Source organism: Clostridium lacusfryxellense (assembly GCF_018861735.1).
Taxonomy (GTDB): domain Bacteria; phylum Bacillota; class Clostridia; order Clostridiales; family Clostridiaceae; genus Clostridium_AD; species Clostridium_AD lacusfryxellense.
Genome location: NZ_JAHLEB010000047.1, coordinates 1 through 42,336, shown reverse-complemented (window position 1 = coordinate 42,336; position 42,336 = coordinate 1). Strand labels below are relative to the sequence as shown.

Sequence of the window (42,336 nt, the reverse complement as noted above, 5' to 3'; positions counted from 1 at the left end):
GTAAAATTCTTAATACTCATTTATCCACCTCTAATCTTTTATTCCATTATACATAGAAAAACCCCATAGGGTAGTTTTTTTTAAAACGTCTACTCTATAGGGTACATTTTACTATCGCTCAAACATATGTTTTTCTTAACGTGGGTTAATTAAAAATAAATAAGGAGCTCTAAAGCTTACATCAAATGCACTTTACGTAATATATACTTTTTTTTGCGTTTTAGATGTATGTTTTTACATTTTCTCTGCAGCTATATAGTTAATAGAAATTATTCAGCAAAGCTAGCTTGACATTCAATGCAAAGCTAGCTATACTTAAATTGCAAAGTAAACATTGCAGAGGAGGTCTGAGATGAAAACATGTATCCAGGAACTTAGGAAAAAAAACAAGTTATCTCAAGAGGAACTTGCATTAGCAGTTGGTGTTTCGAGGCAAACAATCTCATCTTTAGAGTGCGAAAAGTATACAGCATCACTTGTTCTTGCATACAAAATATCTAAATATTTTAATTTAAAGATAGAAGATGTTTTTGATTTTTCAGAAGTTAACGAATTTTAAAATAAAGGAGTTATAAAATGGAGAAATATAGACAGGTAACAAATAAAAAATTAACACTTATGACAACATTCACTGCATTTGCTGCTATATTCATTGTCTTAACTGGGGCCTTTGTAAATATGGCCTCGGCAATTAATGAAGATGTTTCTGATATGATACCCGGGTTTCAAGTAGGTGTATTCATAGGCTTTCAACTTATCATGATAATACACATTGCAAAATATAGAAAAGCATTAAAAACCGAGGATGAATTAAAGAAACTCTATATAAAAGAACATGATGAGAGAACAAAACTTATTAAAGATAAAATAGGTGGTGTAGGTTTTAATTTTTCCTTAGTTGCAATAACAACTGCAGCTATTATAGCTGGATTCTTTAACCAGATTATTTTTTTCACTTTACTTTCCGTTTTAATTTTTATGTCATTATCAAAAGGATTTTTAAAAATATATTACAAAAATAAATTTTAGGGGGTACCATAAAATGTTTGGTAAAGATAAAGATACTAATGAAAGATTTAATGTTATTTATAAAGAGGGTAGTATTTCCGGTTGTAAAGTTATAGTAGATAAGGAAACTGGCGTTCACTATTTATTTAGTTGGGATGGTTATGCTGGTGGAGTTACACCATTATTAAATAAGGATGGTAATCCAGTTATTAAATCAAATAATGAATAATATTCTTATACCTAAATAATAAAAGGCAGAAATATTTAAATTGAATTTAAATATTTCTGCCTTCTTTGAATTGTTTGTATTACATATATAGAGCCTACCGGCTAAAAAACCTTTTGGCTAGTTTCTAGAACTTCTAGCCTTTTACTGCCAACCTATTCACGTAAATCACAGCAAAGAAAATGCTGTATAAATTTCTCCATAGTGACTTGCAACAGGAAGTGAAGAAACATTGAAATTATATTTAGTAATTCTTCTTTTGCGAAAATAAAATCCTCGTAAACTTGTCAAGACGACTACGATATTTTCATATAATTTTAGTATGAACTTCTCCATAGTGACTTACAACAGGAAGCGAAGAAACATTGAAATTGCATTTAGAAATTCTTGTTTTGCGCTTGTAAAATTCTCGTAACCCAATCAGGACAAACCGAAGCAAATCTTATAGTAGCAAGTATGAACTTCTCCATAGTGACTTGCGATAAGAAGAGCAGAAACATTGAAATTGCATTTAGTAATTCTTTTTTGCGAATGTAAAATTTTCGTAAGCCTGACAGGACGTCAGGCTAGCGAACCCGAGACAGGACGTCGAGTGTGAGCGGTAGAGAATTTTGCATTCGCAAAAATTAGAATTTCTTAATACAATTTCCTGTTTCAATCTCTTATTACAAGGCACTCAGGAGAACTTCTCTACTGCATTACCCTATAAGCACACTTCATTACTAATCATTTCTTGGTAAGTTTGTCTTTTACATATAGCCTTGTGAGTACCCTCATTTACTAAAACTACAGGAGCCTTAGGTATTTTATTATAATTACTACTCATTGAATATCCATAAGCACCAGTTGATAACATAGCCATAAGATCTCCACTATTAACCAATGGTAGTTTTACATCCTCAAGTAGTATATCTCCACTCTCACAGCATTTACCCGCTATTGTAACCACTTCTATGCAAGGGCCACTTATTTTATTAGCAAGCACACATTGATATTGTGCATTGTATAATGCCGGTCTTATATTATCTGTCATACCACCATCAACTGCCACATATTTTCTAACTTCTGGAATATCCTTTATAGCGCCTACAGTATATAGTGTAATTCCTGCGTTAGCTACAATTGATCTGCCTGGTTCTATAACAAGTGTAGGATATTTTATTCCGTATTCAGCGCATTTGATTTTAGTTTCTTCAATTATAACAGAGCAAAAATCTTCTATTTCTTTTGGCTCATCACCTTTGTCATAATAAACTCCAAAACCTCCACCTAAGTCTAATTCGTCTATATCATAATTGAATTTTTCTTTAATATCTTTAATTAAAGAAGTCATTATACCCACTGCATCTTTATAAGGCTCTAACTCAAAAATTTGAGACCCTATATGACAATGCAATCCTGCCAGCTTTATATTTTTCAAACTTAAAGCAGTCTTTATAACCTCTTCTAATTCATTATTTAATATTGTAAATCCAAACTTAGAATCAATTTGTCCAGTTTTTATATAATCATGGGTATGAGCCTCTATGCCTGGAGTTACTCTAAGAAGAACCCTTTGAGTAACGCCTTTTGCTTTTGCCTTTTCATTAATAATTTCCATTTCATGAAGATTATCTACCACAAAACTTCCTACTCCTAATTCTACGGCCATTTCAATTTCATCGATTGTTTTATTATTACCATGAAAATACACATTTTCAAGTGGAAAATTAGCCTTTGATGCAGTATATAATTCTCCTCCTGAAACAACATCTAAATGTAAACCTTCACTTTTTATAATCTCACACATGGCAATAGTTAAAAATGCCTTTCCTGCATAAGCCACCTTATTATGTCCATCCTTAACTTTAAAAGATTTATAAAACCTTCTACAATTTTCTCGTATAAGTTGTTCATCCATTATATAAAGAGGGGTACCGTATTCCTCAGCTAGGACCTGTGCACTAACTCCCGCAATCTCTAATTTATTATTGTCATTTCTTATATTTCCAAAAAACCTCACATAAATCCCTCCTTCTACTAATTCTTTATAAATTGAATTCCTTTGCAACTACCTGTATAGCCTTTAATTTGTCCTGAGTTTTTATAGCACAGGTAATTCTTATTTCAGATGTAGTTATCATTTTAATCTCAATATCGTTTTTATTAAAAACCTTAAACATTCTAGCTGCTACTCCAGAGGTTGTCTTCATTCCCAACCCCACAACTGAAAATTTAGTTATATCCTCGTCAACTATAACTTTATTATCTACTATTAATTTATCTATAATTTTCAGACTCTCCTTAAGATTATCTTTAGGAATTGTAAAAGATACACTTACACATCCGTCTATTGGTGATGATTGACTTATCATATCTATATTAATTCGCCTGCTTCCTATAGCTTCGAATATTGTAGACAATATATTCACATCTTTAGGTATACGCTGCAGTGTTACTGCCACATCTTCATCATCAGTTGCTATACCCGTTACTGGTTTACTTTCCATATCCATATTTTTTACCTCCTTAATTACAGTTCCCTTAATCTCACTATTGCTCAGTCCGACATATATAGGTATACTATATTTTTGAGCGAGTTCGATTGACCTTGAATGCATTATTTGAGCTCCCAAGCTTGCAAGCTCTAGCATCTCTTCATACTCTATTTCATCCAGTTTTTTAGCATCACTGTATGCCCTAGGATCTACACTATATATTCCAGATACATCCGTATATATTTCGCATCTACCATTAAGCTTTACAGCAAGTGCTACTGCAGTGGTATCAGAACCACCTCTACCGAGTGTTGTAATGTCGCCCTCTCCATTTATCCCTTGAAATCCAGCAACTATTACAATTTTACCTTCTTTCAAACTTTGTTTAATTTTATTACCATGTATATCATCAATTAACGCTTTACCATATTGCCCACTAGTCTTTATTCCAATTTGATATGCTGTATAACTTATAGCATCATATCCAAGTTCCTTAATTGCCATGGCCAGGAGTGCACTTGAAATTATCTCTCCTGTGGATAATAATGCATCTAATTCCCTCTTATCTGGATCTTTTCCTATTCCCTTTGATAAAGATAATAGCTCATCTGTAGTGTCTCCCATAGCAGATACTACTATGACTAATTCTGTATTTTTATCTTTTCTCTTTACTATGCATTGTGCAATCTTTTTAATTTTCTCTGTAGTTCCTACCGATGAACCACCATATTTTTGAACAACTACTCCCATAATCAAATCACTCCTATTTCCACCTTGGTGCTATTCATTACCTTCGGTGCTATAATTTTAATTCATTATAAAATAATCCACCAATATTTTAAAATTACCTATAGAAGTGCTTATATATAGCTACAAAAAAAAATTATGCAGCAAAGGAACACCTTTGCTGCATAAAAATATTTATTTTTACACAAACTTCGTGTACCGTGTAGCTCTCCACTGAAAAATCAGTGACAATTTTACACATATTATGTGTAAACTCAGAAAATAATTTATCAAATATATTTTCTTCGGCCGTAGCTCCTTTCGTTATTCATCATAGCCTGATGGCTCCAAATAATTACTAATAGACACAGCACCTCTACCTTAGGTAGTTTTATTTAGTTAGTTATTTTTTTATTATCTACTATATTATCATAGTATGTCTATAATCACAAGTATTATATATACATGCCCTTTTCTTGTGGTTTTCTAAAATATATATATTACTATACTATTTATAGATGTTACTGCTAAAACCTTTATCTAGAACTAGCTTAGCATATTCTTTCGCGCCTTCTAATGAATGATCTCTATAATTACCACATTGAACCTCATTTGCAGCTGGTATTTCAGTTGACTCTAATACTTTTTTCAAGCCATAATTTAAGGTTTCTATAACTTTATCTACACTTACATCATTCCATGTAATCATATAAAATCCTGTTCGACATCCCATAGGTGAGATATCAATTATTCCATCCATTACTTCTCTCATGTATCCAGCAAGTAAATGCTCTAAAGTATGAATAGCAGATATATTCATAAATTCTTCATTAGGTTGCATGAACCTTAAATCAAACTTTGTTACTATATCACCCTTTTCACCTATTTTAACCTCACATTTTCGTACAAAAGGTGCCTTTACCTTTGTGTGATCTAATGAAAAACTCTCAACTTTAACCATTAAATTATACCTCCTGAAATTTATTAATTTATCTTTTATAATATTAAACATCTTTATCCTTAGCTACAATCTTACTACAGTATACATATAAAAAACAGTGCTAATACCAATACTATATATATATTTGAATATAATCCTTACTTATAAATATATATTACAATAGAAAGTTCACAAAATTATATTTTATACACACCATTTTCATTAAATTACATAAGATATATATGACAATGTTATTTAATTTAGGAGATGATAAAATGTGCGGCATAGCAGGATGGATTAATTTTTATGACAATATTGAAAAAGATGATAAAATCCTTTTCAAAATGACTGATACCTTGAAAGAAAGAGGACCTGACGCCTATGGTTTTCACTTTTCAAAGCATGCCATTTTAGGGCATAGACGTCTAGTGGTTGTTGACCCAGAAGGTGGAGCACAGCCAATGACGAAGAAAATAGGGAATAACACCTATACTATAGTATATAATGGTGAACTTTATAATACAGAGGATGTACGCAAAATATTAAAAGTGAATGGATTTAGTTTCTCATCCTATTCTGATACTGAGGTGCTTTTAGTAGCTTATATTTTCTGGGGTGAGGAATGTGTTAAACATATAAATGGTATCTATGCTTTCGGAGTTTGGAACGAAACACACCAAACACTATTCTTAGCAAGAGATCCCCTAGGAGTTAAGCCTTTATTTTATACTATAAAAGATAATTCCTTAATATTTGGTTCCGAAATAAAAACTCTTTTAGCTCATCCATTAGTAGAACCAATTCTTGATAAACAAGGTCTTACTGAGCTCTTTGGATTTGGACCTGCAAGACCTCTTGGTAGCGGTATCTTTCAAAATATAAAAGAATTGCCACCATCTCATAGTTTAATTTATGATAAAGAGGGTTTTAAAACAAAGGAATATTGGAAACTTACCGCAAAAACCCATGATGAGGACTTATCTACAACTGCAGAGCATATAAGATCATTACTTGTAGATTCCATTGAAAGACAACTTATTGCTGATGTTCCAGTTTGCACTTTCTTATCTGGTGGACTTGACTCAAGTATAATTTCAGCAGTAGCATCCACTTACTTTAAAAAGAATAATATGCCTAACTTAAACACATATTCTATAGATTATGTTGATAATAGAAAGTTTTTTAAGCCTACAGAGTTTCAACCAAATACTGATGCAGACTGGATTTATAAAATGGTGGATTACATTGGGTCAGATCATCACGATATACTAATTGATACACCGGAACTTGCATCCTACCTTAAGGAGGCTGTTTTTGCTACTGATTTACCAGGTATGGCAGATGTAGATTCCTCATTATATCTCTTTTGCAAGGAGGTAAGAAAAAACTCTACAGTTGCATTATCCGGGGAGTGTGCAGACGAATTATTTGGTGGTTACCCATGGTTTAGACGTGAAGAAGATATAAACGCAACTACATTCCCTTGGTCAAAATTCGTAAGTGATAGAAAAAGTATACTATCCCCTGACCTTCAAAGTCTTCCCATCGATGAATATGTTCAAGATAAATATGATGAAAGCTTAAGACAAGTTCCAGGTATCCCTGGCGAAAGCCCTAGAGAGCATAGAATGAGAGAATTATTCTATTTAAATATAAAATGGTTTATGATAACTCTACTTACTAGAAAAGATAGAATGAGCATGGCTAGCGGCCTTGAGGTAAGAGTCCCTTTCGCAGACCAGAGGCTTGTAGAATATGCCTATAATATCCCTATGGATATGAAATATTATAAAGGGCGTGAAAAAGGAGTATTAAGGCAGGCTCTTACAGGACTACTTCCAGGCGACGTACTTTGGAGGAAAAAGAGTCCTTATCCAAAAACTCATAACCCTGGATATACACTGGCTGTTCAAAAACTTATGAATAATATACTAAATGATAAATCATCACCTATACTACAACTCATAGATCAAAAACACGTTCAAGAAATAGTTGATTCAGGTGGTAGTGCATATAAAAATCCTTGGTATGGTCAGCTTATGACAGGGCCTCAACTTATTGCATATTTAATTCAAGTAAATACTTGGCTTAGAGAATATAATGTTATTATTAAATAAGAAACAAAAATTCTAAATCATTTCAAATTTATATAAAAAAGACACTGTAAATTTTTTCTACAGTGTCTTTAACTTATCCTACTTCATTATCTAAATTTGCCCCACTAAACTGACTATTATAAAGCTCTGCATAGAATCCATCTTGAGCAAGAAGATCATTATGGTTACCCATTTCAATGATACTTCCTTTATTCATAACTAATATGAGCTCCGCATCTTTAATTGTAGAAAGTCTATGTGCAATTACAAAACTTGTTCTATTTTGCATAAGCTCTGTCATAGCCCTTTGTATATAAACTTCTGTTCTTGAGTCAACACTACTTGTAGCTTCATCCAATATCATAATGGTTGGATTAGCAAGTATTGCGCGAGCTATAGTAAGAAGTTGTTTTTGTCCTTGAGATATATTGGATGCTTCTTCATTTAATATTGTGTTATATCCATCAGGAAGAGTTTTAATAAAGTGATGTGCATGAGCTGCTCTTGCAGCTTTAATAACTTCATCATCAGTAGCCCCTTCTTTACCGTAAGCAATATTGTCCATTATAGTACCATTAAAGAGCCAAGTATCCTGAAGTACCATTCCAAACATACTACGCAATTCTCCACGTTTAATGTCTCTAATGTCCACTCCATCAACTGTAATCTTACCACCGTCTATCTCGTAGAAACGCATAAGTAAGTTAACTAACGTTGTTTTACCAGCACCTGTTGGTCCAACAATTGCAATTGTATGACCCCTCTTTACATCAATATTCATATCTGTAATAAGTGGTTCATCTGCTTTGTAGCTAAAGTTAACATGTTCGAATTTAACTTCACCCTTAGGTAGTTCAATAACTTTAGTATTATTTGTTTCTACAATTTCTTCAACCTCATCTAATAATTCAAATATTCGTTCAGCTGAAGCTACAGTTGATTGAATAATGTTTGCGATATTTGCAGTTTGAACTATTGGTTGAGTAAACTGACTTGAATATTGAATAAAGGCTTGAATATTACCTATAGAAATTTTTCCTTGTGTTGCTAAATATCCACCAACAACACAAACTACTACATAACCTATATTACTAACAAATCTCATCATAGGCATTATTATTCCTGATATGAACTGAGCTTTCCAACCAGCGTTGTATAGCCTGTCATTAATGCTTTTAAACTCCTCTATAGAATCCTTCTCATGCCCAAAGGATTTAACAATTTTGTGACCAGTATACATCTCCTCAACATGACCATTAAGTGCTCCAATTTCTTTTTGTTGAGCAGCAAAGAACTTTTGAGATCTTTTTGCAACAAATGCTGTTACAAGAATGTATAGTGGTAAAGTTAAAATAACAACTAATGTCATTAGTGGGCTTATTGTAAGCATCATAATTACAATACCAACGATTGTAACAATAGATGTAATAAGCTGAGTAAGACTTTGTTGAAGCGTTGTTGATATATTATCAACATCATTTGTAACACGACTTAATATCTCCCCATGAGTTTTTGAATCAAAGAATTTAAGTGGTAACCTAGAAAGCTTATCTTCAACTTCTTTACGTAAGTTGTAAACAGTTTTCTGAGCAACTCCAGCCATTATATATTGTTGGAGGAAACCGAAAACAGTACTTACTACATATAATCCAAGTAATAAAAGAATAATATTTCGAATATATGTGAAATCTATCATTCCACCATTAATATCCATGATTTTTGAAATTCCTGCTTTAATTTGTGCAAGGCCATCAACTACTTTCGGGCTTTTTGCCGCTGCTGGATTAGCTTTTATTAAATTAGCTATCTCTGCTTGCTTAGCATGTAGTTGAAGTAGTCCAAATTTACTCATTATACCTTCAAATAATCTATCTATAGCTTTTGCTGAAATCTTAGGTCCAACTATTGTGAAAATAGTACTAACAATTGCAAATATAAAAACTAAAATGAAATTAGTTCTTTGAGGTTTTAAATAACTTAAAAGCCTTTTTAATGTACCTTTGAAATCTTTTGCTTTAACTATTGGCCCTGCGAAGGATCCCATTGGTCCTCCCCCCATGCCTCCACGTGGTTTGTTCTTATTGTTTTCGCTCATGATAATTCCTCCTCTGAAAGCTGTGAAGATACAATCTCATGATATATCTTACAACTAGATAAAAGTTCCTTGTGGGTTCCCATACCTGCGATGCTGCCATCATCTATTACTATTATTCTATCTGCGTCCATAACAGTTGCAACTCTTTGTGCAATGATTATTACTGTAGATTCTGCTGTTTCTTTTTTAAGTGCTGCACGTAATTTTGCATCTGTTTTAAAATCAAGTGCTGAAAAACTATCATCAAATATATATATTTCAGGTTTTCTAACTAATGCACGAGCTATAGATAGACGTTGTTTTTGTCCACCAGAAACATTTGTTCCTCCTTGGGCAATAGGATGGTCATATCCTTCTTTCGTTTCATTAATAAAGTCAGTAGCTTGTGCTACAGTTGCTGCATGCTGAATTTCCTCAGTAGTAGCATTGTCCTTACCATATTTAATATTCTCTGCAATAGTTCCAGTAAACAGTACAGTGTTTTGAGGAACAAAACCTATTTTACAGCGTAGACTCTCCTGACTCATTTCGCGCACATCCACTCCATCAACAAAAACCTGTCCACTAGTTGCATCATAAAAACGAGGTATTAAGTTTATAAGTGTTGATTTACCAGAACCTGTACCACCAATAATAGCTGTTGTTTCTCCAGGTCTTGTGCTAAATGATATGTTGCTAATAGCTGGTTGATCTGCGCCAGGGTAGCTAAATGTTACATCCCTAAATTCAACATATCCACTTTGTTTATCAGCCGATATAAATTTCTTTGGATCAATTATTTCCGGCTCCATTTCTAATACTTCATTTATTCTTATTGCAGATGCTTGTGCTCTTGGTATCATTATAAATACCATAGCAAGCATTAAGAATCCGAATAAAATTTGCATTCCATATTGCATAAATGCTATTAATGAACCAACTTCCATACTTCCAGCATCTATTCTTTTACCACCGAACCATATAATACCAACTGTTGTTACATTCATAATTAACATCATTATTGGCAATAAGAACGCCATTATTTTGTTAACTTTTACAGCATTGTCCATAAGATCAGTATTAGCATCATCGAATCTAGCCTTTTCAGTATCTATACGGTTAAATGCTCGTACAACTCTAATACCAGTTAGTGATTCACGTAATACAAGATTTAATTTATCTATTTTTACTTGCATTAATTTAAATAACGGCATTGCAAACTTAAGAGTTATTCCGATAATAATTCCAAGAAGCGGTATTACAACTGCGAAAATCCAAGTTAGTTGTGTATCTTCTCTTAGAGCCATAACAATACCACCTATAGCAGTTAGAGGTGCAAAAAGCATGATAGAAAATATCATTACTGTTGCTGTTTGAACCTGAGTAACATCATTTGTTGTCCTTGTTATAAGTGTTGCGGTACCAACTTTATCGAATTCATGTAGAGAAAATCCTTCAACCTTAGTAAATAATTTATTACGTATAATTCTGCCAAGTCCTACCGCAGTTTTTGATGATAGGAATGCAGATATAACTGAGCATATAGCCCCACCTGCTGAAATTATAAGCATTATTATTCCTATTCTAATAATATAATCTATTCCTTTATAAGATCCACTATATCCTAAAAATGAAATAGTTTGAACTACATCCTTATGTGCTATCCCCTTATCTACTATATCTGCCATTAAAGTTGGTAAATATAGATTTGCAAGCACTTGAGTAAAAATTAATATTACTATTGCTATTATCTGTAATGTGTACTCTTTTAAAAACTTAAATAATTTAATCAAAATATCATCCCCATTCATTGTTATTGCCTTAACATTATTGTCTTATTACTATTGCTTATTTTTGTTTTATTTTTCTTGATCAATTAAAAGCTTCTTAAGTGTATCTAAACCTTCAAATATTTTATGAATTTCCTCTGTATTTCCCTTAGTCATTACATCTGCAAGGTTTTTTTCGAATTGCTTATGAAAACTTTTATGCATATCTTTAAAGTTTGGCGATATACTTACGTAAACTACTCTCTTATCATCTTCGCTTCTTTCACGTACTACCATTTCCTGTTTCTCAAGCCTGTCAATAATTCCTGAGACTGTACTATTCGATAGACAAAGCTCATTGCTAAGTTCTGTTATCTTCAGTTTCTTTTTTTTACTTAAAAGCCCCAAAACCATACCTTGAGGCGCAGAAATACCTGTGTCACAAAGTACTTTACTCATACTATGTTTAAATAACTGCATAACCTCTTGAAAAAGTTTCGCAACTTCCATACTTTCATTCAATGTTTCCACTTTATCACCACCTAAAAATGTATTTCGCATGCAAATGTTTCGTGTACGTATATTTCGTCTACGAATTATATTATAATCCCATAAATATTTTATGTCAATACATATTTAAGAGATAATTGGGCACACGTTAACGTATGCTCTCAAAGGGTTTGCAGCTACTCATTGTAAACTGTTTCATCGTTTTAAAAGATATATTTTTAGTCACAAATATTATTATATATTTTAAATTTTATAAATTTTATAAATATATATCATATATTAATATGATAATTCAATAAAAATCTAATCAAATAAAACCTAATTAAAATATGTCTGTTATGCTAAAAAATAAAATACATGTTACAGTATGATATAATAATATAATAGGTGATAGAAATCCCATAATATTATAATAAAATCATAATAGTTAAATAATAGTTAAATTAATTGGAGGTACATTAATGGAAAAATCAAAAGTATATTTTACAAATTTAAGAACAAAACCAGGATATAATCTACTAGATAAACTTCAAAAACTTGTAATCGAGGCCGGTATTAAAAATATTGATTTCAAAAGCAAATTTGTAGCTATAAAAATTCATTTTGGAGAGCCAGGAAATCTTTCATACATAAGGCCAAACTATGCTGCAAGTATTGTTAAACTTGTGAAAGAACTAGGTGGAAAGCCATTCCTTACTGATTCGAATACTTTATACTCAGGAAGAAGACACAATGCTGTAGACCATATTGAATCCGCTATGGAAAATGGTTTTAATCCAATGTCTGTTGGTTGTAATGTAATAATTGCAGATGGACTAAAGGGTGGAGATTATAGAGAAATTCCAATAAACCAAAAACATTGTAAAACTGCAAAAATAGGTTCAGCAATTGCAGATTCAGATATAATTATTTCTATGAATCATTTTAAAGGTCATGAAATGACTGGTTTTGGTGGGGCATTAAAGAATTTAGGTATGGGCTGCGGATCCGTCGGAGGCAAACTTGAAATGCATTCAGCATCAAAACCTTTTATGAAACATAGTAAATGTGTAAGTTGTGGTCAATGCGTTAAACATTGTTTGCATGAAGCAATTACTTTTAATGAAGACAAAAAAGCAACAATAGATTATGATAAATGCGTAGGATGTGGTCAATGCGTAGCTGTCTGTCACTATGGCTCAGCAACAATAAAGTGGAATGAGTCTGCTGACAGTGCTAATGAAAAAATAGCAGAATACACTTATGCAGTTATTAAAGATAAACCAAATTTTCATATTAGCTTTATTATGAATGTTTCCCCTAACTGCGATTGTTCTCCGGAAAATGATGTAGCAATTATTCCAGATATAGGTATCGCTGCATCCTTTGATCCAGTAGCTTTAGATCAAGCCTGTGTTGATATGGTTAATAATGCAACAGCATTGCACGGATGTGAACTTACAGACAACCATTATCATGAGGGTGATGATAAATTTTCTAATATTCATCCTGATACAAATTGGAAAGTCGGTTTAGACCATGCAAATGAAATCGGGTTTGGTACTACTGAATATGAAATAGTAACAATTAAATAAAAAAAGTGTATATTACGCGTATTGCAATACGATTAATGCATTCACTTCGCTAAGAACTGCTAATTTTAATGCATTATACGTAATATATACTTTTTTTTGTGTTTAAAACTTTAGTATTTTTATTTATACCTTAAACTTTTCAACCTCTTCATTTAACCCAAACGCCATAGCATTTAATTCTTGCGCTGTTGCTGAAAGCTGACTAATACTCTCTGCCTGCTTTGTAGATGCAGTAGATATTTCTTGCGTAGATGCTGATACTTCTTTTGACACAACTGCCAATTCTTCAACACTAATTTTAATAATCTCTTTTTCTTTAACTGAATCGCTCAGAGCCTTGGATGCATCATCCATCTGAGCAATTGTTCCATTAACTTCCTTTTGAATATTTTTAAATGAATCTACAGTCCCTTCAATAATGCTCATTTGATTACCAAGTTTCCCCGATAAAACTACCGTTAATTCTGAGACCTGTGAAGTTCCATTTCCTACAAGTTCTATAAGTCCATTAATATTCATCGCTGACTCTAATACTTGTTTTGAAAGCTTTCTTATTTCCTCAGCAACTACTGCAAACCCCCTACCAGATTCTCCTGCTCTTGCTGCCTCAATCGCTGCATTTAATGCAAGAAGATTCGTCTGCTCAGCCACATTATTTATCACATTAGTTATTTCACCTATTTTACCTACATTAATGTTTAAATACCTAATACCCTCTTCTGAAAGTTCAAAAGAATTTTTTACATCATGTATAGAATTCACTAATTCTTCAAGTTTTATGGCTCCATCATCAGCACTTTGTTTAATTTCTACCCCGCTTTCAGATATCATCTTAACTTTATTTTGAATATCATCTAGCCTTTGCCCAAATCTATCTACTACAACTACAATTTCACTTATATTTGTGTTCTGCTCCGCCATTCCTTTAAACACAACATCTATAGATTGAGACATTTCCTCACTAGATGCGGCTACCTCTTGCCCTGAAGATGTTAAATAACCAGATATATTATTAAGTCCATCCGTAAGTTTTTTTATCTCATCACGGCTTTTACTCTCAAAATTCACTGTTAAATCACCGCGTGAAAAATATTCAAGTTTATCTACAATTCTAATTAATGGCATGGATATATTTTTAGAAATTATTATTCCAATTACTAATGCCAATAGCTGAATAACTAGCGATATCCCTAGCGAAGAAAGCATACTCTTAAGTATTACGCTATACATATTTTCAAGCGATATTCCAATATTAATAGTACCTATAGGTTTAGAATTCTCATAAAAAGGTGCTGAAACATTATAAACATTTTTACCATCTGGAGCCTTAAATATAAATCCTTCAGTTTTTTCTTCCTTCACCACCGCACTAACATCTCCCTGCTCTGTTGCAGCAGATACAGCATCTGTCTCTTCACTACTTTTTCCTGAAGTCTCTGTATTTCCTTCTGTTTTTTTAATAGTAGATGATGTTTCATCACTGCTAACAATCATCTTAGCATTTGCATCAACAAGAGATACATAAGAAATATTACCATTACCCTCTTTTTTCACATTCACTATTATATCTCTTATCTTATCTACCTCATCGAGGCTATACCCCTTTATTTCACTACTAACTGTCCCTACCAAAGTTGATCCATCAAATTTCATCTGACTTATAACTGCTGTTTTAACAGCAAAATATGATATTATTAAAAACGTTATTGTACAAAGAGATGTTAAAAAAATTATTGTTGCAAGTATTTTCTTCTTTTGCGAATTAAGCATTTCTTCCCCCTAATATAAAGCATAAGTACTCTGAGTAACTTATGTTTTACCCCCTATTTCAAAATTTTAAATATATATGTAAACTTATATATTACTTCAATTTAATGTAATTCGACATTAAATGTTTAATTCCTCTAATATATTCATATTTTGTATGGATAATGGTTATGTAAACACAAAAGGAGAAAGCGATATAATATCACTTTCTCCTTTTGTGTAATTTTTCTTAATACTCAACATTTCTTAGGGATAATCCTTTTGTTTTAGCCATTAATGTATATTTTGACTCTGTTTTTTCAGTTAACAATGTTTCTATATCCATTACAGTAAGTTTTCCTTCACCTATATCAATAAGACTTGCTATAATAATTCTTAACATGTTCCACAAGAATTGATTTCCATTAACTTCTATTTCAACTATACCTTTATCTTCTGTTATATTTATGTAATTAATAGTTTCTACAGTTGATTTAGTATTAGCTGCTATAGTTGCAAAACCTTGAAAATCATGTGTTCCAACTAAATGCTGCGCTGCAATTCTCATATCGTCTAAATTAAGTTCCGCCTCTGAATGATAAACAAATTTTCTATTAAATACATCTCTTAATTCATTATTATTTATCTTATACACATAGGTTATTGATTTTATATTATATCCAGCATGAAATTTTTCACTTGCTTCTACTATGTTTTTCACAGCTATATCATCCGGCAAAAATTCACATAAATATTCCATAATAGAATCTATGCTTAAATCTTTATCAGTATGAAAATTCGCAATATAGTTTTCGGCATGGACTCCTACTTCAGTTCGATCGCACCCAGCCACTTCTATTGACTCACCTGTCATCTTAGATAAAACGCTTTGGATTTTACCTTGCACTGTTAAATCATTATCCTCTTGCTTTTGCCATCCTTTATATCTACTTCCATCATATTCTAATATCATTTTTAAATTTCTCATATATATCCGCCTTTAATTTATTTAATTATTCATTATTTATTATTTAATTTACTTAGGTCAGAATCTTAATTACCTCTTTCATAATAACATAAATCCATTATATTTTGTTTATAATGTGCCTTAAACCTCACTAAACTAACTATATATAATATAAAATCTGTTATACTGAAGTTAAATATAAATAATAAGGTTTACAGGGGGATAATAATGATTACATCATTAGGTTTTATGGCAGCAGCTTTTACAACACTTTCTTTTTTACCACAAGCAATTAAAGTAATAAAAACCAAGAACACCTCAGGAATTTCTTTTAGCATGTATCTGATGTTTACTATAGGAGTTCTTTTATGGTTTACATATGGAATTGCTACAAAACAGACATCTATAGCACTCGCCAATGGTATAACCCTTATCTTTGCACTAATTATTTTAAAATATACAATAGATGATTTAAAGAAGAATAAAAAATAGAAAAGTATATATTACGCGTATTGCAATACGATTAATGCATTCATTTCGCTAAGAACTACTAATTTTATTTTTAATTAATCTGCTAAAAACATAAACTCGCTACGCTCAAACATATGTTTTCTTAACGCATCTTAATTAAAAATAAAATAAGAAGTTCTATATCTTATTCAAATGCATTATACGTAATATATACTTTTTTTTACGCTTAAAAACATATGTTATTAAAACATTTCTTAGAAACTACAAATATTGTTATGAGACTGTGCAATATTTAGTATAAATTACTACGGAGTGACTTGCAACAAGAAGCGAAGAAACATTAAAATTTCATTTAGTAATTCTTCTTTTGCGAATATAAAATTCTCATAAGCTTCCACAGGACGTTGAATGTGAGCACGTATCAATTAATAATTGTTACTCTCCCAGCTGACTACACAGAAATCCCGATAATTTTATACCACTCTGAGTTATATTAAGCATGAAGTTCTACGGAGTGACTTGCAACAAGAGGCGAGAAAACATTGAAATCTTATTTAGTAATTCTTCTTTTGTAAATATAAAATTCTCGTGAGCTTCCACATGAAGTGGAAGCTAGCGAACCTGAGGCAGGACGCCGAATGTAAGCGACAGAGAATTTTATATTTACAAAAGACTAGAATTCCTTAATAAAATTTCACGTTCCGAGCTCATGTTGCAAGTCCCCAGTAGGATTTCATACTTTACCCTCTCTAATAAATCGGTTCATGACTATTTGCAGAAAATCCATCGACCATTACATCTAATCTTTCCTGCGTATCCTCTATTATCTCTACAGGTTTTAGTTTCTTTACCGTTCCAATAGGTTCTTTTAATGAAAGGTTATCTCCACGTCCAGATATAACCCATAATATTTTATACCCTTTTGGCATTTCTTCTAACTTTTCTTCACCTTTTCCATCTGTAAAATATATTAATATGTTAGCATCTGTATTATTTACATACTTAATAACTGGTGTAAATTTTGTACCACCGCGACTATCTGAGCGCTTTCTTATACTATTAATAGATTTAACCTTATATACTTGCCTTATCAATGTGTCACATTCTATTAATGTTATTTCATGCTTATAAGTTTTTACAATATTAAAAACTTCTTTTATTGCTCCCTGAAACTCCTCATCACTTATGCTACCACTTATATCTATAGCCAATGTAATTCTAGCTGTATGTCCCCTAAGTTCCCCTCTTAAATCCAGTCTATTAGGTTGACGTCTACTTCTTCTTGCTACAGTCTTTTTTTTATCACTTTCTAAAGTTCCCATTATCTTTTTTAAATATAAATTCCAAGGAATTTCACCTTTTTCATTCTTAATTCCCTTAAGAACCTTCTCCAAATAAAGAGGCACTTTGCCTTTCTCTGCAACTGATACAAATTTCTGAGTAAAATTTTCAAGAGTTTCCTCATCTACCTCTATAGATTCTTCCCATAAATCATGAGTTTTAGCTATATCATATTCTTTCTCTACGTGTTTATCCTTAGAATCATCTTCTTGACTATCATCCTCTTCCTCGAGTAGGTTTAAGGCATCTTGAATATTATGGGCATAGTACTCCATTGTCATATAGGTTTCTAACTTTATATTGTACTTACGATTTATCCCATCTATTGTTATAGCATATGGTGGCAGATGATCTAAATATTGATTCACCACTATATCCATTGCCATATTAATAGCTAAGGTACTGTATTTTCTTTTAAGACCTTTAGCACGATTCAAGTGAGATGATAAAATGTGATAAATCTCGTGTTTAATAGTGCTTTTCATTTGATCCCCTGTAAGATTCAAAAATATATAAGGATTAAAATAAATAACATACTTAGATACTTTAAAATTCACAGCTGTTGGCGAACCTATATCATATTTTACTTCTCTAGACATTTGAAGTAGAAAATATCCATAAAAGTTATCATTATCATCTATCAACATAAAATTAACCATAGTAATGAGCTTCATAAAATCTTGCGTAAAATTACTAGGCATGTCCTTTATGCTTTTCACATTAGAAATTTCATCATAAAGCGCGCTTCTAAGATTTTCAAAATTGTTTCCCATAATTACACCTAGCCTTTTATTTCATCTAGCCTTTAATTTCATTATACGACTTAAAATACATTTCAATGAAAGCTTCATTTTCCAAACATAATTTATAAACACTATTATTACTTTCTTTAATATCTTGCATAATACCTATACCTAAATCCACAGGGTAACACTCTAGGAATTCTACAAATCTTTTTATATCCTTATCTACAATTTCTTTCTTATCCATTATATCCAAAATGTTCTTAGCAATTAGATATAATCTAGTATGGCTTTCTTTTTTCACTGTTTCTATTATATCATTTGATAATACATCGCCATTAAACACATCTTCATAAGTAATTAGAGGTTTGTTATCCTCTCGTGCAAAAGCTATAAACTCATGAGCTATTCTATTACCTATGTTTCCTTTTAATATATTTAAAAATACTTTTTTAGAAATTGTATCACTATTTTCTCTATAAATCTTATAGCTTTTAGAAACACGTTCATAACTTCTAGGTGTTGCTTTTGTCTGCTCACCCTCCTGGGCGCTAAGTAAATAATCTGGAAAAGTAGATATAAATTCTATAACCTTTGGTTCTATATTATTTGATATAGCCCAAGATAGCCAAGCTAATGAATCACACTTCATATGTAACATAACAAATCTATTCTCTTGTGCTGCATCCATATCAACTACTTGGTAATCATAGTCTTCACCATACTTACTAGAAGGGTTCATTGCTGCTAAAATCTTTACTTTTTTGTCTAACTTATACCCATTTATCTCTCTATTTAATATGAGGTTCATAAGTTCCTGTTGAACAGTATGCTCACAACGATTTATTTCATCAATAAATAAAAATACCTCTTTACCACTTGCTATTAGACTATCTATCTCCTGTAACTTTGTATGAACCGCATAAATAGTACTTTTGCCGCGAACCACATTGCCACTGCCATCTTTAAAACTGTAATCCTCAACTGTTGGTAGACCACCTATCTCTCCCTCTTTTAAAAGATTTCCATCTATAATAACCAGGCTCCAGCCTTTTATATTTGCAAGAGCTTTAGCTAATGCAGTTTTACCTATCCCACTTTCACCAACAACTAATGGTACCTCATTTGTTTGTATAACAAGATCTACACTTTGCATTGTATCTTTAAAATTCATAATTTATCCTTTCTTACATAATATTTAGTTTTTCATTAGATTTAGTTTTTCATTAGATTTAGTTTTTCATCTACTGCTATTCTTTTACAAAATTTACTGCCATATTTATAAATAAATATAATTTTATCCATAGATATGTTTCCATATTTCTCATTTATGCTGTCACAATTTATAAAATCCCTTACGTATTTTTCCGGTACAACCTCTTTAGATAAAACTTCTATAAGAGCCTGCTCAACCTCATCTCTTCTCAAGTCATTAATAGTATATTTAATTACCAAAACATTGTGTTTTAAAAATAATATTTTTTTATTAACATCTATATTTACTACAAACTTTATTGCAGCTTCATTCATCTCAATTGCCAGTATTTCTGCACTTATTGTTGCATTTTCTATATATCTCAAAGCATTATAGTTTTTCTTTATGGCTAAAAGCTGTATTTCTTCAATTGGCTCTTTTATGTATTTTATAGAGTCGTAATCTTTTTCTATAGATAATCTTTGAAGTAATATGCTTGGGTCTTTTGCATACTTTATTGCATATCCTTTTTGATCTATACCTATTTTTATAAGTTCTTCATTAGGATCTTTTATTAACTCCAAAATATTCCACAACTGCGACACAGCATACTTCTTCATTTCCTCCGTGGGATTCGCTATGAATTCAATTGCTCTTAAATTGCTTTTAATTGCTATTTGTTGCATTTGCTCTGTAGCATTTTTTACATAACGCAACATTATGCCATCTTTTTTTATAGCCATAAGTATCATCTCATCACTAGGATTTTCAATGTTTTTTATAACAATCGGGTTATTTTCTATCATCTTAAGGATTCTTTCTTCTTCCATATAATTACACCTCGATATTAGGCATGCCTTTTGTTATTTTAGACGCCTTATTATTATAACTAATTATACCATACAAACAAGCGTTCATAATTTTTTGGACACTAAAAAAGGAGATATTTCTATCTCCTTCATGAATTACTCAAAATTTTAAGCTTATTATCCAAAATACCGTTGCCCCAATTTTTACACCTATCTTTATGATAGGTGGGTGTCCTCAGAGATGCGTAACAGTCCTTGCCAATTCTAAAATTGGGCTTATAAGCCAAATCCACATCTAGATCTCGAACTCCCGTATAAATATTGTAGGTTGAAAATAGGAGCTTCACGAATATCCCAGAAATAATAACATATAAACTTTTGAATACGTTTAATTACTTTCTGTTAATTTTATTATATCAGAATTAAAATAAAACTCAATAGCAATTAATGGATTTTCACAAATTTTTTATACTATAAATTTTGATTTTAAAATTGTAATATAATCTTACATTACTGAGTTTTTTTCATTTTATTTATAATATGATCAAATAGCTATTTTTGTGTAGATTTGTAAATTTGTAATTATTATAACATATAAATAATAAATCCGGACAAAATATTATTAAAGAAGGTGTTACTATGAATGAAGGTTTAATAGTCCTTGTAAGAGGAATAATAGGTTTTTTCACCCTATTAATATTTACTAGAATGCTAGGCAAACAGCAGGTTAGTCAACTTACTTTTTTTGATTATGTAGTTGGTATAACCATCGGATCTACTGCCTCCACACTAACTACAGATTTAACTAGTAGAGCGTGGCCTCATTGGGTAGGACTACTTACCTGGTCTATATTATGCCTCATCTTGCAACTAATAACCATTAAATCTAAAACCGCTGAAGAATTTCTTGATGGTGAGCCAACCATTGTTATTACTAATGGAAAAATTCTTGAGCAGTCTATGAAAAAATATCGTTATACCATAGGTGATCTACTAGCGCAGTTAAGAGATAAAGGCGTTTTTGACCTAGACCAAGTAGCCTACGCAGTTTTAGAAAAGGATGGTCAATTATCGATCTTAAAAAAAACTGAATGTGATCCAGTTACTCCGAAAGATTTAAAACTTAAAACATCAGCTGCCAGTACTGATTTCGAAGTAATTTATGATGGCTCTGTTCTTCCAGATAACTTAAAAATTATTAATAGAAATGAAAGGTGGCTGATGATAAAACTAAACAAACAAGGTATTAATGATTTTTCGCAGGTGTTTTTAGCTACCTATAATAAAGAAAGCGGATTACACATAGATCTTTATAATGATCATATAAAGGAAGATATTAAATAAAGAGCTATTAAATAATTAGATGTTAAATAAACATAAAGGAGTAGCTAACTTATGAAAAAATTTATATCATTTGCTATACCTATAGTTACTTTAACTATATTTGTATTAGTAATGTTAGGTGGCAATTATTTAAAAAAGCCTCATAAACCTTCTGAAGATGTAATTGCCTTCGTAACTCTCTCTATAGAACATACTAAAGTTGAAAACTGGGATAAACTTCATGAAGATATCGCTAGTATTGATTTTGCATGGAAAAAGATTATACCTAGAATTCAATATAGCGTTGAAACAGATGAGATATATAATATAAATTTAAATCTTGCAAGACTTAAAGGCTCAATAGCTAGTGAAGATAAAAGCAGTACGCTTATTGAGTTAAATGAGATTATAGAGAATTGGGATGAGCTAACAAGGTGATATGTCTTGTTAGTTTGGTTTTGGGTTTGCTTTTGGGTTTGGGGTTTAGGTTTGGGGACGGTTAACAACTAATTGGCTATTGCTTCACCTTGGGTTTGGTTTGGGACGGTTAACAACTAATTCCACTATCTCAACTATTTTAAATTCGCCTAAGAAATGAATATCATCTATACACATAGGCAATAATTTAGAAAATAATATGCGAGAGGTGATATATTATGCCAAGAAAGGCAAGAGTAAAAACAACTGAATCCATATTCCATGTAATATGTAAAAGCATCACAGAGGTAAGTTTATTCAGAGATGTTGATGATAAGAAAAAATATTTATCACTTATAAAAAAGTATAAGACACTCTATAAGTTTAAAATTTATGGGTATTGCCTTATGGATAACCATTCACATTTGATGATTGATGCTAATGGATCCGATATATCAAAGGTAATGCATGGAATAAATTTTTCTTACGCATTGTACTTTAATAGAAAGTATAAAAGGGAAGGTCATCTTTTTAAAGATAGATTTAAGAGTAAAATAGTTGATAATGATATATATTTAAAGACATTATCCCTATATATGCACAATAATCCTAGGTCTATAGTAGAATATAGAACTTGTCCTGATGAATATGCTTTCTCTAGCTTAGGAATATTTTTAGGTAAAAGGCGTGACCATTTTAATTTAGTTGATTACAGGTATGTTATGAATCATTTTGGTGAAAACCTTAAAATTGCTAGAGAAAATTATTATAAACTTATTTCCCCATGTAGTGAATCAAGTTTGAAACAAGAAATAGAATTTGAAGACACAAAAACAGAATACAAAAGCGAAAGGAGAATGCTTGTAAGAGACATAACCCCAGAAGATATATTTGATTTTATATCAACAAGAATGAATATATCAAAACTACATATTCACATGAAGTTTAGTAGAAATCTTGTGCATGCAAAAGCCTTAACAGTAGTTCTAATGAGAAGCATATGCAATTTTAGATCTAGAGATATAACTAGTGCACTTGGGAATGTTACGCAAGCTAGAGTATCGAAATTAAGCACTATTGGTATAGAATTGATTGGAACAGACTCTAAGTATGAAAATATTATTGAGGATTTTCTTAAATGTTATGTTTAATGATAATAACTAACTAGAGTATAACCTATTTAAAAAAATTTTTTTTGAGAAATTATATAATTGAGAAAAATGTGTACAAGCACCAAATATATAATATTATAATGAACATCACAAGTTAAAAACGAGAATAACCGATTAATGAATACGCTTTTAACAAAAAAGGTACAAGTTTTCTATGAAAACTTGTACCAAAATAGAAGGTAAAAAATTGTTAACCGTCCCAAACCCCATTACCAACCATTGGTTAAAAAATTATTAACCGTCCCCAATCATTGGTTTTTTTTATCTCATCCCACTTACACCATTTTTTTAACCACATGAAGTTCATGTAACGCTCTAGTTGCCATTACATACCTAAGTTTATCTTCTTGCATATATTTACTCTCTAAGCTATCTGAATTGTCTTTATGCCCATCAGTTGGCTCATCTAATACCATTATAACCGCATCAAATTCAAGTCCCTTTGCAAAATACGATGGAAGCACCACTGTTCCACTATGATAAACAGCATTCTCTTTATCTATAATTTTAACATTAGAGTTTTCATGAATTAACTCAAACATTTTTTCTGTTTCTTTTATATCTTTACAGATGATTGCAATATTTTCATAAGTTTTGCCTTTAAAATATTCAACCTTTTCTAAAATGAATTTTTTAAGTTCATCCTTATCACTAATTAATTTTTCTGTTACCACTTCACCGTTTCTTACTATTGGAACAATAGGATCCGCATGCAAATATTTATTAGCATACTCCATAATTTCCTTTGTTGATCTGTAACTCGTATTTAATCTAAACTCTTGTACATTACAACGTGGAAGTATATTTTTAATATCGTGCATTGGTAATGTTCCGTCAAATGGTATTAGTCTTTGATTGCTATCCCCCACTATAGTGAGTGACGCACATCCTGTCAATTCTTTTATAACCCAAAATTGAAGTTGATTATAATCTTGCGCTTCATCTATTACAACGTGTTTTATTTCTTCAGGCATCTTAATACCTTCTAGCTTAATTTTAAGATATAAAATTCCGCCTAAATCATTTTCGGTTAATGTTTTATGTCCATTTATTTTATTGTATAGTTCAACACAGTTTCCATTTTCTAGCCAAGTTAGTTTTCTTTTTAAATCTAATACCTCTTTAATAACTTCTCTAATTTTAAGTCTTCTATTAAAATCTAAATCATTAACTTTATAGCCTTGTTCCTCTTCAGGCAAAGCTGCTACAGCTTTTTCATATTCCTTTTGTATAAATCTAACCTTTTCGTCTCTTGCTTCACTAATTTTCAAATAAATAATTCGTTTAATTTTCTTACTTCTTCTAAATAAAGGCATTGTCTTATAGTGTATGTTGAACATATCATTTATATCTTTTTCAGATAAAACTATCTCATCCATGAAGTTTATATCTTTTACTTCAAAGTATTCCCTATCTAGTTTTTCTATTGAATCATCAAGGAAGTTTTTATAGAGGGAAGAGTTTTTATACATAATATCCTGAGTGAATTCTTTTTCTCCGCCAAGTACTTTCTCCATGTATTCTTTTAAACTCATAACTTCATTTAACTCTAAGATATCAAAAGCGAAATCTCTAAATGTTGTTTGTTTAACTCCTGATTCTCCAAGGCTTGGTAACACTGAAGATATGTATTCCATAAATACATTATTAGGTCCTAATATCAAAACCTTATCTTCAAGTATTTTTCTATAATTATAAAGTAAATATGCTACCCTATGAAGAGCAATAGTAGTTTTACCACTACCAGCAACACCATCAACTACAATAGTTTGTAGTCTTGGTTGTCTTATTAGCTCATCTTGTTCCTTTTGTATTGTCATTATTATATCTTTTAGCTTTTCTCCAGCATTACTACTAAGTACCATCTGAAGTATCTCATCTTTTACATCAAGTGCTGAATCAAACATTCCCATAAGCTTTTCTTTTTTTATAATAAACTGTCTCTTAGCTAAGATATTTACTAATATTTTCTGCTTAGGAGCATCATAAAAAGCTTCCCCTAGAGCCCCAGTATAAAATAAAGATGCAACCGGTGCCCTCCAATCTACTATTAAGGGTTCATAGGTATTCTCTGGAGTAACTCCGAATCTTCCTACATACATTTTGTTAATGCCATAGTCTTCTTCTGAGAAATCTATTCTTCCAAAATAAGGAGAACTTTTAAGCGCAGTTAATTCCTTAAGTCTTCTATCAATAGTTTTAAAAGCCTCTTCTTTAACATATATCTCATGATCAAAATACTCTATTACCATATCTTCATCATCTCTATAGTCTTCAATTACTTTTTTCCTATAATCTAAAATATATTTTGTAATTTCTTTTCTTTTTTCGATATATTTTAGAATTTCTTCACTAATAATTTCACAAGCGCCCTTTAATTGTTCTTTTTCTATATTAAATTCAAGCTGTTTTTTTAATTCTACCTCTATTATTGTAGCATCTATAAGCTTAGAATCTATCCCAGTAGAATTCATATCGTATTCTTTATTATTCAAAACTATCACCCCATTTTATTTGTTATATTTTATCATTTTATTAACGCATGCGAGAATAACAAGTTTCATAATAATTATTTATTTAAATATACCTAATCTTCATATATCTAAAAAATTTCATGCCATCCAATAAGCTCTTCAATACCAAGACCTGGTGAATCATTAAGGCTTATCGTTTTACCTGCGATACTGGCCCCACCAACTATTGCATCCTCTTCAAAAAGTAGCATTGTATCTAAGTCTGCTTTAATCATGTTAGATTTAGATGCTGCAAAACTGGCGGCGGCCGTTATTCCTATTCTACTCTCGAGCATACATCCCATCATACATCTTATACCCATATTTTCTGCCATATTATATATTTTAATTGCGTTATTAATACCTCCACACTTCATAAGCTTTATATTTATGAGGTCTGCCGCTCTTCTTTCAATTATTTTAAAAGCATCTGCTGGTCCAAAAACTGCTTCGTCAGCAAGAATTTTTGTCTCAACGTTATCAGTAACATACTTAAGTCCATCTATATCCCAAGCAACAACTGGTTGCTCAACAAACTCAATATCAAGGTCCATATCTTCAAATTTTCTAATGATACTTACAGCTTCCTTTGGTCTCCAACCTTGGTTAGCGTCAACCCTTATTTTTATTCCTCGTCTTACTGCTTTTCTTACTGCTTTAACTCTCTCTATATCAAGATCTATATGATTTCCAACCTTCACTTTTAAATAAGTATAACCATCCATTACAGCCTCTAATGATTTTGTTACCATCTGTTCCACCGTACCATTTGATATTGTAATATCTGTTGTTAATGAAGTTTTATACCCACCCAAAAATTTATAAAGTGGCACCCCATATTTTTTACAAAGCAAATCATAAATAGCAACATCAATAGCAGATTTCGCACTATTGTTTGCGTGCATAGAATTATGAATCACTTTCATGATTTCTTCAAGATTATCAATATCTAGACCAATAATTTCAGGTTTAATATAATTTATTGCTCCAATAATGGAATTTTCGGTCTCCCCTGTTATAGATGGCGTTGGAGCCGCACTTCCATATCCTACTTCCCCCGTATCTGAAATCATCTTTATAACTATTTCATCGGAGAAAGTAAGAAACCTCTTTCCTACTCTATATGGTTGTTTTAAAGCAGTACTAATTTTCCCAATTTTTATATCTTGTATTTTCATAATTACCCCTCACTAAATGTTTTATATTTATTATAGTGTATACAATTTTATATAATTATTATTAGCTTAATATTTTATTATACCTCTATACCAGCTATAATTATATACTTTTTTTATAAATTTAGAACTAATTAATTTTATATTATTCAACTACATTAAAATAGCAAAACCTACATCTTATATTATAAGATATAGGCCTAAAAGTTATTCACTTTTGATAGAACATGAATATATTAAAACAAGATTTATTTTTATCAAATTTTTATATTTATTTTGCTAGTTCATATAATGCGTGAGCATATATTTTAGCATTTTTAATCAAATTATCTATAGTTATATATTCATTTTGCTTATGAATAGTATCTGGCTCTCCTGGGAACATTGGTCCAAAAGCTACAATGTTAGGCATCTCTTTAGCATAAGTGCCTCCACCTATTGATACTAGTTTTGCCTCGTTACCGGTTTGCTCAGTATAAACCTTTTGAAGTGACTTTATAATTGGACTATCTGGTGAGAAGTATAATGGCTCTTGATGAACAAATTTCTCTACTCTTATTCCAGTGCCCTCAATTTTATTATTAAATGGATTCATCATATCTTCTAATTTACTTGTTACAGGATATCTTAAATTTAATGTCATAGTAGCAGATTTACGATCCATATCCATTGTTCCAACATTAAATGACATCTTACCTGAATTCTCATCTTCAAGACAAACACCAAAAGACTCTCCATGTATTTCCATACCAATATTTTTATTAACAAACTTTATAAATTCTGATATATCATTATCTACAAGGTCAAGAGTTCCAATAAAAGCTAGTAATTGCATTATAGCATTACGTCCAAGTTCCGGTAAACTTCCATGAGCAGATTCACCTTTAGATTTAATTATTACTAAGTTTTTATTAACAACTATCGAAAGTTTAGAATTTTCATCATCTTTTACAAAAACCCTTAATGCTCTAACAATACTTTCTGCCTTAGTAGATATAATTCCTGCTTCACAATAATCAGGTACCATATTAGCCGCTTGGCCACCCTTTATATATTTTATATAATTTTCACCCTTATCTTTAATCTCAAAATCTTTTACTATGTTAAAGATAGTTATACCTTTTTCTCCATTAATTATTGGGTAATCCGCATCCGGTGTAAACCCAGCAACTGGTGGTTTCTCTTTTTCTAAATAATGTTCAAGTTCTTTACTTCCTGTTTCCTCATTGGTTCCAAATAATATTCTGACTCTTTTAGAAAGAGTTAAGTTTGCATCCTTAATTGCTTTTAATCCAAAAAGCGCCGCCATAATTGGTCCTTTATCATCTGTAGTTCCACGTCCATACATTTTACCTTCATGAATTTCTGCGCCATAAGCTGGGTATAACCAACCATCGCCTTCAGGAACTACATCTAAGTGACCTAAAGCTAAAACATAATCTTCACCTTGACCGTACTCTGCATATCCAACATAGCCATCTAAATTAACTGTATGAAATCCTAATTCTTTTGCAACGCCTAGTGCGTTTTCTAAAGCTTTATTTACACCTTCACCAAAAGGCATTCCAGGTTTTGCTTCGCCCTCAACACTCTTAATTTTTATAATTTCTTGAGTAGCCTTTATAATATCCTCTTTCATAACATCAATTAAATTATTTAATTCCATAATCATTCTCCCTCCATTAATAATCTGCTTTAGTGCAGAAGCTACCAGAGGAGATTATTAATCCACTTTGGTAGCCTATATATTGTATAATATTTTATTTGCTTTTATTGTCAAATGAAATCCATCCTTTTCGAGACAAATATCTTAAAAATGTAATTATTGTATCAATAGATGCCTGCTCAGTTTCACCAAATTTCTCCATCATGACTTTAACTATATCATATACAGTTTTAGTACCATCGCAAAGTTGCCACACTGTAGAACCTTTTTCATCAAGCTGTATATCGCTAACATTTGATTTCTTTATAAGCCATCTCATAAGTTTTTCTACCAGTTTATCATGCTTAAAAAATAGCTTTACCTTATCATCATTTACTTCCCAATGTTCTATTTTTCTAAGTGGTCTATAAAGTAAAAAGTTTTCTTGTGGTTTTTCTTTCTTTTTTTTATTAGACATCCATTTCACCTACAAAATAGTTAAGAGCCATAATGGCTCTTAACTTATATTTTTGTCATTATTATCTATTCAATATTACTTTATTATAATACTAAACAGATGTTTTGTCTACTTTTGAAGCATATACGTAAATCCATAATCCTAATGCTAAGAACATTATGATGGAGAACTCATTACTTGCGGCTAATGCTTTAAAGTATTTAGGTCCATATGCTATATCTAACCAAGCAACCTTTGGATATAAATTTTGAGCTGTAGCAATTCCCGCAACAGCTATACCCATTAAAGCATCTCCTGCAACAAGTCCCGATGCAAGAAGTATACCCTTCTCAACCTGAGTTTTCTTACGTTCTTCATTTTTCTTAAATCTCTTTTCAACTGCAACTCTTACAATACCACCACAAAGAATAGCTGTACTTAAATGTATTGGTAAATATAATCCAAGTGCAATCGGAAGTATTGGAAGTCCTGCAAGTTCACAAAAGACTGCAATTGCTACTCCAACATATACAAGTGCCCATGGAAGTTCGCCAGTAAGCACTCCTTTAATAACCATTGACATAAGAGTTGCTTGAGGCGCTGCAACATCTTTACTACCTATTACATAAGTGTTATGAAGCATTAATACTACTCCACCAGCAACCGCAGCTGCTGCAACTATTCCTAAAAACATACCAATCTGTACGCTTTTTGGTGTACCACCTATAATATAAGTTGTTTTTAAACTTTGAGCAGTACCACCTGAAATACATATAGCAGCACATACAATACCACCTATAATAACAGCTGTATACATACCCTTATCTCCAACATTACCTGTAAGTTTTAAAACTGATGTTACAAACAGTAATGTAGCTATAGTCATCCCTGATGCTGGATTATTTGACGCTCCAATTATACCAACCATTCTAGCTGATACAACCGAGAAAAAGAATGAGAATACAACTGCCATTATTGCACCAACTATACCAACTTTAATTCCTGGTAACAACCATGAAAGCAAAAATACTAATACTGAAGCTCCTATAACCCAAGTTATTGGTGCATCAACTTCTGTTCTCTTTTGAGTTTTAATTCCTGCTGCTCCAATACCAGACATAGCTGATTTAAATGATTTAATAATTGTTGGTGTTGATTTTGCAAGACTAATAAATCCACCTGCCGCAACAGCTCCAGCGCCTATATATCTTATATATTGCTTCCAAATATCCCATGCTCCCATTTCACTAATAGTTACAAGTGATGGAAATAATGGCGCGGAAAGTCCATGCCCAACATACATTATTAAGGGAATAAGTCCAAACCATGCAATTACTGCACCACCGAACATATATAATGCTGATTGAATACCAACTATATAACCAACACCCATAAGTGATGCTAATGTATCAAAACCAAATATTGTTGATTGCATAGGCTTTATAGTCCATTCAGCTTCTTCAAGCCAAAATTTAAATCCGCCTGAGAATAACTTATAAATTGCTCCACCTATAAGACCTGTTAACACTGTTTTATATCCTGCTCCACCTTCACTACCAGTTACTAGAACTTCAGCAGCTGCCATACTTTCTGGATATATAAGAGTACCATGTTCCTCAACTATTAAGAAATTTCTTAGAGGCGTAACAAATAAGACTCCTAATAGCCCTCCAAGTAATGTTACTATAATTATAGTAGAAAGTTTTAATTCCATACCCCAAAGTATAATTGCTGGAAGTATGAATATAATCCCAGCTGCTAGAGATTCTCCCATTGCAGCAATTGATGATACCATATTAGCTTCTAAAATATTATTGCGTTTAAATAATCCTTTAAGTAATCCTGTAGCTAGTATCGCTCCTGGAATACCTGCTGAAATTGTTAACCCGACTTTAAGTCCTAAATAAGTATTTGCAGCAGCAAATATCATTGCAAATGCCATACCTAATATTATAGAAAAAGCAGTTGTTTCTGGCATCGCTTGACTTGTAGGTATAAATGGCAAATAATCCTCTCCTTTAATACCACCGTAAGCTGTATGCGAAAGTTTTTTTGATTCTTCCATGATATGTCCCCCTTTTTATTGTGATCTAAAATATTCGTTATATAATTTATGATAACATATCTCTTTCATATATCTAAATATGAAATCGCCCATTTTTCATGAAATATTCATATTATATTAACTTAGTGCATAAATACCTATAACATACACCATTTTACGTCAATTTCTGAGTCAATTTCCCCACTTTATCGTAATTATGACGGAGTATTAATTTATTATTCATTTTTGAACAATTTACCAATATAAATTTATATCATTCATATTACTGAAAAAAATGACTATATTTTTTTTTATTTATTTAACTAGGCCATGTAATGCTTTGCAATAGTTTTTCATAATAATTTTAACCAACTAAATTTTTTTTATAATCAATTATTAAGTTATAGTGTAAATCAGAAATAACTACCATACAAAATAAAGAAAGAGCAGATGTATAAACTTTCATTTATATTCTGCTCTTTCTTATTTTAATTTTCCAAATCTGCTAAAGGGACTAATTATAATTCTTGCCTTTCCCATTATATCTTTCTTTGGAATAAAAGGTTTTTCCCAATATCTCGCATCTAAGGAATTAACTCTATTGTCTCCCATAAAGAAATAACTATCTTTTGGCACTGTAAATTTCCCTGTTTTACCACCTGGATACTTAACATAACTTTCATTTGTTTTTATATTATTTATGTACACAGATCCATCTTCTTTAACTTCTACTACATCATTTGGTATCCCAATAAGCCTTTTTATTAAATCTTCGCCTAATTCATCCGAATGAAATACTACTATATCTCCGTGTTTAAGGTTATTTTTATTATGAACTCTTGTTACTAAAATCTTATCATCTAGGTGTATAGTTGGTAGCATAGACCCAGTTGGTACGGTGACATTAAAGAAAACAACTTTATTTATAATAAAAGCTATTATAATGGCTGCTACAATAGGTAATATCCAATCTTGAAATATTTTTTTTGTTAAACTCATGATTATCCCCTCTCAAATCTAATACATTAATATTTTATCACAATATATAGATAATATCACCATTAAAACTTATTAATTAATCCAGATCCTAATTTAATATTATACCATCCATCTAATAATTTTATTCTATTTAAAAATCCCCTCAGACTATCGACTGAGGGAACTTAAATACACTATATATATTTCATAAAATTCTTATTTCAATATTTACTATTCATTTGTTTTTTATTAAAGTTGCAGAGATTATATATCTGTCTGGGGCATTGCCAATAAAATTAAAGGGATAACATGTTGTCATTGTAAGTATTGCATTGTCAGTAGGTACAATCACCGTTTTGTCGTCTTTATGGACTATTCGAGTTCCACTGATTTCATAAGTGAAGGTTCCAGCCGATGTTTTTAGAATCAATAGGTCCCCTATCTTTAGACTTCCTACTTTTCTAAACACAGTATCTCGATGCCCAGATAAAACACAATTATCAGCTTCACCTGGAAGTACACTCTGAGTGAAGTGCCCTACACCTTCCCTTAGATTATCTACGCTAGTCCCTTGAATAATGGTTAATTTCCTATTTAAAGCTGGAATCGTCAAACTTCCAATATTGTCACCATCAACAGGATATACAGGGTAAAGTGTTTTAATTTGCATGTTTTTATCAAGTGATTGGTCTAGTTCAACCTTCGATGTTCCACCACCTACCACAGCCTTAGCCTTTGAATCAATAGTAGTAGGTGCCTTATAACTATTAGAGGTATCAACAAAATAATTGGACTGTCCAAATATACCAAACATTGACCAAGAGATACATCCTATCCCCAAAACCATAAATCCCAGAGACAAAGCAGTAACTAATGGGTGTTTTCCCCATAATAGTTTAACTTTATTCATAACTCTTTCTACTTTTCCAAACTATTGCTCCCAAAAGTGTTAGTACACAACCGCTAAGGAGTAACCCATACTGCCATGAAGAGGTATCCGGAAGTTGACCGCCTGTAACAGTATGTGTAATAACTACTGGCTTACCAGTCCCGCTACTTGGTTTTACAGCTTGCAATACAGTGTCATTATTTGTAATAGTTACTGTTTTGTTTTCACCTTTGGCTAAAGTAATATTGCCTTTAGAATCACTATCTCCACTATAACTTGCGGTATATCCAGCAAAAGCATCTTCGCTAACTGCATAAGTTCCAGCTGGCACCGTATAGGTAGTTCCAGCTTCAGATCCAGGTGCTGGGCTTGCGGCAACATCATTACCTAAAGTCTTTACATGAATGTTGAAGTTAGAAGCAACCGCTCTTCGGCCACTATCATTAGTAACATGTTTTATTACATGAAGTGTAGCTTTTTCACCCACTGAAGGAGGTGTGGCGGTAGCAATGTCATTATTAATAATCGTTACAGTTTTATTTTCGCCTGGGGCTAAAGTGATATTACCCTTAGAATCACTATCTCCACTGTAACTTGATGTATATCCATCAAAATCATCTTCGCTAACTACATAATTACCAGCCGTTAACGTGTAGGTAGTTCCTAATTCAGATCCAGGCGAGGGGCTTGCAACTACATCATTACCTAAGGTCTTTACATGCATGTTGAATTTAGCAGCAACCGCTTTTTGACCATTATCATTTATAACATGCTTAATTATATGAAGTGTAGCTAGCTTGGGTGTATTATCACAAATTCCATTCGTTATTTTATTACTGTCTAGCGTCACAGCGCCAGTCCGTGCTAGCAACTGTCCTTGCACCTCCGCATGTGTTTTTGCTGTTATAGATACCATTGCCAGTATGTGTCCCACGAACTTAGAGTCAGTTCCTAAGGTCGCAGAACTACCAACCTTCCAAAATATTCGGCAAAATCGTGCATCATTCTTAAGGATAACACTACTACCTTCTAATGTTTTAAGTGTAGATTCAGTCTGAAATATGAATACTGCATTTGGGTCGCCCTCAGCATCTAGAGTTAGCTTTCCCGTTATCTCAAAAGTACCGCTGGCTGAATAGTAAGTACCAGGTTTCAATGTTTTCTCTCCAAGCTCAGTGGGAATGAGAGTGGGTTTTCTTCCTGCAGCATCTTTATAAGCTGCTGCGAGGTCCTCTTGAGCCTTGTTTGCCACATCATCAGTTAGGTATGTCTTTCCACTTATTGTCACATCTGCCTGACCAGTGAATGAAGTACCTGGGTATAGTCCTACATCTCCCCCTACACTTGACCCAACACTTCCATTAATTGTTGTCGCACCAGTATTTGTAATTGTCTCGTGAGCCAAAACTGCAAATCCAGAGGTTGTTCCAAGATTCACTGTGGTTTGCGCTGCCATAATTGTTGTAGCCGGTACCATACTAACTAACAGTAATAAAGTTATTATAAATGATTTGATTTTCATATTTTTAAAAGCTTTCATAAATATAATCAATCCTCTCTATATCATTAAGCGATCATTCCATTTATCATTTCGTCAATATATAAATTCTTCTCCTAACAAAGTGCTTATAATTATATATTATTTTCAAATTTTATTAATATTACTACAATAATATATTGTTTTAAATGCAGTACATGTTTTTATACTCATTTTAATTAAAAATTCCCCCAGACTCTCGTCTGAGGGAACATATTATTTTATTAAAGTTGCAGTGACAATATATCTATCCGGGGCATTGCCAATAAAGTTAAATGGATAACATGTTGTCATAGTAAGTATGGCATTGTCAGTGGGTACAATTACTGTTTTGTCATCTTCATGAACTATTCGCGTTCCACTAATTTTATAAGTGAAGGTGCCCGCCGATGTTTTCACAATCAGTAGGTCCCCTATCTTTAGATTTCCTAATTTTCTAAACACAGTATCTCGATGTCCAGACAAAACACAATTGTCTTCTTCCCCCGGAAGTACGCTTTGAGCAAAGTGTCCTACACCTTCCTTGAGATCATCTGCGTCAGTCCCTTGAATAATAGGTAATTCTCTATTTAAAGCTGGAATCGTCAAACTTCCAATATTATCACCATCTTTAGGATATACTGGGTAAAGAGTTTTACTAGGTGTGGTTTCATCAGGGTTTGGTTCTAGTTTAACCTTTGATGTGACACCACTCGCCACATCATTATTCTTTGCAACAATAGAAGTAGTGACATCATAGCTATTAGGGGTTTCTTTAGCAAAATAATTAGACTGCCCAAATATACTAAACATTGCCCAAAAGATACATCCTATCCCCAAAACCATAAATGATAGGGATAAGGCAGTACCTAATGAGAGTTTTCCCAAAAATAACTTAACTTTATTCATACTGCTTTCTACATCTCCACCCTATTGCTCCGAGCAATGTTAAAACAGCACCGAAAAGGAGTACCCCATACATTGGAGTAGAAGTTTTAGGAAGCTGTCCACCTGTAACCGTGGTTGTAACTGCTTCACTAGAAACATTAGGAGTAGCTATTGTTCCATCCTGAACTGGTGGATTAACTACTGTTCCATCTTGAACAGGTGCAGTAACCACTGTTCCATCTTGAACAGGTGCAGTAACCACTGTTCCATCTTGAACAGGTGGATTAACTACTGTTCCACCTGGGACTGGTGGATTAACTACTGTTCCATCTTGAACAGGTGGATTAACTACTGTTCCATCTTGAACAGGTGGATTAACTACTGTTCCACCTGGGACTGGTGTGGTGACAGCAATATCGTCATTTGTAATTATCACGGTTTTGTTATCACCTGGTTTTAAAGTTATAGTTCCACTAGAATCCCCATCTCCACTATAAATTAATTTATATCCAGCAAAATCTTCTTCACTAATTCCATAAGTGCCTGCACTTAACACGTAGGTATTTCCAGTTGGGTCAGTTCCAGGTTCTGAGCTTACAATGTTGCCACTAGAAGTCTTTACTATCAATTTGAAATCAGAATCAATTTTTGTTCCTCCATTATCATTAGTAACATATTTAATTACATGAAGTATGGGTGAAACGTCATCATTCGTAATTGTTACTATTTTATTATCTCCTGGTTGTAAAGTGATTTTACCATTAGAATCACTATCCACGCTATAACTTGGAGTATATCCATCAAAATTATCTTCGCTAATCACATAATCACCAGCATCCACGGTGTATGTTTTTCCAGATTCAGTTCCAGATGCTGGACTTGAATCAACATCAGTACCTGAAGTCTTTATATGGATGTTGAAATCACTTGCAATCCTTGTGCCGCCATTATCATTAATAACATGTTTAATTATTTTAATTGTAGCTTTTTGTGGATCTGGAATAACTTTTTCACAATACCCATTTGTGATAGTATTCTCTTCCAGCGTCACCGCTCCATTTCGTGCCAACAACTGTCCTTGCACAATCGCACCATTAGCAGCTGTTATGGATTCCATTGCGAGAATGTGTCCCGCAAAATTAGAGTTTACACCTAATGTTGCAGAACTTCCTACCTTCCAAAATGTTCTGCAGAACCGGGCACTATTAATCAGATATACATTACTATCTGTTGCTGTTCCAAGAGAGGAATCCGCCTGAAATATAAAAACGGCATTAGGGTCACCCTGGGCATCAAGCGTTAGGTCTCCAGTTATCGCAAAACTTCCAATTTCTGATTTGTAAACACCAGGAGTCAATGTTTGACCACCAAGCTCAGCTGGAATTGTTTTGGTAGGAGTTCTACCTGCAGCATCATCATATGCGGTTATAAGATCTTTCTGAGCTTTCATTGCAGCATAATCTTTTATATGTGGATTTCCATCATTTATTGTTACATCCGCATCACCAGTGAATGCAGTCCCCGGATACAGTCCCACATCTCCCCCTACATTTCCGTCAACCTCTCCACCGGCCTTTCCACTAATTGTCGTCTTTCCTGTATTGGTAATTGTGGATCCAGCTAAAACCGCAAATGTAGAGGTTGTTCCAAGGTTTACGGTGTCCTCTGCTGCCATAATTTTTGTAGGTGGTGCCATCATAACTACCAGCAATACCGAAAGTAATAATGGTTTTATTTTAATAATTTTTTTCATAGGTCTAATCAATCCTCTCTATTTAACTTATCTCTTAATCTTTTAAAGTAATCTAGTTTAATGCTTGTCTCAATTTTGTGCATAGAAACAATATTGCCATTTATTCTTCTGGCAATATAAATGCATCCTTATACAAGCAATTTAACATTTATACTATATTCCATAATTTGTTCGTACACTTATAATTATATTCTTATTACCCAAATTGTAAACATCAATTTAAATTTTATTGTATATTTATCTATAATTTTACATTAATTTATCTTAACATTTATTCCCACTTAATTTTACTACGACATAAAACCGCTCTCCTTTTAGCAACAGATTTTTATTATTTAATCTGTCACTAAGGGGAGCATATTATTAACATTGTGCTACATTCGTTATTATTTTTAGATATAATAAAATTAAATATATTAATATCATTATAAGTTTATCAGTTTCTGAACTATAAATACAATTAACCCGCCTATACTACCTGCAATCATCATTAACAAAGATGATGATAACCCTTTTCTGCCCTCATTTTCATATCTGCTCTTTTCTAACACAGTTAATCTTTCATCTATCTGATTATTAATATTTTCGACTAGACTTCTAAGTGCTACCTCTGAAGATACAACCTGACTTGCTAGGACTGAGGCTTGAGCTATAGCTTTATCATTAGCAAGTAATACTGCATTTGTATCAATAGCTCTATTAGCATCTATACGTTTTGTTTCTGCAACTATCATCCTATCTATATATTCAAAGTGAATGTTCATTTGTTTCTCAATATTTTCTATCTCGCATTGACATTTCTCTAGTGGCTCCAGCTTAAACACCTCCTTAACTATACTTATGCTTTAGTGGAAGTTTAAATCTGTGCACTCAGTATTTAGGAATAAAATTACTGCGAAACGTTCTATTAATGGGCATATGAAATCTTTTAGATTGATGATTTCAAAATATAATATGAAGCTTGTCTATATTTGTGTTAAGTATCACTGAAAAGTAGAGCTTAAACGAATTATAATAAGATAAATACAACCCCATAGCCCTATCTACCATGTAATATAATTTACATATTGATACAAGGCATGATATAACTATTTAAAATAAAAGCAACTTTTAGGGAATAGTAGTATATGAGAACAACAACACAGAAGACGAAGACTTTTTACCAATTAAGGAATTTTTTAGATAATTAATCCCTTTTGTTTGACTATCAATAAGAGTTACCCTTTCTGAAATTCCATATATAGCATCCCTTGAATACTGGTTGTCGCAACCCACCATCTAGGATGCAACGACATTTTACCTGTTTATGTATATTCGGCAGTTCAGGTACTTTTATCAGCATCTTAACATTACTTTTGTTGCTTACAGAAAGGATCAAATATATACAAGCTTAATATAATATATAGGGACTAAAAATGTATGTTAAATAAATGGAGGTAAATTATTGATGAATATAGGTGTAAATGATGGTCACACAATAAAAGGTTATGGTACAGGAGCAGTAGGTATTATAAAAGAAGGAGAACACACAAGATTAGTAGGAGCTGAGGTAAGAAAACTATTAAAAGAGGCAGGACACAGTGCTATTAATTGCACTGTAGATTATGCCAATTCGGTTTCACAAAGTCTATCTTTAATCATGGATCAGGCAAATAGGCAAGAATTGGATTGGTTTATATCAATTCATTTTAATGCCGGTGGCGGTCAAGGTGTAGAAGCCTACACGTATGGTGGCAGACAATATCAAGATGCAATAGATGTATGCTCTAATATAACCAAATTAGGGTTTAGAAATAGAGGGGTTAAGGATGGCAAAGGTCTTTATGTAATCAGAAAAACTAAAGCAAAATCTATGTTAATTGAGGTTTGTTTTGTAGATACCGCAGATGCTAATCATTATCTTAAAATAGGATATAAGAATATTGCAAAAGCTATAGTAGAGGCTTTAATAGGAGCTATAAAAGTAACTCCAGTTGAAACTCCTGTAAAAGTTATTGCTCCAGGAGAAATGTATAAAGTTAGAAAAACCTGGGCAGATGCAACAAGTCAAATAGGAGCTTTTTCCGATTTAGCAATTGCAAAAGCTTATGCAAATAGTCATCCAGGATATAGCTTGTTTAATTCAAAAGGTCAAAATGTATATTCTGTAGCTGCAACATTAACAATTGGCACCGTTACCGCAAGCATATTAAATGTTAGAAAAACTGCAGTTTCAAACTCTGCTATAATAGGAAAATTAAATAAAGGAACTAAAGTGAAAATAGCTAAAAAAGTCGGGAATATGTATAATATTTATTTTGGAGATAATGGTGGATATGTAAGTATTGATTATATTAAATAAAACTTTAAGGGATCTTTATGAAAAACCACCTATATTAATAAGACTGCTCTTTAGCAAAATGGTTATTAGTAATTAGATACAAGAGTTAGTAAAAGTATTTAAGAAAAAGTCACAAGACACAGCTGTAACACTTTTAAGTTATGACCAAGAGGCACTAGTAAAAGCAACAGGGTCAGCGACTAATGGAGATGCTGTAACCATAGCAGTACGATAATTTTAAGACCTGAGGTTAGAGAAATCTAGCTTCAGATCCTTTTTTATTCTTTACCTAATTTAAATGTATTGTAGGTAACAAATAGTTCTATGTTGCAATACATAAAGAATAATCTATTTATTATAAATAATGCTAGCATGTGATATTTCTTTAAGTTTAGTAAAGCCATATGTTCATCTCCTTCTTTAACTTGTATTTTTGTCATCTAACTTGTTGATTCAACAGTCATGTAGATAATATTTATTATAACCGTGCTTTAATATCACAATAATTTTAATATCCCTACTAATTTTAACATTAAATTTTCATTTCCTTTAATATTTGTAAATTTAGTTAAAAAATTAAAAGCCCTAAGGCGTACCTCAGAGCTTTTAAATATTATTGAATTTATTCTTCCAATCAAATAGGTACCATTTGTATGTTTCAATTTAATAATTGTTTCTGTTTATGCTTTTTGTATTCCTACAACATCATATCCAGCGTCTTCAATAGCTACCTTAATAGCTTCATCAGTAATATCTTCACTTATTTCAGCAGTAGCAAGTTTTTTATCGAGACTTACCTCCACATCTTTTGCTCCAATGTCCTTTAGAGCCTCGCTAACATGATTAGAGCAATGTCCACAGCTCATACCTTCTACTAATATTTTCTTTTTCATTTTAATTTCTCCCTTCAACTTATGTTTTTTAAATTTTATCTTAAATTGTATATAATAATTATTATTAATCTTTAGTGTAAAATATATATTTACATATGCTTTTTAAATATATCTCCACCAGGTACTGTATTTATCAACATAGCATTAGCACTAATAGATAAAATAATGTACAACGCGATTGCAATTACAAGAAAAATTATAATTAATTTTGTATATTGTTTTCTAGTTAGCTCAAAGTCATTTTTTACCTTAAAACTAATAAGAGATACCATTATTCCAATAGGTATTAAATATGATACGTAAACTGGACTTTCTTTAAAATGAGCAATACCACCACTAATCATACCTATTCCTATAGCTAAAGTAAGTGAAACTATTACTAGCTTTATACTTTCTTTAAGGGATAAATGCTTTTTATCTATTATTACTTCATTGATAAATGAGCCTGTGCTAAATAGTAACAAACCTATTACTAATATTGTTCCATATCTAGTCTTATTAAATGGCATCAATACTATTCCACTGGATACCATTCCTACACCTAAGAAGTACATGATATAAACTAAATACCTTGAAATTACTCTTTTTAACATGTTTGTTTCACCACCGACAGATCCTTTTGGTTTAAAGCCTTTTAAGCGCAGGGCATTTGTTAATACGGAAACTGAACTAAAACTCATTGCAAGGGCCGCGATAATAGGATTTAGAAGTGGACCTCCAAATAAGTGTAATACTCCCATTGCTACTGGTATTCCTAATATATTGTAACCAAACGCCCAAAATAAATTTTGCTTTATGTTTGTAATAGTTTCTTTACTTAATTGTAGAGCTGTAGGTACGTCCATTAAATCGCTTCTCATGAGAACTATGTCCGCCGATTCCATTGCAACGTCTGTACCTGATCCTATAGCTATACCAATATCAGCTTGAGCAAGTGCAGGTGCATCATTAATTCCATCCCCAACCATAGCAACCTTTTTACCTTCTGCTTGAAGTTTTTTAACTTCATTTGCCTTATCCTCAGGTAGAACTTCAGCGAATATTCTATCAATGCCAACTTGCCTTCCGATAGCTGCTGCAGTCCTTTTGTTATCACCAGTTATCATGGCAACTTCTATTCCCATGTTATGAAGTCTTTCTATAGCTTTTTTACTATTTTCTTTAACAGTGTCTGCAACTGCAATGATTCCACTTAACTTATTTTCTATGGCAATATACATCGGAGTCTTGCCTTCTTCAGCTAGTCTGTTTGAAACATCTTCTAATTCTTCTAAAGAAATTTCGCGCTCTATCATAAGTTTTCTATTTCCTAGTATTATTTTATTATCATCTATACTAACTTCTATTCCATAACCAGGTATAGCTTTAAATCTACCGACCTTCTTAAGTTCTATTGATTTTTCTTCTGCATCCTTAACTATAGCCTCACCTAATGGATGCTCAGATCCTTTTTCTGCAGAGGCTGCTATTTGAAGTAAGAATTCCTGTGAAATACCATCTAAAGTAACTATATCTGTTACTTTTGGTTTTCCCTGCGTAAGTGTTCCTGTCTTATCAAATACTATAGTTTGAATTTTATGTGCAGTTTCAAGCGCTGTACCACTTTTTATAAGTACTCCATACTCTGCACCTTTTCCCGTTCCCACCATTATTGCTGTAGGTGTTGCAAGGCCAAGGGCAC

At 32.1% G+C, this 42,336-nt stretch carries 35 protein-coding genes, 1 other RNA gene and 1 riboswitch; of the genes, 10 read left to right on the top strand and 26 right to left on the bottom strand.

The window, feature by feature from the left end:
• Window positions 1-352: 352 nt before the first annotated feature.
• The 3 genes from KPL55_RS20015 to KPL55_RS20005 are packed head-to-tail and all read left to right on the top strand — an operon-like array spanning window position 353 to window position 1,237.
• The gene (locus KPL55_RS20015; RefSeq protein ID WP_216308522.1) at window positions 353-559 is read left to right on the top strand and encodes a helix-turn-helix transcriptional regulator; all 207 of its coding nucleotides are present in this window, start codon (window positions 353-355) and stop codon (window positions 557-559) included.
• Between the two features lie 17 nt (window positions 560-576).
• The gene (locus KPL55_RS20010) at window positions 577-1,029 is read left to right on the top strand and encodes a hypothetical protein (protein WP_216308521.1); all 453 of its coding nucleotides are present in this window, start codon (window positions 577-579) and stop codon (window positions 1,027-1,029) included.
• 13 nt (window positions 1,030-1,042) lie between these two features.
• Window positions 1,043-1,237 (top strand): DUF6440 family protein, encoded by a 195-nt coding sequence (locus KPL55_RS20005; RefSeq protein ID WP_216308520.1) that lies wholly within the window; start codon window positions 1,043-1,045, stop codon window positions 1,235-1,237.
• Window positions 1,238-1,937: 700 nt separating this feature from the next.
• Here the strand turns inward: KPL55_RS20005 and lysA are convergent.
• From lysA to KPL55_RS19990, 3 genes are all read right to left on the bottom strand, one after another.
• Window positions 1,938-3,236 carry a diaminopimelate decarboxylase gene (gene lysA / locus KPL55_RS20000; protein WP_216308519.1) on the bottom strand — a complete coding sequence of 433 codons (1,299 nt, stop codon included), beginning with the start codon at window positions 3,234-3,236 and terminating at the stop codon, window positions 1,938-1,940.
• 25 nt (window positions 3,237-3,261) lie between these two features.
• Window positions 3,262-4,461: an aspartate kinase gene (locus tag KPL55_RS19995; RefSeq protein WP_216308518.1), complete on the bottom strand. Its 1,200-nt coding sequence runs from the start codon at window positions 4,459-4,461 to the stop codon at window positions 3,262-3,264.
• A gap of 192 nt (window positions 4,462-4,653) precedes the next feature.
• A riboswitch (Lysine riboswitch) is annotated at window positions 4,654-4,824 on the bottom strand.
• Between the two features lie 121 nt (window positions 4,825-4,945).
• Window positions 4,946-5,398 (bottom strand): S-ribosylhomocysteine lyase, encoded by a 453-nt coding sequence (locus tag KPL55_RS19990; RefSeq protein WP_216308517.1) that lies wholly within the window; start codon window positions 5,396-5,398, stop codon window positions 4,946-4,948.
• Window positions 5,399-5,652: 254 nt separating this feature from the next.
• Between KPL55_RS19990 and asnB the strand changes: the two genes are divergently transcribed.
• Entirely contained in the window at window positions 5,653-7,494 is a 1,842-nt protein-coding gene (asnB, locus tag KPL55_RS19985) for an asparagine synthase (glutamine-hydrolyzing) (protein ID WP_216308516.1), read from the top strand.
• A 73-nt stretch (window positions 7,495-7,567) separates the two neighbouring features.
• On the opposite strand, the gene KPL55_RS19980 is transcribed toward asnB, so the two are convergent.
• The 3 genes from KPL55_RS19980 to KPL55_RS19970 all read right to left on the bottom strand — a co-directional run bounded on the left by KPL55_RS19980 (window position 7,568) and on the right by KPL55_RS19970 (window position 11,847).
• The gene (locus KPL55_RS19980; RefSeq protein ID WP_216308515.1) at window positions 7,568-9,568 is read right to left on the bottom strand and encodes an ABC transporter ATP-binding protein; all 2,001 of its coding nucleotides are present in this window, start codon (window positions 9,566-9,568) and stop codon (window positions 7,568-7,570) included.
• Window positions 9,565-11,340, bottom strand: a complete 1,776-nt coding sequence (locus KPL55_RS19975; protein WP_216308514.1) for an ABC transporter ATP-binding protein — start codon at window positions 11,338-11,340, stop codon at window positions 9,565-9,567. Before KPL55_RS19975 ends, KPL55_RS19980 begins: the two co-directional genes overlap by 4 nt.
• A 66-nt stretch (window positions 11,341-11,406) precedes the next feature.
• Window positions 11,407-11,847 (bottom strand): MarR family winged helix-turn-helix transcriptional regulator, encoded by a 441-nt coding sequence (locus KPL55_RS19970; RefSeq protein ID WP_216308513.1) that lies wholly within the window; start codon window positions 11,845-11,847, stop codon window positions 11,407-11,409.
• Window positions 11,848-12,287: 440 nt separating this feature from the next.
• Here KPL55_RS19970 and KPL55_RS19965 point away from each other — a divergent pair, with 440 nt between their 5' ends.
• Complete coding sequence (locus tag KPL55_RS19965; protein WP_216308512.1) at window positions 12,288-13,400, top strand: DUF362 domain-containing protein; 1,113 nt, start codon at window positions 12,288-12,290, stop codon at window positions 13,398-13,400.
• 123 nt (window positions 13,401-13,523) lie between these two features.
• Here KPL55_RS19965 and KPL55_RS19960 read toward each other — a convergent pair whose 3' ends face one another.
• Window positions 13,524-15,170, bottom strand: a complete 1,647-nt coding sequence (locus KPL55_RS19960) for a methyl-accepting chemotaxis protein (RefSeq protein WP_216308511.1) — start codon at window positions 15,168-15,170, stop codon at window positions 13,524-13,526.
• A gap of 226 nt (window positions 15,171-15,396) precedes the next feature.
• Complete coding sequence (gene truA / locus KPL55_RS19955) at window positions 15,397-16,134, bottom strand: tRNA pseudouridine(38-40) synthase TruA (protein WP_216308510.1); 738 nt, start codon at window positions 16,132-16,134, stop codon at window positions 15,397-15,399.
• Between the two features lie 207 nt (window positions 16,135-16,341).
• On the opposite strand from truA, the gene KPL55_RS19950 reads away from it, so the two are divergent.
• Window positions 16,342-16,605 carry an SWEET family sugar transporter gene (locus KPL55_RS19950; protein WP_216308509.1) on the top strand — a complete coding sequence of 88 codons (264 nt, stop codon included), beginning with the start codon at window positions 16,342-16,344 and terminating at the stop codon, window positions 16,603-16,605.
• A 728-nt stretch (window positions 16,606-17,333) separates the two neighbouring features.
• On the opposite strand, the gene KPL55_RS19945 is transcribed toward KPL55_RS19950, so the two are convergent.
• From KPL55_RS19945 to ssrS, 4 genes are all read right to left on the bottom strand, one after another.
• Window positions 17,334-18,698, bottom strand: a complete 1,365-nt coding sequence (locus KPL55_RS19945) for a vWA domain-containing protein (RefSeq protein WP_216308508.1) — start codon at window positions 18,696-18,698, stop codon at window positions 17,334-17,336.
• A gap of 25 nt (window positions 18,699-18,723) precedes the next feature.
• Window positions 18,724-19,842: an ATP-binding protein gene (locus KPL55_RS19940; RefSeq protein WP_216308507.1), complete on the bottom strand. Its 1,119-nt coding sequence runs from the start codon at window positions 19,840-19,842 to the stop codon at window positions 18,724-18,726.
• Between the two features lie 41 nt (window positions 19,843-19,883).
• Window positions 19,884-20,693 carry a hypothetical protein gene (locus KPL55_RS19935; RefSeq protein ID WP_216308506.1) on the bottom strand — a complete coding sequence of 270 codons (810 nt, stop codon included), beginning with the start codon at window positions 20,691-20,693 and terminating at the stop codon, window positions 19,884-19,886.
• 153 nt (window positions 20,694-20,846) lie between these two features.
• Window positions 20,847-21,036, bottom strand: a non-coding RNA gene (gene ssrS / locus KPL55_RS19930) — 6S RNA.
• Window positions 21,037-21,311: 275 nt separating this feature from the next.
• On the opposite strand from ssrS, the gene KPL55_RS19925 reads away from it, so the two are divergent.
• The 3 genes from KPL55_RS19925 (at window position 21,312) to KPL55_RS19915 (ending at window position 23,563) form a co-directional block, all read left to right on the top strand.
• Window positions 21,312-22,016, top strand: coding sequence for a DUF421 domain-containing protein (locus tag KPL55_RS19925; RefSeq protein ID WP_216308505.1), 705 nt, complete (start codon window positions 21,312-21,314; stop codon window positions 22,014-22,016).
• Between the two features lie 51 nt (window positions 22,017-22,067).
• Entirely contained in the window at window positions 22,068-22,433 is a 366-nt protein-coding gene (locus KPL55_RS19920) for a DUF4363 family protein (protein ID WP_216308504.1), read from the top strand.
• A 218-nt stretch (window positions 22,434-22,651) separates the two neighbouring features.
• On the top strand, window positions 22,652-23,563 hold the full coding sequence (locus KPL55_RS19915; protein WP_216308503.1) for a transposase: 912 nt from the start codon (window positions 22,652-22,654) through the stop codon (window positions 23,561-23,563).
• 296 nt (window positions 23,564-23,859) lie between these two features.
• Here KPL55_RS19915 and KPL55_RS19910 read toward each other — a convergent pair whose 3' ends face one another.
• From KPL55_RS19910 to KPL55_RS19860, 11 genes are all read right to left on the bottom strand, one after another.
• On the bottom strand, window positions 23,860-26,058 hold the full coding sequence (locus KPL55_RS19910; RefSeq protein WP_216308523.1) for a HelD family protein: 2,199 nt from the start codon (window positions 26,056-26,058) through the stop codon (window positions 23,860-23,862).
• A 128-nt stretch (window positions 26,059-26,186) separates the two neighbouring features.
• Complete coding sequence (locus tag KPL55_RS19905; RefSeq protein ID WP_216308502.1) at window positions 26,187-27,275, bottom strand: dipeptide epimerase; 1,089 nt, start codon at window positions 27,273-27,275, stop codon at window positions 26,187-26,189.
• Between the two features lie 268 nt (window positions 27,276-27,543).
• Complete coding sequence (gene pepV / locus KPL55_RS19900; RefSeq protein WP_216308501.1) at window positions 27,544-28,938, bottom strand: dipeptidase PepV; 1,395 nt, start codon at window positions 28,936-28,938, stop codon at window positions 27,544-27,546.
• 94 nt (window positions 28,939-29,032) lie between these two features.
• Window positions 29,033-29,395 (bottom strand): PqqD family protein, encoded by a 363-nt coding sequence (locus tag KPL55_RS19895; RefSeq protein ID WP_216308500.1) that lies wholly within the window; start codon window positions 29,393-29,395, stop codon window positions 29,033-29,035.
• 91 nt (window positions 29,396-29,486) lie between these two features.
• Window positions 29,487-31,442, bottom strand: a complete 1,956-nt coding sequence (locus tag KPL55_RS19890; RefSeq protein ID WP_376770477.1) for an OPT family oligopeptide transporter — start codon at window positions 31,440-31,442, stop codon at window positions 29,487-29,489.
• Window positions 31,443-31,901: 459 nt separating this feature from the next.
• Complete coding sequence (gene lepB, locus KPL55_RS19885) at window positions 31,902-32,417, bottom strand: signal peptidase I (protein ID WP_216308498.1); 516 nt, start codon at window positions 32,415-32,417, stop codon at window positions 31,902-31,904.
• A gap of 214 nt (window positions 32,418-32,631) precedes the next feature.
• Window positions 32,632-33,306 (bottom strand): class D sortase, LPxTATN-specific, encoded by a 675-nt coding sequence (gene srtD / locus KPL55_RS19880; protein ID WP_216308497.1) that lies wholly within the window; start codon window positions 33,304-33,306, stop codon window positions 32,632-32,634.
• Window positions 33,299-34,825 (bottom strand): ice-binding family protein, encoded by a 1,527-nt coding sequence (locus tag KPL55_RS19875; RefSeq protein ID WP_216308496.1) that lies wholly within the window; start codon window positions 34,823-34,825, stop codon window positions 33,299-33,301. The genes srtD (KPL55_RS19880) and KPL55_RS19875 overlap by 8 nt, the downstream gene beginning before the upstream one ends.
• A gap of 213 nt (window positions 34,826-35,038) precedes the next feature.
• Window positions 35,039-35,710, bottom strand: a complete 672-nt coding sequence (gene srtD / locus KPL55_RS19870; protein ID WP_216308495.1) for a class D sortase, LPxTATN-specific — start codon at window positions 35,708-35,710, stop codon at window positions 35,039-35,041.
• Window positions 35,703-37,442, bottom strand: coding sequence for an ice-binding family protein (locus KPL55_RS19865; protein ID WP_216308494.1), 1,740 nt, complete (start codon window positions 37,440-37,442; stop codon window positions 35,703-35,705). The genes srtD (KPL55_RS19870) and KPL55_RS19865 overlap by 8 nt, the downstream gene beginning before the upstream one ends.
• A gap of 425 nt (window positions 37,443-37,867) precedes the next feature.
• Window positions 37,868-38,266 (bottom strand): hypothetical protein, encoded by a 399-nt coding sequence (locus tag KPL55_RS19860; protein ID WP_216308493.1) that lies wholly within the window; start codon window positions 38,264-38,266, stop codon window positions 37,868-37,870.
• Between the two features lie 623 nt (window positions 38,267-38,889).
• Here KPL55_RS19860 and KPL55_RS19855 point away from each other — a divergent pair.
• On the top strand, window positions 38,890-39,783 hold the full coding sequence (locus KPL55_RS19855; protein WP_246599697.1) for an N-acetylmuramoyl-L-alanine amidase: 894 nt from the start codon (window positions 38,890-38,892) through the stop codon (window positions 39,781-39,783).
• A gap of 257 nt (window positions 39,784-40,040) precedes the next feature.
• On the opposite strand, the gene KPL55_RS19850 is transcribed toward KPL55_RS19855, so the two are convergent.
• From KPL55_RS19850 to KPL55_RS19840, 3 genes are all read right to left on the bottom strand, one after another.
• Window positions 40,041-40,202 (bottom strand): hypothetical protein, encoded by a 162-nt coding sequence (locus KPL55_RS19850; RefSeq protein WP_216308491.1) that lies wholly within the window; start codon window positions 40,200-40,202, stop codon window positions 40,041-40,043.
• A gap of 240 nt (window positions 40,203-40,442) precedes the next feature.
• Entirely contained in the window at window positions 40,443-40,655 is a 213-nt protein-coding gene (locus KPL55_RS19845) for a heavy-metal-associated domain-containing protein (protein ID WP_216308490.1), read from the bottom strand.
• Between the two features lie 89 nt (window positions 40,656-40,744).
• Window positions 40,745-42,336: heavy metal translocating P-type ATPase (locus KPL55_RS19840; protein WP_246599689.1), on the bottom strand; the 1,592-nt coding region annotated here is incomplete at its 5' end.

Coding starts and splice junctions, on each gene's coding strand:
- KPL55_RS20015 (WP_216308522.1), top strand. CDS start 353: ATGAAAACATGTATCCAGGAACTTAGGAAAAAAAACAAGTTATCTCAA.
- KPL55_RS20010 (WP_216308521.1), top strand. CDS start 577: ATGGAGAAATATAGACAGGTAACAAATAAAAAATTAACACTTATGACA.
- KPL55_RS20005 (WP_216308520.1), top strand. CDS start 1,043: ATGTTTGGTAAAGATAAAGATACTAATGAAAGATTTAATGTTATTTAT.
- KPL55_RS19995 (WP_216308518.1), bottom strand. CDS start 4,461: ATGGGAGTAGTTGTTCAAAAATATGGTGGTTCATCGGTAGGAACTACA.
- KPL55_RS19990 (WP_216308517.1), bottom strand. CDS start 5,398: ATGGTTAAAGTTGAGAGTTTTTCATTAGATCACACAAAGGTAAAGGCA.
- asnB (WP_216308516.1), top strand. CDS start 5,653: ATGTGCGGCATAGCAGGATGGATTAATTTTTATGACAATATTGAAAAA.
- KPL55_RS19980 (WP_216308515.1), bottom strand. CDS start 9,568: ATGAGCGAAAACAATAAGAACAAACCACGTGGAGGCATGGGGGGAGGA.
- KPL55_RS19965 (WP_216308512.1), top strand. CDS start 12,288: ATGGAAAAATCAAAAGTATATTTTACAAATTTAAGAACAAAACCAGGA.
- KPL55_RS19960 (WP_216308511.1), bottom strand. CDS start 15,170: ATGCTTAATTCGCAAAAGAAGAAAATACTTGCAACAATAATTTTTTTA.
- truA (WP_216308510.1), bottom strand. CDS start 16,134: ATGAGAAATTTAAAAATGATATTAGAATATGATGGAAGTAGATATAAA.
- KPL55_RS19950 (WP_216308509.1), top strand. CDS start 16,342: ATGATTACATCATTAGGTTTTATGGCAGCAGCTTTTACAACACTTTCT.
- KPL55_RS19945 (WP_216308508.1), bottom strand. CDS start 18,698: ATGGGAAACAATTTTGAAAATCTTAGAAGCGCGCTTTATGATGAAATT.
- KPL55_RS19940 (WP_216308507.1), bottom strand. CDS start 19,842: ATGAATTTTAAAGATACAATGCAAAGTGTAGATCTTGTTATACAAACA.
- KPL55_RS19935 (WP_216308506.1), bottom strand. CDS start 20,693: ATGGAAGAAGAAAGAATCCTTAAGATGATAGAAAATAACCCGATTGTT.
- KPL55_RS19925 (WP_216308505.1), top strand. CDS start 21,312: ATGAATGAAGGTTTAATAGTCCTTGTAAGAGGAATAATAGGTTTTTTC.
- KPL55_RS19920 (WP_216308504.1), top strand. CDS start 22,068: ATGAAAAAATTTATATCATTTGCTATACCTATAGTTACTTTAACTATA.
- KPL55_RS19915 (WP_216308503.1), top strand. CDS start 22,652: ATGCCAAGAAAGGCAAGAGTAAAAACAACTGAATCCATATTCCATGTA.
- KPL55_RS19910 (WP_216308523.1), bottom strand. CDS start 26,058: ATGAATTCTACTGGGATAGATTCTAAGCTTATAGATGCTACAATAATA.
- KPL55_RS19905 (WP_216308502.1), bottom strand. CDS start 27,275: ATGAAAATACAAGATATAAAAATTGGGAAAATTAGTACTGCTTTAAAA.
- pepV (WP_216308501.1), bottom strand. CDS start 28,938: ATGGAATTAAATAATTTAATTGATGTTATGAAAGAGGATATTATAAAG.
- KPL55_RS19895 (WP_216308500.1), bottom strand. CDS start 29,395: ATGTCTAATAAAAAAAAGAAAGAAAAACCACAAGAAAACTTTTTACTT.
- lepB (WP_216308498.1), bottom strand. CDS start 32,417: ATGAGTTTAACAAAAAAAATATTTCAAGATTGGATATTACCTATTGTA.
- srtD (WP_216308497.1), bottom strand. CDS start 33,306: ATGAATAAAGTTAAACTATTATGGGGAAAACACCCATTAGTTACTGCT.
- KPL55_RS19875 (WP_216308496.1), bottom strand. CDS start 34,825: ATGAAAGCTTTTAAAAATATGAAAATCAAATCATTTATAATAACTTTA.
- srtD (WP_216308495.1), bottom strand. CDS start 35,710: ATGAATAAAGTTAAGTTATTTTTGGGAAAACTCTCATTAGGTACTGCC.
- KPL55_RS19865 (WP_216308494.1), bottom strand. CDS start 37,442: ATGAAAAAAATTATTAAAATAAAACCATTATTACTTTCGGTATTGCTG.
- KPL55_RS19855 (WP_246599697.1), top strand. CDS start 38,890: ATGAATATAGGTGTAAATGATGGTCACACAATAAAAGGTTATGGTACA.
- KPL55_RS19850 (WP_216308491.1), bottom strand. CDS start 40,202: ATGACAAAAATACAAGTTAAAGAAGGAGATGAACATATGGCTTTACTA.
- KPL55_RS19845 (WP_216308490.1), bottom strand. CDS start 40,655: ATGAAAAAGAAAATATTAGTAGAAGGTATGAGCTGTGGACATTGCTCT.